Consider the following 53,261-nt stretch of genomic DNA (forward strand, 5'->3'; position numbering starts at 1 on the left):
TCCAGTTTGCGGATGGCGGTGGACAGCGACGGTTGCGAGACGTGGCAGGCCGCGGCCGCTCTGGCGAAGTGGCGTTCACGGGCCAGCGCGACGAGATATTCGAGCTCTCTCAGCAGCACCGTCTGTGACATACTGCATACAGTAGACCACCGGAGGTGTTTGTTGTGGCAGAGATTCGCGACGTGCACGGCCGCCGCTACGCGGTCGGCAGCACCGATGCCGAGCTCCTCGGCCGCCCGCGGGTGTGGATGCTCCGCCTGGCCTGGCTATCGATGGCCGCGGTCAGCCTCTTTCAATACGGGTACGCTGCCGCGCTGCCCGGCTTCGTCACGGCCAACGGCTGGACCCTGCGCCAAGGCTTGCTGGTCCTCGCCGTCTGGGTGTTCTGCCAGGCCGGATCCGCGGCCCCGGCAGCCTGGCTCTTCCGCCGTTCGGGCAGCGGGCCGGCGCCGCTGCTCGTCGTCGCGGCCGTGCTGTGCGTCGGCGGCCTCCTCGCCCTCGCGCACACCGGCAGCCTCGCGGTCGCCATCGCCGGTTATTCGGTGGCCGGCGGCATCGGCACCGGTCTGGCCTATGTGGTCAGCCTCGGCACCGTCACCGAGTGGTTCCCCGAGCGCATCGCGAGCGCCAGCGGCGCGGTGAGCGGCGCGTTCGGCTATGGCGCCGTGCCGTTCGTGCTCGTCGCCGGCCCGCTGATCGAGGGCGGCGGCAAGACGGTGTTGCTCGACGTCGCCGCGATCGTCGTGGCCGGTGTGCTGATCGCCGCCGCCGTCCTGATCCGCCGTCCGCCGCGCGACTGGTGGCCCCCGCACCTCGACCCGCAGCGCTGGGCGGTGGACCGCAGCCTCAATCGGAGCCTGCCGAACAACATGCCTGCCCTGCGCCACTTCGACCTGCGCGCGGCCGTGCGCAGCGGCGTCCTGCCGATCCTGTTCGTGGTCGTGCTGTGCACCTCGGTGATGGCCTTCTTCGACATCGCCGTGCTGGCCGGCTCGCCCTGGCCGGCCGTCTCGATCGCCGCGCTGGCCCTGGCCACCGGCCTCGGCCGATACGCGAGCAGCCGCCTCTCCGACCGCCTCGGCCGCCGCCGCACCCTGGCGCACGCGCTCGCGATCGGCGCCGTGGCCCAGTTCGTGCTGCTCGCCGCGGTGGACGCCGGCAACGTGACGGCCGTCGTGCTCAGTGGCGCGATCGCCGGGGTGGGCACCGGCGCCGGCTACTCCCTGCTGGTCAGCCTGGTGCGCGACTGGTTCGGGGGCGACGCCACGCTCTCCAACTATGGCGTGGTCTACACCGGCAAGGCGGTCGGCGGCGTGCTCGGCATCGGCCTGGCCGCGGGCCTGCTGAACCCGCCGGCCTTCGCGGTGGCCGGCGGTCTGGGCCTGATCGGTGCGCTGTTGGCCTATCGTCTGCGCCAGCCGGGCCGTCCGATGTTGACGCCGCCCCGCTGAACCGATCTCCGCGCAGGCGTCTGAACTGCGGTTTCGTCACCATTCAGGATGTCTATCGATGCGTTTGCGACGCGCTCTGGACACATTGCTGTTACATGCGACAACATACTGACTACGAAATACGGTATGCAATCTAACCCCGCTGCTTCACAGGAGGGTGACGATGACGAAGGCACTCGAGGGCGTCCGGGTCCTCGACATGACGCACGTCCAATCGGGTCCGTCGGCCACGCAGCTGCTGGCCTGGCTGGGCGCGGACGTCATCAAGCTGGAGGCGCCGGGCCACGGCGACATCACCCGGAGCCAGCTGCGTGATCTGCCCGACGTGGACAGCCTCTATTTCACGATGTTGAACTGCAACAAGCGCAGTATCACCCTGAACATGAAGAATGACCAGGGTAAGGAGATCTTCACCAAGCTGCTGTCCGAAGTGGACGTGCTGGTCGAGAACTTCGGTCCGGGAGTGGTCGACCGCTTCGGCTTCTCGTGGGAGCGGCTGCAGGAGATCAACCCCAAGCTGGTGTACGCGTCCATCAAGGGTTTCGGCCCCGGCCGGTACGCGGGCTTCAAAGCGTATGAAGTGGTCGCGCAGGCCATGGGCGGCGCGATGAGCACCACCGGCTTCGAGGACGGGCCGCCCACCGCCACCGGTGCGCAGATCGGCGACTCGGGCACCGGCATCCACCTGGTGGCCGGCATCCTGGCCGCGCTGCTGCAGCGCACCACCACCGGCCGCGGTCAACGGGTGCAGGTGGCCATGCAGGACGCGGTGCTCAACCTGTGCCGGGTCAAGCTGCGCGACCAGCAGCGCCTGGCGCACGGCGGCCTGGGGGAATATCCGAACGACTCGTTCGGCGACGAGGTGCCGCGGTCCGGCAACGCGTCCGGCGGCGGGCAGCCGGGCTGGGCGGTGCGCTGCGCGCCCGGCGGCCCGAACGACTACATCTACGTCATCGTCCAGCCCGCCGGCTGGACGCCGATCGCCGAGCTGATCGGCCGCCCGGAACTCGCCGACGACCCGGCCTGGAACACCCCGAAGGCGCGACTGTCCAAGCTGGACAAGATGTTCGCGCTGATCGAGGAGTGGACCGAGAAGCACACCAAGTGGGCGGTGATGGAGGAGCTGAACGCGCACAACATCCCGTGCGGCCCGGTGCTCTCCACCCGCGAGCTGATCGAGGACGACACCCTGCAGAAGCTCGGCTCGGTGGTGTCGGTGGAGCACCCGCAGCGCGGCGTCTTCAAGACCGTCGGCTGCCCGATCAAGCTGTCCGACTCACCCGTCGAGATCGAGCGGTCCCCGCTGCTCGGCGAGCACACCGAAGAGGTTCTCACCGAGCTCGGCTTCGCCGGTCGAACGGCCGAGCTGCGTGCGGCCGGCGCGATCTGAGGAGTCCGCATGTCAGAGCACGACAAACAGGCAGTGCAGCGCATCCTGGACAAGGCGGCGGCCGAGGGCCGGTCGTCGCTCACCGCGCCGGAGGGCCGCGAGGTCGCCGAGGCGTACGGCATCAGCACTCCCGCCGAAGGACTGGCCACCACCGCGGGCGAGGCCGAGGACCTGGCCCGGCGGATCGGCTTCCCGGTGGTCATGAAGATCGTCTCGCCGGACGTGCTGCACAAGACCGAGGCCGGGGGAGTGGTGGTCGGGGTCGGCAGCACGGCCGAGGTCGGCTGGGCGTACGAGAAGATCTTGGATTCTGTCGGACGGTACGACCCGGGCGCTGATGTGCACGGGGTGCAGGTCCAGAAGATGCTGAGCGGCGGACATGAGGTCATCGTCGGCGCGGTGATCGACCCGAGCTTCGGCAAGGTGGTCGCGTTCGGGCTCGGCGGCGTGCTGGTCGAGGTGCTCAAGGACGTCACGTTCCGGCTCGCGCCGGCCACCCGCGAGACCGCGGCCTCGATGCTCGACGGCATCGCCGCGGCCGAGATCCTGCGCGGCGTGCGCGGCGCCGAGCCGGCGAACCGCGACCTGCTGATCGACCTGATCGTCAACGTCTCCGAGCTGGTCACCGACTTCCCGCAGCTCGCCGAGGTGGACCTCAATCCGGTGCTGGCCACCGGCGACTCGGCGATCGCGGTGGACGTGCGGATCCTGATCGACGAGCACGCCGCCGAGCGCCCGGAGCAGTTCACCACCGCGGAGATCCTGGCCTCGATGAACCGCATCATGCGACCGTCCGCGGTGGCCGTGATCGGGGCCAGCGCCCAGGCCGGCAAGATCGGCAACTCGGTCATGAGAAACCTGGTCGACGGCGGGTACGCGGGCCGGATCTTCCCGATCAACCCGAAAGCCGACGAGATCCTCGGCCACCAGGCGTTCCCGAGCATCGCCGACGTCCCGGGCGACGTGGACGTGGCGGTCTTCGCGATCCCGGCCACGCTCGTGCCGGCGGCGCTCGACGAGGCCGGCGCCAAGGGGGTGGCCGGCGCGATCCTGATCCCGTCGGGCTTCGCCGAGACCGGCAACCAGGAGCTGCAGGACGAGGTGCTGGCCATCGCCCGCCGGCACGGCACCCGCATCCTCGGCCCCAACATCTACGGCTACTACTACACGCCGGAGAACCTGTCGGCGACCTTCTGCACGCCCTATGACGTGCGCGGCGGGGTGGCGCTGTCCTCGCAGAGCGGCGGCATCGGGATGGCCATCCTGGGCTTCAGCCGATCGACCGGCATGGGCGTCTCGGCGATCGTGGGGGTCGGCAACAAGGCCGACATCGACGAGGACGACCTGCTCACCTTCTTCGAGGCGGACGACAACACCAACCTGGTCGCCATGCATCTGGAGGACCTCAAGGACGGGCGCGCGTTCGCGGACACCGCCAAACGGGTCTCGGTGCGCAAGCCGATCGTGGTGCTCAAGGCCGGTCGCACCGATCAGGGCGCCAAGGCGGCCGGTTCGCACACCGGCGCGCTGGCCGGCAACGACAAGGTCTACGACGACATCCTGCGGGAGAGCGGGGTGATCCGGGCGCCGGGTCTCAACGACCTTCTGGAGTACGCCCGCGGCGTGCCCCTGCTGCCCGCCCCGCGGGGCGAGAACGTCGTGATCATCACCGGCGCGGGTGGTTCCGGGGTGCTGCTCTCCGACGCGTGTGTCGACAATGGACTGCACCTGATGGCGATCCCGCCCGACCTGGACGCCGCGTTCCGGGCCTACATCCCGCCGTTCGGGGCGGCCGGCAACCCGGTGGACATCACCGGCGGCGAGCCGCCTTCGACCTATCGCAACACGATCGCGCTCGGGCTCGCCGACGAGCGGGTGCACGCCCTGATCTTGGGTTACTGGCACACCATCGTGACCCCGCCGATGATCTTCGCCGAACTCGTCGTGGACGTGGTCTCGGAGTTTCGCGCCAAGGGCATCGACAAGCCGGTGGTGGCGTCGCTCTCCGGCGACGTCGAGGTGCAGGAGGCCGCCGAGTTCCTCTATCGCCACGGCGTCGTCGCCTATCCCTACACCACCGAGAAGCCGGTGGCGGTGCTCGGCGCGAAGTATCGCTGGGCCCGCGCGGCCGGTCTGATCACGCCGCGGTAGATCGCATCTCGCCGGCGGCCCAGCGGGCCGCCGGCCCGGCTTTCCGGCCGGTCCAGCTGTTCCGTTCGGAAGGCCGGTCCAGCTTTCCGGCCGGAAACGCAGAAAGCTGCCGCCCGGCGCGCCAACGCCGAACGGCAGCCAAGGAAGAACAGCCAGGTCTGGACTTTTCGGCTCGTCGCAGACCCACGCAACCCTGCCCTAAAAGGAGGTCCAGTCATGGTCTCGACACCAGACCGCCCACCTACCGGCAATCCTATCCCGGACGGCCCGTCCGGCAACGCGAGAAATGCCACAGCAAATGGCTACCGCGAAGTCGTTGACGGCAACGGCCGGGTCTATCGTCTCGGTGAGACCGACCGTGATCTGATGGGCCGTTCGCGCCGCTGGATGGTCTTCCTGCCGTGGGCGGCGATGATGGCGATCAGCTCTTCGGAATATGCCTTCACCTCCGCCGAGGAGACCCTTTCCGAAGCGCACGGCTGGCACGGCGCGCACATTTTCTGGCTGCTCGGCGTCTGGGTGTTCTTCCAGGCCGCGATCGCTTTCCCGACCGGCAAGCTGCGCGAGAGCGGACGCCTTTCGGCCCGGGCCGCGATGATGTGCGGCGCGATCGGCACGATTCTCGGCTACCTCGCGCTGGCCTATTCGCCACACGTGCTGCTGGCCTATGTGGGCTTCTCGGTCTTCGGCGGTCTGGGCGCGGGCATGGTCTATGCCACCTGCGTGAACATGGTCGGCAAGTGGTACCCCGAGCGCCGGGGCGGAAAGACCGGTTTCGTGAACGGCGGTTTCGCCTACGGGTCGGTGCCCTTCATCTTCATCTTCACCAATTACATGGACACCAGTAACTACGGCGGCGTGCTGGTCGCGACCGGCGTTTTCCTGGCGATCGCGGTGGCGGTCACCGGATTCTTCTTCAAGGACCCGCCGAAGAACTGGTGGCCCGCCAACGTCGACCCGTTGCAGGTGGCGGACGACCCCAAGGTGCGGCGGTCGCTGGCGAAGAACCCGCCCGCGGTGCGGCAGTTCACGCCGCGCGAGGCCGCCCGCACGCCGGTGCTCTATCTGATGTGGTTCAGCCTGCTGATGACGGCCGGCGTGAACATCTTCGGCATCGCGTTCCAGGTGCCGTTCGGCAAGGAGATGGGTTTCGCCGGCGGGATCGTGGCCCTGGCGATGAGCCTCAAGGCGGTGGTCAACGGCACCGGCCGCGGCGTGATCGGCTGGATCTCCGACCGGTACGGCCGCCGGCAGACGCTCACCATCGTCTGCTGGGTGCTCGGGCTGGCGCAGTTCGCCGTGTTCCTCTCCGGATCCATCGGCAACATGCCGCTGTTCCTGCTCGCGTCGATGATCTCCGGCTTCGGTGGCGGCGCCATCTTCCCGCTGTTCGCGGCGATGACCGCGGACTACTTCGGGGAGAACAACAACGCCTCCAACTACGGCATGGTCTACAGCTCCAAGCTCGTCTCCGGCCTGGTCGGGTCGGGGCTGGGTGCGGTGGTCGTGGCGGCCTGGGGATACGGCGGCGCGTTCCTGCTGGCCGGCTGCATCGGGCTGTTCACCGGCGCGCTGTCCTTCCTGCTCAAGCAGCCGGGCCGCAGCGACCTGGACGCCGACCTCCAGCGGGTGCCGATGGTCGTTTAGCGGTCCCCCTCCCGCGGCCGGATCGCCCCCGGTGGTCCGGCCGCGCCGTCCCAAATTCTCAGCGAAGGGAGTCGATACGTGCGGATCGCGGTTCTCGGCGCCGGAGCCATCGGCGCTTATGTCGGCGCGGCCCTGCACCGGGCCGGCGTCGAGGTGCATCTGGTCGCCCGCGGCGCGCACCTCGCCGCCATCCGCCGCGACGGCGTGCGGATTCGCAGCCCACGCGGCGACTTCACGGCCCGTCCCCGGGCCACCGACGATCCCGGCGAGATCGGCCCGGTCGACTTCGTGTTCCTCGGGCTCAAGGCCCACGCGTACGCATCGTCCGGCGCCCTGGTCGAGCCGCTCCTCGGACCCGGCACCGCGATCGTGGCCGCGCAGAACGGCATCCCGTGGTGGTATTTCCACGGCCTGACCGGGCACCCGCTGAACGGCCGGCGGATCGAGTCCGTCGACCCCGGCGGCGCCACCAGCGCGGTGCTCGACGTGCACCGGGCGATCGGCTGCGTCGTCTACTGCTCGACCGAGATCGAGAGCCCGGGCGTGATCCGGCACCTGGAGGGCACCCGGTTCTCGATCGGCGAGCCGGACGGCTCCTCGTCCGCCCGGTGCGCGGCGTTCAGCACGGCGATGGTGGCCGGCGGCCTGAAATGCCCGGTCGAGACCGACCTGCGCGACGACATCTGGGTCAAGCTGATGGGAAACGTCGCGTTCAACCCGCTCAGCGCTCTGACCAGGGCGACCCTGGCCGAGATGTGCGGGCACCCGGGCGCCCGCGACCTGGTCGCCGAGATGATGCGCGAGACGGTCGCGATCGCCACCGCGGCGGGTTGCCGGCCGTCCATCTCGATCGAGCGGCGCATCGACGGGGCCGCCCGGGTGGGGCACCATAAGACATCGACCCTGCAGGACCTGGAGGCGGGCAAGGAGCTGGAGCTCGAGGCGATCATCGGCGCGGTGGTGGAGCTGGCCGAGATGACCGGCGTTCCGGCCCCGACCCTGCGCAACGTGTACGCCGCCGTGGATCTGCTGGCTCGGAGTGCACGATGATGTGCGGAGGGGACTGGCGATGACCGACGCGGAGGGGTTCCGGCGCAAGGGCCGGCGGCGAGAGGCGGCCGCGCCCAGCCCGGCGTCCCTGGTCGACCCGGCCATCGCGATCCCGGTGCGCGAGGCCGTGGCCGCCTGCCGCGATCAGCGCGGCAACCTGATCCCGATCCTGCACGCCATCCAGGAACGCCTCGGGCACGTGCCGGCCGACGCCGTGCCGGTGCTCGCCGAGGAGCTCAACCTCTCCCGCGCCGAGGTGCACGGCGTGATCACCTTTTACCACGACTTCCGGGCCGCGCCACTGCTCGGCGCCCGGGTGCGGATCTGCCGCGCCGAGGCCTGCCAGTCGGTCGGCGCGGAGGAGCTGTTCGCCGAGGCGCCCGCGGTCTGCGGCCCGGCGGCCACCGTCGAGCAGGTCTTCTGCCTCGGCAACTGCGCGCTCGGCCCGTCGGTCCAGATCGACGGCCGGCTGCACGGCCGGGTCGACGCCGAGCGGTTGCGCACCCTGCTGGAGGCCCGCCCGTGACCACCGTCTTCGTGCCCCGCGACTCGGCCGCCCGCTCGGTGGGCGCCGACGAGGTCGCCGCCGCGCTGCAGGTGCACGACCCCGGGCTGCGGATCGTGCGCAACGGCTCGCGCGGCCTGCTCTGGCTCGAGCCGCTGGTCGAGGTGGAGACCCCGGCCGGGCGGGTGGGTTTCGGCCCGGTGACGCCCGCCGACGTGCCGGGACTGCTGGCGGCGCTGCGCGACGACGCCGAGCACCCGCTGCGCATCGGGCTGGTCGAGGAGCATCCCTGGCTGGCCGGGCAGCAGCGGGTCACGTTCGCCCGGATGGGCCGCACGGATCCGCTGTCGCTGGACGACTACCTCGCCGGCGGAGGCATGGCGGGCCTGCGCAAAGCGCGGGAGATGACGCCGGCTGAGGTGGTCGCCGAGGTGACCGACTCCGGGCTGCGCGGGCGCGGCGGCGCGGGCTTCCCGGCGGGCATCAAGTGGAAGACCGTGCTCGAGGCGGCGGGCGAGCTGAAGTTCGTCTGCTGCAACGCCGACGAGGGCGACAGCGGCACCTTCGCGGACCGGATGATCCTCGAGGGCGACCCGTTCGTGCTGGTCGAGGGCATGGCGATCGCGGCCCATGCGGTCGGCGCCACCGAGGGCTACATCTACATCCGGTCGGAATATCCGGACGGCGTCGAGACGATGCGGCAGGCGATCGAGCTCACCCGCACGGAGCTGGACGGGTTCCGGCTGGAGGTGCGGGTCGGGGCCGGCGCGTACATCTGCGGCGAGGAGACCTCCATGCTGGAAAGCCTGGAGGGCAAGCGGGGCCAGGTGCGGGCCAAGCCGCCGATCCCCGCGCTCGAGGGCCTGTTCGGCGAGCCGACCGTGGTGAACAACGTGCTGACTCTGGCCACCGTGCCGAGCATCCTGGCCGACGGCGCCGAGGCCTATGCGGCGCTGGGCGTCGAACGCTCCCGCGGCACCCAGGTCTTTCAGCTCGGCGGGAACGTGCTGCGCGGCGGGATCGTGGAGACCGCGTTCGGCATCACGCTCGGCGAGCTGGTCAACGGCTACGGCGGCGGCACCCGCTCCGGCCGGCCGGTGCGCGCGGTGCAGGTCGGCGGACCGCTGGGCGCCTACCTGCCGGAGTCGATGTTCCACCTGCCGATGGACTACGAGGCGTTCGCCAAGGTCAACGCGATGGTCGGGCACGGCGGCATCGTGGTCTTCGACGACCGCGTGGACATGGCCGCGCAGGCCCGGTTCGCGTTCGAGTTCTGCGCCGCCGAGTCCTGCGGCAAGTGCACCCCATGCCGGGTCGGCGCGGTCCGCGGCGTCGAGGTGATCGACCGCATCCGGGCCGGCCACGAGCGTGACCGCAACCTGGTGGTGCTCGAAGACCTCTGCGAGCTGATGACCGACGGATCCCTGTGCGCGATGGGCGGGCTCACCCCGATGCCGGTCCGCAGCGCGCTCACCCACTTCCCGGACGACTTCGAGGCGAGGCAGCCATGACGCTTCTGACGGAACCCGATTTCGGCACTCCGGCGCGCAAGGGGCCGGCGACCGTCGACGTGGAGGTGAACGGCCGGCGGATCGCGGTGCCCGAAGGCACGTCGGTGCTGCGGGCGGCGAGCGAGGCGGGCGTCTCGATCCCCAAGCTCTGCGCCACCGACAGCCTGGACGCGTTCGGCTCGTGCCGGCTCTGCCTGGTGGAGATCGACGGCCGGCGTGGCACCCCGGCGTCGTGCACCACGCCGGTCGCACCGGGGATGGTGGTGAACACCGAGTCGCCCAAGCTGGAGAGGTTGCGCCGCGGGGTGATGGAGCTCTACCTCTCCGATCACCCCCGCGACTGCATGGACGGCACCTGCGAGCTGCACGACCTGGCCGGCACGGTCGGCCTGACCGACATCCGGTACGGCGACGACGGCGCCAACCACCGCGACGCCCCGGTCGACCGCAGCAACCCGTACTTCGACTTCGATCCGTCCCGCTGCATCGCCTGCTCGCGGTGCGTGCGGGCCTGCGACGAGGTGCAGGGCACCTTCGCGCTGGCCATCGAGGGCCGCGGCTTCGACTCCAAGGTCTCGGCCGGCGGCGGCGACTTCCTGGAGTCCGAGTGCGTGTCCTGCGGCGCGTGCGTGCAGGCCTGCCCGACGGACAGCCTGCTGGAGCGATCCGTGGTGGAGCTCGGCATGCCGACCCGCTCGGTCGTCACCACCTGCGCATACTGCGGGGTGGGCTGCTCGTTCAAGGCCGAGCTGAAGGGCGACGAGCTGATCCGGATGGTGCCGTACAAGGACGGCGGCGCCAACGAGGGGCACTCCTGCGTCAAGGGCCGGTTCGCGTACGGCTATGCCAGTCACCCCGACCGCCAGCTCAAGCCGATGGTCCGCGACCGGATCACCGACCCGTGGCGGGAGGTCGAGTGGGACGAGGCGATCGGCACCGTGGCGAGCCGGATGCGCGACATCCAGCAGCGGCACGGCGCCGGCGCGATCGGCGCGATCTCCTCGTCGCGATGCACCAACGAAGAGGTCTTCACGGTGCAGAAGATGGTCCGCGCCGCGTTCGGCAACAACAATGTGGACACCTGCGCGCGGGTCTGCCATTCGCCGACCGGCTACGGCCTCAAGCAGACCTTCGGCGAGTCGGCCGGCACCCAGGACTTCAAGTCGGTGGCCGAGGCCGACGTGATCGTGGTGATCGGCGCCAACCCGACCGACGGGCACCCGGTCTTCGCGTCCCGGATGAAGCGCCGGCTGCGCGAGGGCGCCCAGCTGATCGTGATCGACCCGCGCCGCATCGACCTGGTCCGCTCGCCGCACATCGAGGCGGCATACCACCTGCCGGTGCGCCCCGGCACCAACGTCGCGGTGGTCAACGCGATGGCCCACGTGGCGGTGACCGAGGGCCTGGTGGACCGCGAGTTCGTGGCCGAGCGCTGCGAGGACTACGAGGGGTGGGCGAGCTTCATCGCCGATCCCGAGCACAGCCCGGAAGCGGTCGAGGAGATCACCGGTGTGCCCGCCGCCGACCTGCGCGCGGCCGCCCGGCTCTATGCCACCGCCCGGAACGGCGCGATCTACTACGGCCTCGGCGTGACCGAGCACAGCCAGGGCTCGACCATGGTGATGGGCATGGCGAACCTGGCGATGGCGTGCGGCAACATCGGCCGCGACGGCGTCGGGGTCAACCCGCTGCGCGGGCAGAACAACGTGCAGGGTTCCTGCGACATGGGCTCGTTCCCGCACGAGCTGCCCGGTTACCGGCACGTCTCGGACGACGCGGTCCGCGGCGTCTTCGACAACCTGTGGGGCAGCGCCATCCCGAGCGAGCCCGGCCTGCGCATCCCCAACATGTTCGACGCGGCGATCCACGGCACCTTCCACGGCCTGCTGGTGCACGGCGAGGACATCGCCCAGTCGGACCCCAATCTGCGGCACGTGTCCGCGGCGCTGACCAGCATGGAGCTGGTCGTGGTGCAGGACCTCTTCCTCAACGAGACGGCCAAGTTCGCGCACGTCTTCCTGCCCGGCGCGTCCTTCCTGGAGAAGGACGGCACGTTCACCAACGCCGAGCGCCGGATCAACCGGGTGCGCGCGGTGATGCCGCCGAAGACCGGCAAGCACGAGTGGCAGATCTTCTGCGAGATCGCCACCGCGATGGGCTACCCGATGAGCTACCGGCACCCGGGCGAGATCATGGACGAGATCGCCTCGGTCACGCCCACCTTCGCCGGGGTCTCCTTCGAGGTGCTCGACAAGCTGGGCAGCGTCCAGTGGCCGTGCAACGAGCTGACGCCCGAGGGCACCCCGGTGATGCACACCGACACGTTCACCCGGGGCAAGGGCAAATTCATGCCGACCGCGTACGTGCCGACGGAGGAGCGCACCACCCGCCGCTTCCCGCTGGTGCTGACCACCGGCCGGATCCTCAGCCAGTACAACGTCGGGGCGCAGACCCGGCGCACGGGCAACGTCGCCTGGCACCCCGAGGACCTGCTCGAGGTGCACCCGCACGACGCCGAGGATCGCGGCATCACCGACGGCGACCTGGTCACGCTGGCCAGCCGGGTGGGCGAGACCACGCTGCGCGCGAAGATCTCCGACCGGATGCCGGTGGGCGTCGTCTACACCACCTTCCACCACCCGGTGACCGGCGCCAACGTGGTCACCACCGAGCACTCCGACTGGGCCACCAACTGCCCGGAGTACAAGGTGACCGCCGTGCAGGTCGCCCTCGCCCAGCCGATGGTGCGGCACGCGACCGAGGACTCCACCGCTCTGCCGGTGCGGGCCGTGCACGGCCCCACCACCACCCTTGTCCGGTCTGAAGGCAGAACCTGATGGCCGGAACCGTGCCGGCGGAACAGCGCATGATCAACGACATTTCGCGCCAGTTCCGCCACCTGCCGCCCGGTGAGGCCGCGGAGGCGATCGCCGCCCACGTCCGCCGTTTCTGGGACCCACGCATGCGGGCCCGGCTGCGGGCGCTCGCCGACGACGAGGCAACGCCCCTGGACCCGCTCGCCGTCGAGGCGGCCAAGCTGGTCCGCTGACCCTCCCCGCTCCTCCGGGCTGTTTTTCGGCGACTGTATGCTAAAACCCGCAACCAGCAGGTATCGCGGCCGGAGGGCACATGAGCGACATCCCGACGACGGCCAAGCGGGCGCGCGCCGCCCGCCAGCCCCTCGAGCGGCCGGTGCCGTTGCGGCAGGCGGTCACCGACGTGATCGCCGACATGATCATCAACGGCGAGCTCCAGCCCGGCGAACACCTCGTCGAGCAGGAGCTCGCCGCCCAGCTCGGGGTCAGCCGCCAGCCGGTGCGCGAGGCGCTGCAGCGGCTGCACGCCGAGGGCTGGGTCGACCTGCGGCCGGCGCTCGGGGCGTTCGTCCACACGCCCACCCCGGAGGAGGCCGACCAGCTGCTCGGCGCCCGCTCGCTGCTGGAGGCCGAGTCGGCCCGGCTGGCCGCGCTCAACGCGACGCCGGAGACCGTCGAGCAGCTGTGGAAGCTGCAGGCGACCGGTGAGGCGGCGCTGGCGAAGGACGACGAGGCCGGCATGGTCGCCGCCAACGCGGCCCTGCACCAGCAGATCCTGGCGATGTCCGCCAACAAGATCATGTCCGAGCTGATCGGCATGGTCGACAGGCGGGTGCGGTGGTACTACCGGCCGATCGCCCGCGCCCGCGGCAAAGAGGCCTGGGACGAGCACCGCGAGCTGATCGAGGTGATCGCGGCCGGCAACGGCCGCAAGGCCGGCGACCTGATGCGCAAGCACACCGAGCGCACCCGCAAGATCTATGAGCAGCGCGCCGCCGAGTGAACACGGGGCAGCGCGAACGGTCGCGCTGCCCTAACCTTCCCGACCGTGGGAATTCTGAGCAAAATCATTGAATGGCGCACGAGGATCTTCCTCTGGATCGGCCTCCCGGTCATCGCCGTCATGGGCATCCTCTATGGAGCTTTCGACCTCGCGCCGGCCTGGCAGGCGCACAACGGCAGCGGCACGGTCGGCACCTTCACCGCGACGCGCGAGGAGTGCGGCCGGCGGTCGTGCACGCTGCACGGCACGTGGGCGGCGGCCGACGGCAGCGAGCGGCGCGACGACGTCGTGCTCTATGACGAGCCGGACACGCTCGGCGCCGGAAACACCGTCGAGGCACGGGATTCCGGCGCGCGCAACGGTGTCTTCGCCACCGCCGGCGGCTCGACCTATCTGCTGATCAGCGGCATCGTGGCCGGCGGGGTGGTGGCGCTGGTCGCCTGGGTGTTCGTGATCCGCAACGCGTTCCGCAAACGGAAGGCCAAGGAAGCGGTCCCCGCCTGAGGCTCCCGGTGTTGCGTCTATGTAGGCAGAGCGGCTCTGCCTACCTAAACGCAACACCCCGCCGCGGCCGGCTACTTGTACATCGTCTGGTTCATCGTGCCGGGCGCGTAGGCGTCCGGGTCCACCCATACGTTGATCAGCGACGGCAGCCCCGACTCGCGCGCCCGCCGCAACGCCGGCCCGATGTCCGCCGCGTCGCGCACCTCCTCGCCGTGCCCGCCGAGCATCTCGGCGAACTTGTCGTAGTGCACGTCGCCCAGCGTGTTGCCGACCCGCTCGCGCGCCGACCCGTATTTGGCCTTCTGGCCATAGCGGATCTGGTTCATCGACGAGTTGTTGCCGACCACGCCGACGAACGGCAGCCCGAACCGGACCATGGTCTCGAAGTCCCAGCCGGTGAGGCTGAACGCGCCGTCACCGAAGAGGCAGACCACCTCCTGGTCGGGTCGTGCGTACTTCGCCGCCATCGCGAACGGCACGCCCACCCCGAGCGTGCCCAGCGGACCCGGGTCCATCCAGTGACCGGGCGCCTTCGGCTGCACCACCCCGCCCGAGAACGTCACGATGTCCCCGCCGTCGCCGATGAAGATCGAGTCCTCGGTGAGGAACTCGTTGATCTCGTGGGCCAGGCGCAGCGGGTGGATCGGGGAGGCGTCGGAGAGCTGGCGGGGGAGACGCTTCTGATATGCCGCCGTCTCCTCGGCACGCAACTCGTCGAACCACGCCTTGCGGTCGGCCGAGCCGTTGCTGATACGTCCGGTCGCGGCCTGTGTCACGGCCGCCAGCACCGCGCCGGGGTCGCCGACGATGCCCAGGTCGACGTCGCGGTTCTTTCCGACCGTACGGTAATCCATGTCGATCTGGACCACCGTCGCACCTTGCGGAAGCCGCCTGCCGTAACCCATCCGGAAGTCGAACGGCGTCCCCACGATGATGATCAGGTCGGCGTTGTTGAACGCATAGCGCCGGGACAGGTGGAAGTGATGCGGGTCGCCGGGAGGCAGACTGCCGCGCGCGGCGCCGTTCATGAAGGCGGGCACGTTGAGCGTGCGCACCAGCTCGACCGCGGCGTCGGTGCCCCGGCCGGTCCACACCTGGGTGCCGAGCAGAATGGCCGGCTTCTTCGCCCGCACGATGAGATCGGCGAGTCGCTGAACGTCGGCCGGATCCCCGGCGCTTCTGGTGCTCGCGCGATACCGCCCCGGCGCCGGGATCGTGCAGTCGGCCAGCGCCACTTCCGCGTCGAGCACGTCGCGCGGAATCTCCAGGAAGGACGGTCCGGGGGCGCCGTTGTAGCACTCGCGGAACGCCATCGAGACCATGTCGGCGCTGCGCGTGGTGTGCGGCACGGTGGCCGCGAACTTGGTGATCGGCGTCATCATGTCGACGTGCGGCAGGTCCTGCAGCGAGCCCATCCGGTGCTGGCTCAGCGCACCCTGGCCGCCGATCAGCAGCATCGGGCTCTCCGCGCGGAAGGCGTTGGCCACCCCGGTGACCGCGTCCGTGGTGCCGGGACCGGCGGTCACCACGGCCACCCCGGGCTTGCCGGTGATCCGGGCGTATCCGTCGGCGGCGTGCGCGGCGACCTGCTCGTGCCGTACGTCGACCACGTCGATGCCCTCGTCCACGCATCCGTCGTAGATGTCGATGATGTGACCGCCGCAGAGAGTGAAGATCACGTCGACACCCTCGGCCTTCAGCGCCTTGGCCACCAGGTGTCCGCCGGAGATGCGGTCCGGATCCTGGCTGGGTCGGCGGAGGATCTTGTCCGCGGACGACTCGGCGGCTGTCTGTGTCATGGTTCCCTCCACGGAGAGATTGAAGACTGCATACCGTATGCCGCCATCCTCGCCGATGCCGCAATCAGTGTCCAGTCGTTCGTAGACCACATATCGCATACAGTATGGTCGGCGGGACAGAACCTAGACGGCGATTATTGTCGTCAAGCAACTCGGCACGAGACCAGTCCCGACGTCAAGTTCCTGACGAGACGGTCTGCGTGACCGGTCGGGTCAGAACTCGCGGACGGCGTCGATCGCGGTGCCGTGCGGGGTGTTCGCCTCTCGTTCGATCATGATCTCGACCAGCACCGGGCGGCTGATCCGGGCGGCCTCCTTGCGGGCCCACTCGATCGTTTCCCGGATGTCGCCCGGCTCGAAGACCCGCCGTCCCGCACACCCGTACGCTTCCATGATCTTGACGTTGTCCGACCCGAACGTGTCGTAGTGGATGTCCACCTCGAAGTTCATGTCGTAGCCGATCGACGCCTGCCGGATCAGGCCCAGGTACTCGTTGTTCAGCATGATCAGCACGAACGGCACGTCATATTGCGCCGCCACCGCGAGTTCCTCGACCAGGAATTGGAAGCTGTAGTCGCCGACCACGCCGACCACCTCCGCGTCCGGCGCCGCCTTCTTCACGCCGATCGCCGCCGGGATCTCCCAGCCCAGCGGCCCGGCCTGCCCGCACACCTGGTAACGCCGCGGCTCGTGCACGCGCTGATGCTGGCCGCCCCAGATCTGGTAGAGCCCGATCGCGGTGACGAAGTAGGTCTCGGGTCCGAAGATCTCGTTGATCTCCTTGTAGACCCGCGGCGCCTTCACCGGCACGGTGTCGTAGTCCTCGCGCCGGGTCAGCGTCCGCTTCAGTTCGTCGATCCGGGCGAGCCACCCGGCAGAGTCGCACCGCGCCGGCCGCCGCCGGGCCGCCGCGAGCAGTTCGCGCAGGAAGATCCGGGCGTCCGACACCACCCCGAGGTCCGGCCCGAAGACCTTGCCGATCTGGGTCGGCTCGACGTCCACGTGGATGAACCGCCGGTCGCCGCGGTAGACGTCCAGCGCCCCGGTGTGCCGGTCACCGAACCGAGCGCCGACCGCGAGCACCACATCGGACTCCAGGAAGGACGCGTTCCCGTACCGTTGGGAGGTTTGAATCCCGGTCATGCCGGCGTGCAGCGGATGGTCGTCGTCGAGCGCGCCCTTGCCCATCAGCGTGACCTGCACCGGCACGCGCAGATGCTCGGCCAGCTCGCGCAACTCGGGCGCCGCGTCCGCCAGGATCACCCCGCCGCCGGCCAGGATCAGCGGGCGTTCGGCCTCCAGCAGCATGTCCAGCGCGCGTTCCACCCGCGGCAGATGCGGCCGAACCGGGACGATCGGCAGCGGTGCGTCCACAGTGGTGTCCCATTCGATCAGTTCCTTCTGCACGTCCACCGGCAGGTCGATGAGCACCGGCCCGGGTCGTCCGGACCGCGCGATCTGGAACGCCTTGCGGAAGATCCAGGGCACCTGCGCGGCCTCCTTGACCTGCACCGCCCATTTGCACACCGGCGCCGCGATCGCCACGATGTCGACCGCCTGGAACGCCTCCTGGTGCAGCTTCGACGACACGGCCTGGCCGGTGATGCAGAGGATCGGCACGGAGTCGGCCTGCGCGGTGTAGAGCCCGGTGATCATGTTGGTGCCGGCCGGTCCGGAGGTGCCGATCGCGACGCCGACCTTGCCGGTGGTCCGCGACCAGCCGTCGGCCATGTGGGTGGCGCCCTCCTCGTGACGCACGATGAGGTGCTCGACGCCGCCGTCCACCTCCAACGCGTGATAGAGCGGCAGAATGGCGGCGCCGGGACAGCCGAAGACCGTGCGGACCCCTTCCGAGCGGAGAATCTGCACGACGGCCTGCATGACGGGGATCCGAGGCATGACAAAACCCTTTCTCCGGTACGGACGGAAGCCACCACTGTTGCCTCGAGGTGTGCAGAGCGGCTCTGCCTACCCATACGCGACAGCCGTGCGGTCAGGGGCGGCCGGACAGGGCCGCGGTCACGGTGAGCAGGGCGGAATGGTCGTCGCCGCCATGGCCCATCGCTCGGGCCGCGGCCACCAGTTGCGCCGTCAGTCCGGCCAGTGGCAGCGCCACGCCGGCCCGCCGGGCGGCGTCCAGCACGATGCCCATGTCCTTGTGGTGCAGGTCGATCCGGAAGCCCGGCGCGAACTCCCGCGCCACCATCGACTCGCGCTTGAGTTCCAGGATGCGGCTCCCGGCCAGCCCGCCGGCCAGCACGTCCAGCCCGGCGCGCGGGTCCACCCCGGACGCCTCGAGCAGCACGATCGCCTCGCTCACCAGGCCGAAGATGCCGGCCACGACGAGCTGATTGGCGGCCTTCACGACCTGGCCGGCACCGTGGCCGCCGACGTGCACGATGGTGCGGCCGAGCACCTCCAGGATCGGCCGGGCGAAGGCGACGTCGTCCTCCGCGCCACCGACCATGATGGACAGTGTTGCTTGCTTGGCGCCCACCTCGCCGCCGGAGACCGGCGCGTCCAGCACCCGGATCCCGCGTTCGGCGCCGGCCGCGGCCACCGCGATCGAGGTCTCCGGCCGAATCGTGCTCATGTCGATGACCAGCGTGCCCGGCTTGGCGGCGGGCAGCAGTTCGGCGGCGACCGCCTCGACGTGCGGATGGTTGGGCAACATGGTGATGACGACCTCGGCGCCGCGGGCCGCGTCCGCCACGCTCGCCGCCGCACGACCACCGAGCTGGGCGAGCGTCGCGACCGGCGCCGGCTGCACATCGAAACCCGCGACCTGATGCCCGGCGGCGATCAGATGGCTGGCCATCGGACCACCCATGATGCCGAGCCCGATGAACCCGATCGCCGTCATGCCGACATCCCCATGCCAGTCCGGCCCAAGCCGCCCGCCGCACCGCCGCCGCCCGCCGAGGCCGACGACCCGCTCGCTGCGTTGACGCCGCCCGCCGAGGCCGACGACCCGCCCGTCGAGGCCGACGACCCGCCCGCCGCGCCGAAGCCCCCTGGCCGGCCGGAACCGCCTGCCCACCCCAAGCCGCTCAGCCAGCCAAAGCTCTCCACAGTCGGGCTGCTGGGCACGTACTCGATTCCGATGTGCCCGTCGTAACCGTTCGCCACCAGGCGCTGGACCGTGCCGATCAGGTCGAGCGATCCGGTGCCGGGCTCGTGCCGCCCAGGCGCGTCAGCGATCTGCACGTGCCCGATCCGCGAAGCCAGCCCGGGCAGCGCCGCCAGGTCATCGCCGTTGACCGCCAGATGGTAGAGGTCGGCGAGCAGCCGCAGCTCGTCCCGCCGGGGCAGCCGGTCGATCACCGCGAGCGCGTCGGCGGCCTTGCGCACCGGATAGCGCGGCATCCCGCTGAGCGGCTCGATCAGCACCTGCGCGTCGATCCGCGCGGCGGCTTGCGCGGCGTGCGCGAGCGCCTCGATCGCGATGTCGTCCTGGCGCCCGGGGTCGACGCCGGGCAGCCGGTTGCCATAGAGCGCGTTGAACGACCGGCAGCCGGTGCGCACCGCGATGCCGACGGCCACGTCGACGCCGTCCAGGAATTCGCGGGTGCGCCCCGGCCAGGACACCAGTCCCCGGTCGCCGGCCGGCATGTCGCCGGCGAAGAAATTCACACAGATGAGGCGTACGCCGGCGGCGCCGATCGCCTCGACGAAGCGGTCGACCTCGGCCGAGGGCGGCGTGGCAGTGCCGAACGGCCACCAGAACTCGACCGCGTCGAACCCGGCGGCGCGCGCGGCGGCGGGCCGATCGAGCAGCGGCAATTCGGTGAAGAGCAGGGAGAGGTTGACGTCGTACCGCAGCGGCGTGTCCGTCATCCCAGTATCCTGTATGCAGTATGGAAGGGTGTCAAGAAGGGGCCGCCCGGCGCAGCGAGAGGCGGCGTTGCTACTGAATGAACGCTCCGAGTGCGGCGGCGACCTCATCCGGTCTGTCCTCGGGCAGGAAGTGCCCGGCCGCGCCGACCGAGGCCACGGTCAGGGCGGGCAGCGCGGCCCGGCACATCGCCACCGTTCCGGCGGTGACGATCGCGCCCGGCTCGCCATGCAGCAGCAGCTTCGGCACCGGCGAGGTGGTCAGGTTCGCCCAGCCCAGACGCAGGGTCTCGGCGGCCGCCGCGGGTTCGCCACCGACCGGGATCTGCCGCGCCCAGCGCAGCAGCGGCAGCCGTGCCGACTCGTCCGGATAGGGCCGCCGGTAGACCTCCAGGTCGGCCGCCGTCAGCGCGGGCGCCGCGGCGGGCAGCAGCGTGTCGACGAAGAAGTTCTCGGTCAGCGCCATCCGCTCGCCGTCGCCGGGCGTCCGCAACCGGCGGAACAGCTCACGCCCGCCCTTGTCGAAGTCGTCCCAACCGGCCAGCGGGCGCAGGTGACCCTCCATCATGGCCAGTCCGGCGATCCGGTCCGGATGCCGGCGCAGCAGATCCAGGCCGATCGCGACACCCCAGTCGTGGGCCACGAGCACGATGCCGGTCAGCTTCAGCGCCTCGACGAAGGCCTCCACGTGCGCGATGTGGTCGGCCAGCGAATAGTCGATCGGCGGCTTGCCCGAGTCGCCCATGCCGATCAGGTCGAGCGCGATGCGCCGGCGGCCCGCGCCGACCCGCGGCAGGATGCGGCGCCACAGGTACGACGAAGTGGGGTTGCCGTGCAGGAAGAGCACCGGCGGCCCGGCGCCCGCTTCCTCGCGGTAGTGCAGCGTCGTGCCGAGCACCGCGACCCGGCCCATCACACGCCCGCCGGCACGTTGCTGGCCAGGGGGTCGCAGAGCAGGGCCTCGAAGGCGAGCTCGGCCGCGCCGACCAGCGTGGTGTCGTCGCCCAGCGCCGGCACGCAGAGCCGCACCCGCTCGCGGGACACCGGCAGCACGTGATTGGCGATCCGCTCGCGCACCCGGTCGGCGGCGGCCAGGTAGACGTCGCTCATCGCGCCGCCGAAGATCAGCAGCGCCGGGTTGAACAGGTTGATCAGGTTGGCCACGCCGATGCCCAGCCAGTCGCCGACGCTGCGCACGGCCGCGGCCGCCCGTTCGTCGTGGGCCGCGTCCGCGATCACCGACTGCACCGAGCCGCGCCCGATCTGACCGGCCGGGCGCCCGGCCGCCGCCAGCAGCGCCCGCTCGCCGACCTCGGCCTCCAGGCAGCCCCGCGCACCGCACGAGCAGGGCCGTCCGTCATAGGGGTTGACCAGCATGTGCCCGAGCTCGCAGCCGTATCCGCCGTCGCCGTCGAGCAGTTCGTCGCCGACGATGATGCCGCCGCCGACGCCCACGTCACCGTGCAGATAGATCAGGTTGCGCACGCCCGCGCCGGCGCCCCGGACGTGCTCGGCCCGAGCTCCGAGGTGGGCCTCGTTGCCGACCGCCACCGGCAGCCCGAGGCCGAGGCGGCGGCTCAGTTCGGCGCCGAACGCCTGATCCACCCAGCCCAGGTCGGGGCCGTAGCGGACCATGCCGTCCTGGCGCCGGATCATGCCGCAATAGGAAGCTCCGACGCCTGCGCAGACGGTGCCGGCCGGGGCTTCGCGCAGGAGCTCCGTACCCATCTCGGCGAGCTTGGCGACGACCACCTGGAGGTCCGCACCGGCCCGGGAACGCGCAGCGGTCCTCCGGGCCACGACCTCGCCGCCGAGCGCGACCCGCGCCGCGACCAGGCGATCCACCGCGACGTCGAAGGCCAGCGCGAACACCCGGTCGGCGGCCGGCGCGACCACCAGCGAGGGACGACCGACCCGGCCGGACTCCAGCGGGACGTGCTCGCGGACCAGACCGGCCCGCGCCAGCCGGGCGGTCAGCGCCAGGATGGTGCTGCGATTGACGCCCATCCGCGCGGCCAGATCGGAGCGCGTGAGGCCGCCGGACACGTGCACGTGTCGCAGCAGCACCCCTTCGGCCCCGGGCATGGCCTGACGATACGACGACAAGGCCCAGGAAAGGACCTTGCGAATTCAGGAGCCGGTGTACGCCTCGAACGACCGGTCCGCCATGCCGCGGGCGATCCCGGGGTCACTGCCGCTCGCCACGTCGGCGTCGAACCAGGCCTCGCTGCTCAGCCGCAGGAACTCGCGGCCCTCGTCGGAGACCAGGAAGCCGGCGGCCGCCACCGGATTCAGAGGCTCCTGTGGGCTTTGCAGGTGCCGCGCCAGCCCCATCAGGCCCATGTCCCAGCCGAGGCCGGTGGCGCCCGGGCCGAACTGATCCCAGAACTCGGTGGGGACGTGCGCCACGTGCTCCAGCTCGAACCGGGTGTGCTCGCCGCCCTCCGGGGTCAGGCGCACGGTGATCCAGCTGACGTTGCCGTCGAATTCCCAGGTGGCCTCGAACTGCCGAGGCCTGTCACAGCGGGTGATCGTGCCGCCGGCGTTGCCTTCGAGCTGGTAGCGGCCGCCCTCGGCCAGGTCGCCGGTGATCGGCAGGAACCAGCGTGGGATCCGCTCGGCCGAGGTGACCGCCTCCCACAGGTCGTCGAGGCCGGTCGGATAGACCTGGCTGATCGTGGCGACGTGCGCCTCGCCGCTCTCGCGCGTTCGGTTGCCGACGGTGCGGTGGACGCTGCTGATCTGCTGCTTGGCGTCAAACATCGAAATCCTCGCTTTTCTGCACGTTTCGCTCCACGGTCGGGCGCCGCTCGCGTTTGCCCCGCGCGACCTCGGTGGCCAGCGCGTCCAGGTGCGGCGCCCAGAAGTGGCGGAAGCGGCTGAGCCACTGGTCGGCCTCGCGCAGCGCGGTGTCGTCGACCGCGTAGAGGCGGCGTGTGCCTTGTGGACGGACGGTCGCGAAGCCGTTGTCCCGCAACACCCGCAGGTGCTGTGAGACGGCCGGCTGGGTGATGCCGAACTCGGCTCGGATGACCTCGGTGACCGCGCCGGAGGACTGCTCGCCGTCGGCCAGCAGCTCCAGAATGCGGCGCCGGATCGGGTCGCCGAGGACATCGAACGCATGCACGGACGCCACAGTATCAGTCACGTCTTATATAAGACAAGCCTGACTGAGCTGTTCGGCCGGGGTTGCGACCGGTACCAACGTCTTGATTATCTGCCGTGTGGATCACAGAGTTATGCAGATCGCGGTGCGTGCAGGCAGGATGCATCCCGACATCTCGACGTAAGGGGAACTCGGTAATGGCGGAGATCCATCACCTGAGTCATGGATGGGTGACGCCCACCGTCAGCTACACGCTGTCAGTCCTCGGCTCGCTGCTCGGTCTCACCTGCGCCGTGCGGCTGCGTCAGGCGCCGCCCGGGGGTGGCCGCATCTGGTGGCTGAGCCTCGCCGCGGTCGCGATCGGCGGCACCGGCATCTGGACCATGCACTTCGTCGCGATGCTCGGCTTCGACGTGGTGGGCACCCCGATCCGCTACGACATCGGCCTGACCGCGGCCAGCGCGATCATCGCGGTGGTGTCGGTCGGTCTCGGCCTGTCCATCGCGCTGCTCGGCTCGGGCGCGCGGCACCTGCGCATCATCGTCGGCGGCGCGCTGGCCGGCCTGGGCGTGGCGGCCATGCACTACACCGGCATGGCGGCGATGCGGCTGGACGGCGAGATCGACTACAGCGTCACCCGGGTCGGGCTGTCCCTCGGCATCGCCGTGGTCGCCGCGATCGTGGCGCTCTGGCTGACGGTGACCGTGCGCAAGCCGCTGGTCATCCTGATCTCCGCGATGATCATGGGGGTCGCGGTCAACGGCATGCACTTCACCGGCATGTCCGCGATGTCGGTGCGCATCGAGCCGGCGGTGGTGCCCCTCTCCGGCGCGACCGCGTCGCAGCTGATGATCCCGATCGGCCTGGCCGTGGTGTTCGGCGTGCTCGGGCTGATCTATTCGCTGATGGCGGCGCCGACCGAGGAGGACCGCGCGGGCCTGGCATACATGGCGGCGCGACAGGAGGCGGTCGCGCCGGCGCCGGTCCCGGCCCAGCGGCAGCCCTTCGGCGGACCGCGGGAGCAGCCGGCTCAGCGACCGCAGCCGCAGCAGCCCGCGCCGCCGCCGGTGGCGTCGGCTCGGCCCGGCAGCGGTCCCGGCCTGGGCGAGCGACTCAACTCGCTGCAGCATGACCTGGCGGCCGACCCGGGCGCCGAGCACCCACCGCCGCCGCGGATCCCGGGCGAGCGGGCGCCGCTGAAGCGCCGGATGCCCACCTCGGACAGCAGTTGGACCTTCCGCGACCGGGCCGAGAAGTAGCACCGGCCGGCGAGCACGTTCGGCGGGGCGGCGGAGCGATCCGCCGCCCCTCTGTCATTGGTCACCCTCCGTAAGGATGAGAGGGTTGGCCTTGCGGATGATGACGCTGCGTGATTGCTGACGGACCATCGGAAGGGACGGCAGCGACTCCCGGACTGCCGCTCGACGTCTAGGTGGTCGCATGTTCCCGGATCAGTCGCCCCCGTCGCTCCCGGCCGTCGGCATCCTCGGCACGGGGTCCTATCTCCCGTCCCGCGAGGTGACCAACGCCGAGCTAGCCACCCTGGTCACAGGCGCTGACCCGGACTGGGTGGCGAGAAAGACGTTGATCGAGGCACGCCGGTTCGCGGCCGCCGACGAGGCCGCCTCGGACCTCGCGGCGAAGGCCTCGATTCCCGCCCTGGAGGCCGCCGGGATCACCGCCGCGGACCTCGACTACCTCATCGTCTCCACCAGCACCGGTGACTCTCCGCAACCACCGACGTCAACGATCGTCCAGGATCTGATCGGCGCCGACCGGGCCGCCTGCTTCGACATCAACGTGGTGTGCGCCGGCTTCGTGTTCGGCCTGGCGCTGGCCCGCAGCCTGGTCGCCACGCAGCCGGACGCGAAGGTGCTCGTGGTCGCCTCGGACGTCTACTCCCGCATCCTCGACTTCGACGACCGCCGCACCGCGGTGCTGTTCGGCGACGGGGCCGGCGCGGCGGTGGTCGGCGCGGTGCCCGAGGGATACGGCGTGCTCGACATCGAGCTGGTCAGCCGGGGCGCCGCCCAGCAGCTGATCCGGGTCGAGGCGGGCGGCAGCCGGCGACCGGCCTCGGCCGAGACGGTGGCCAACGGCGAGCACTACTTCCGGATGGACGGCCGCGGCGTACGCGAGTTCGTCGCCGAGCACGTGCCGCCGGTGCTGGACCGCATGCTCGACCGCGCCGGTCTGCACGCCAAGGACGTCGACCACTTCGTCCCGCACCAGGCCAACGGCGTGATGCTGAAGGAACTGGTGGACCTGGCCCAGCTCGACGGCGCGACCACTCACCTGACCCTGGCCCGCTACGGCAACGTCGGCAGCGCGTCGGTGCCGGTGGCGCTGGACGCGGCCGCCCGCTCCGGCGCTCTGCGCGACGGCGAGCTGGTGCTGCTGGCCGGCTTCGGCGGCGGCATGGCGGTCGGCGCGTCCGTGCTGCGCTGGCACGCCGGGTAGCACTCAGTGGGGCTTGACCAGCCAGTCCCAGGCGCGGCGCAGCCCGCTCTCCGGCGCGGCGTCCTCGCTCGGCGCGGAGAGCCGGTCGGCCGGCTCGGAGATGATCACGCCGTGCTCGTAGATGCCGTCGATCTGGTCGGCGCCGGCGAACTTGTGTCCGTCGCCGGTGCGGATGATCAGGCCGTGGAAGATGTCCTCGCGGTCGTCGGCGAGCACGTGGTCGACCACGCCGGCGCGATCGCCGGAGCGGTCGTAGACGGCGGTGCCGGTCTCGAGGACGAGATAGGACTGCGGCGCGCCGATGTCCTCGGGCGCCTGGTCGGTGTCGGTCATGGCAGGTCGAGTACCCGCAGGCCCGTTTCGTACACGGATCAGTCGGTGGGCGGCAGAACCGCGACCTCGCGGTAGAACCGGTCGATCTGACGCACCGTGGCCTCGAAGTCGTCCAGCCCGAAGGGCTTGGTGACATAGGCGTTCGCCCGGTGCTGGTAGCTCGCCACGATGTCCGGCGCCGCGCCCGACGTGGTCAGGATGACCACCGGGATGGCCTTCAGCCTCTCGTCGCTCTTGATCGCGGCCAGCGTCTCGCGACCGTCCATCCGGGGCATGTTGAGGTCGAGCAGAATCAGGTCGGGACGGTGCGCGTCCGCGTATTGCCCCTCGCGATTGAGGTAGTCGAGGGCCTCGCGGCCGTCCGCGACCCGGGTGACCGTGGCCCGCCTCTCCGCGTTCTCGAGCGCCTCCTCGATCATGAGGGCGTCGGCGTCGTCATCGTCGACGACCAGAATCTGGAGACTGCGCACCTAACAACTCCCTCATTTGCGGTGCGGCAAGCATAGGGCTCGCCGAGCCCCCCACTCCATCTCCGGCCGGGTTGGAATCCGTGGCGGTCGTCCGGACCCGATCGAGACATGTCTCATAGGCCCGTCATGCAACGTGCTCGAAACACCTGGTCACCGAGCGTGGATCAACAGTGGCTGAAGTGCTGCTCTCCGTAGTTTCCGGTTGGCGTGCCACCAATCCGAGCTGAGCTCGCGTCTGGGCCGTGTGCGAGGACGACACGGTAAACGGCGGCGGATCCTGGTCCGCCTACTGGTGATCATGCTGTTCTGGTGCGGCGCGGGACTGGCCGCGGCGGAGGCCTACATCGAGTCGGTGCCACTGCCCGGGGATCCACCCGGTCCACAGGCGTCGGTGCTCTACTACCGCGACGGGCGGACCATCCTGGCGCGGGTCGGCACCACCGACCACAACGACGTGCCGCTGGCCCGGGTGCCGCTCGCCGTGCGCCGGGCGGTGCTGGCCGCGGAGGACCGCGACTTCGCCGAGCACGGCGGCGTGTCGATCCGCGGTGTGGTCCGCGCGGCCATCGCCGACCTGCGCGGCGGTCGGGAGGGCGCGTCCACGATCACCCAGCAGTACGCCCGCAACGCCTTCCTGACCCAGGACTTCTCGTTCGACCGCAAGGCGCGGGAGCTGGCGCTGGCCGTGCAGCTGGAACGACAGCACGGCAAGGACGAGATCCTCGAGCGCTATCTGAACACCATTTACTACGGGCGCGGGGCGTACGGGATCGCGGCCGCCGCCAACGCGTACTTCGGGGTGCCGCCGGAGCGACTGACGCCCGCCCAGGGCGTGGTGCTCGCCGCGGTGATCAAGGACCCGTGGCACTTCGATCCGGACGTCGATCCGGCCGGCGCCCGGGACCGATTCGGATGGATCGTCAAGGCCGCCGCCGAACTGGACTGGTTGCCGGGCGGGCTCGCGTACCCGGAGGTGAAGAAGCCCCGGGCCGTCCTGGACGGGCCCAACGGCCTGGTGGTCGACCAGGTCGAGCGGGAATTGATCGCCCACGGCGTCAGTGCGCAGGACCTGCACACCAAGGGCCTGTCGATCACCACCACGCTGGACCCGGTCGGGCAGCCGGCCGCGCTCGAACTGGTCGCCGCGCAACTCAAGGAGCAGCCCGCCGACCTGCGCGCGGCCCTGGTCGCGGTGGATCCCCGCAGCGGTGGCGTGCGCGCCTATTACGGCAGCGACCAGGGCCGTGGCTACTACGACTACGCCGCCGCGCTGCACCCGGCGGCGTCCACCTTCAAGCCGATCGTGCTGGCCGCCGCCCTGGAACGCGGCATCAGCTATCGCTCGCGGTGGGACGGCAGTTCGCCGCGCATCTTTCCGGGCCGCAACGGCGTGCCGCTGAAGAACCACGACGGCCTGCAGTGCCCGGACTGCACGCTGCTGGAGGCGATGGTGGACTCGCTGAACACCCCGTTCTACGCGGTCACCGAGCAGATCGGCGCCGACCAGGTGCGCGACGCGGCGGTGCGGCTGGGCATCCCCGACCGCTACGACGGACAGCGGTCGATGGTGGACAGCAAGGGCGACCCCAAGCCCGGCCGCACCCGGCCGGACATCGCCATCGGCCGCTACCCGGTGACCCCGGCCGACCTGGCCAGCGTCTACGGCACCTTCGCGGCCGGCGGCGAGCGGCGGGACCGGTACTTCGTCGAGTCGGCGACCACCGCGGACGGCGCCGAGCTGCACCGGGCCCGGCCGAGCGCCACCCGGGTGCTGGACAGCGGGGTCGCGGCCGACGTGTCCACCGTGCTCAGTGCCGTGGTGCGCGGGGACGGCGTGACCCCGGGCCGCCCGGCGGCCGGCAAGACCGGCACCCAGCAGTGGGGCAACACCAAGGACAACCAGGACGCCTGGATGGCCGGCTACACACCGGAACTGGCCACCACGATCTGGCTGGGCAAGGAGACGCCGGGTCCGATCCGGGACCACGGCGGGCGACCCATCGAGGGCGACACCCTGCCGGCCAAGCTGTGGCAGTCGTTCGTCACCAAGGCCCTGAAGAACGAGCCGACCGAGCCGTTGCCGCGGCCGGCGAACGTGGGCCGGGAGGACGTGGGGGATGCCGGTCGTTCGCAGGCCGCCAAGCCCGCGGAGAAGAAACCACAACCGGACAAGGAGGGCCCGGTGGTGATCCACACCGCCCACGACGGCAACCGGCTCGCGCTGACCTTCGACGACGGCCCGTCGACCTATACCGCCGAGGTGCTCGACCTGCTGAAGGAGCACCACATCAAGGCCGTGTTCTGCGTGGTCGGCGAGGAGGTCGAGAAGCACCCCGACCTGGTGCGCCGCATCGTCGACGAGGGCCACGGGCTGTGCAACCACTCGTGGAAGCACGACGACCTGGGCAAGATGACCGCCGCCGACGCGAAGGCCGACATCGAGAAGACCAACGCCGCGCTGGCCGAGGCGGTGCCGGGGGAGACGGTCACCTGGTACCGGGCGCCGTTCGGCAGCTGGGGCGCGTCCGCGAGGGTGGGCATCGAGCTGGGCATGACGCCGCTGGGCTGGGTGGTCGACCCGGACGACTGGACCCGGCCGGGCGCCGACGTGATCCGCGAGCGCATCAAGGAGCAGCTGAAGCCGCGTGCGGTGGTGCTGGTGCACGACGGTGGCGGCGAGCGGGATCAGACGGTGTCGGCGCTGAAGAAGCTGATCCCGGAGCTCGCGGACGACGGCTGGAAGTTCGACCTGCCGGAGCGGACCGTCCCGACGAAGCCACTGCCGGACGTCGAGGTCACCGACTCCCCAACGTCTCCACCAAGCGCAGAACCCCCGGCCCCAGAATCACCACAAAAATCACCGGAAACAGACAGAACAGCACCGGAAACAGGAGCTTGACCGGCACCTTCCGGGCCTGTTCCTCGGCCGCCTGACGACGCTTCATCCGCTGCTCGCGGGCGTGCTCCCGGAGCACGTTCGCGATCGGCACGCCGAGCTCGCCGGCCTGCACCACCGCCGTCACGAAGCGCTGCAGCTCGCGGACCGTGGTGCGGGCGGAGAGCGCACGCAGCGCGTCGGTGCGGGAGATGCCGATCCGCATCTCCTGCAGCACCCGGTTGACCTCGCTGGGCATCGGGCCCTCGAGGTTCTCCGCCACCTGCTGCATGGCCGCGTCCAGGCCGAGGCCGGCCTCCACCCCGATCACCATCGCGTCCAGCGCGTCCGGCAGCGAGGCGGCCAGCTCCTTCTGCCGGCGAGTGCCCAGGTCATAGATGGTCAGGTCGGGGATGAACAGGCCGAGGATCGCGCCGGCCGGTCCGCCGAGCAACGCCCCCGCCGGGCCGGCCATGATCGCCCCGAACAGGGCGCCGCCGATGCCGGCGCCGACCAGGAGCACCCCGCGGCGGCGCACCACCAGCTCGATCGGCCGGCCGTCCGGGTTGCCCGCGTAATCCAGCAGCCGGACCAGCCGCGCGCGACCGCCGGGTGGGGTGACGGCCCGGCCGAGCCGGTCCGCGGCGCGGGCCACGGCGGTCCGCACCCGCTGATCCCAGGTCGGGCCGCGATCATCGAGCAGACGACCACGGGTACGCCCGAAGGCCGCCAGCGTCGCCAGCAGCCGCTCGCCGCGCGTCGGCGGCAGCGCCACCGCGAGGAACACCAGCCCCACCGAGGCGGCCGCCGAGACCGCCGCGATCCCCAGCACGATCAGCATCGCCATGTCAGACCCCGACCCGCACCACGCGACGCAGCCAGAGCATCCCGACCAGCATCAGCACGCCACCGCCGACCAGCATCGTGATGCCCAGCGGCTCGGTGTAGAGCGGGCGCACGTAGTCCCGCCGGAACAGGAACATCCACAGCCCGATCGCGATCGGCATGATCACCAGGATGGTGGCGGACAGCCGGCCCTCGGCGGAGAGCGCCCGCACCTCGCGCCGCAGCTGCTCGCGCTCGCGCATCGTGTCGGCGGTGGTCTGCAGCACCTCGGACAGGTTGCCGCCGACATCGCGCTGCAACTTGATCGCCATGGTCAGCCACTTCATGTCGGCGTTGCCGGTACGCTCGCCAACCCGCTCCAGCGCGTCCTCCAGCTCACCGCCGATCCGGGTCTCGGACACCGCCCGCCGCAGCTCGGCGGCGACCGGCCCGGTGATGTCGCGCACCGACGCCTCGATGCCGTGCTGCAGCGTGAACCCGGAGCGCAGCGAGCTGCAAATCATCTGCAGGGTGTCCGGCAGCTCCCGGGCGAAGGTCCGCTTGCGCCGCTCGATCCGGCCCTGCAGCAGCGCGTTCGGCACCAGGAACCCGGCCGCCAGCCCGACCGGCAGGCCCAGCCACCAGGGCAGGATCAGGGACAGCACGAGGGCCGTGCCGAGCGCCGCGCCGACCCGCACGACGAGCCACTCGTTCGGCCGGATCGGCACCGCGGCGGCGTCCAGCAGGTCGTGGTTGTCCAGCCGGGTGAACCGGGCCGGCCACTCGCCGGCCCGGTAGGCGGCGGCGCGGATCGCGGCCAGCAGGCCCCGGCGCACCGGCGCGTTGACCGCGAACCGGTTCAGGATGGCGAGCCGGCGCTGCACCGGGGTGCGGCCGAAGCCGGCGTCCAGGACCAGCCAGGCGGCCAGCAGCACCGCGCCACCGGCCGCGACGGCGGCGAGATGGATCATCGGCCCCGCCCGGCGGTGAAGAGCGACGACGCCGGCGTCACGCCGTAGACGGTCATGTCCTCCGCGAAGCGTGGCCGCAGGCCGGTGGGCTCGAGCGTGGCCGCCCGATGGTCGAACAGGAACAGGTCCTGCAGGCTCACCACCTCGGCCTCCATGCCGACCACCTCGCTGATGTGGGTGATCCGGCGTGACCCGTCCTTGAGCCGGCTGACCTGGATGATCAGGTCGACCGCGGCGGCGATCTGGTCGCGGATCGCGCGCACCGGCAGCTCCAGGCCGCCCATCAGCACCATCGTCTCCATCCGGGACACCGCGTCCCGGGGCGCGTTGGCGTGCAGCGTGGTCAGCGAGCCGTCGTGGCCGGTGTTCATCGCCTGCAGCATGTCCAGGGCGGCGGCGTCGCGCACCTCGCCCACCACGATCCGGTCCGGCCGCATCCGCAGCGCGTTGCGCACCAGGTCGCGGATGCTGATCAGGCCGCGGCCCTCGGAGTTCAGCGGGCGCGACTCCATCCGCACCACGTGCTCCTGGCGCAGTCGCAGCTCGGCGGCGTCCTCGATGGTGACGATGCGCTCGTCGTGCGGGATGAAGCCGGACAGCAGGTTGAGCATCGTGGTCTTGCCGGAGCCCGTGCCGCCGCTGACCACGATGTTGCGCCGCCCGCGCACGCAGTTCTCCAGGAACTCCGCGGTGGTCTTGGTGAGAGTGCCGAAGCGGATCAGGTCGTCCACGGTCAGCGGCGACACGGCGAACTTGCGGACGGTCAGCGACGAGCCGTCCAGCGCCACCGGCGGGACCACCGCGTTGACCCGGCTGCCGTCCGGCAGCCGGGCGTCCACCATCGGGCTCGCCTCGTCCACCCGGCGCCCCACCCGCGAGCAGATCCGGTCGATGATCCGGCGCAGGTGGGCCTCGTCGTCGAACTCCACGTCGGCCCGCTCGATCCGGCCGAACCGCTCGACGAACACGCGGTCGTGGCCGTTCACCATGACCTCGCTGACCGACGGGTCGCGCAGCAGCGACTCGATCGGGCCGTGGCCCAGCACGTCGTCGGTGACCTCGCGGATGATCCGGGCCTTGTCGGCGCCGGCCAGCGGGCTCCCCTCGCGGGCGATCAGCTCGGTCAGCGTCTGCCGGACCTGACCCTCCAGCTCCTCGGCCGGCGTGTTGATCGAGTAGAGCGTCGGGCCGAGCTCGTCCGCCAGCCGGCGCTGGATCCGCAGCCGCACCTCGGTGACGCTCTCGCCGGACTGCAGCCCGGCCGCGCGATAGCGCTCGCTGGTGGCCGAGGCCTTGCTCTCGTCGATCGGCGGAGCGGCCTCAGGCCCGAGTCGAGCGGGGCCGCGGCCGATCCGCGCGGACAGGCTCATCGCCGGCGCCCGAACGCGAACAGCTTGCGCTTGGTCTGCTGCCGGGTGCCCGCGGTGCCGGCGCACCGGTCGGCGAGCCGGCGCATGGCCATGCTCACCGGGTGGGTCGGGTCGTCCAGCGTCAGCGGCACGCCCTTGTTCACCGACACCGGCACGTCGCGTGAGGACGGCATGTGCACGGACAGGTGCGCGCCGACCGCCTCCTCGACGTCCTCCACCGTCAGACCCACCTGCGAGTCGGCCCGGTTGAACACCACCAGGCGTCGTTCGCGCGGGTATTCGAGCAGGTCGAACATCTCCACGGTGAGCCGGACGCTCTTCAGCGTCGGCAGGTCGGGGGTCACGATCGGCACGAACCAGTCGGACTGGTCGAGTGCGGCGAGCACCTGGTCGGAGACCGTCGACGGGGTGTCCACGACCACGAAGTCGTACATGCCGCGGGCCACCTCGAGCACCTCGCTGACCAGGTCGCGGCTGACGTGCTCACCCTCGGCCGGACTGGCCGGCGCGAGCAGGACATCGAACTTCGGACGGTACGCGGTGAGCACCGACCGCAGTCCGGTCTCATCCAGCCGCCCCGCCATCCCGATCGCGTCCGAGATGCCCCGGGCCGGGGGCAGCTGCAGCATGATCGCGACGTCGCCGAACTGCAGGTCCAGGTCGATCAGCAGCACCCGCCGGTGCCCGTCGCCGGCCAGCGCGGCGGCCAGGTTGGTGGCCACCACGCTCTTGCCGCAGCCACCCTTGCCGGCGAAGATCGTCACGATCTTCGCCCGCCGGGTCCCGTCGCTGCCGTGCATGGCCGCGCTCAGCGCCTTGGAGAGGTCCACCGACCGGGCCGCCGAGTTGCGGATGCCCTCGGCGTCCAGCTCCTGGATCACCTCGCGCACGCCGGAGCGCATCGCCCGGCCCAGCTCGTCGGGCTCCAGCGTGCGGCGCAGCAGCAGCACCCCGAGCAGCGGCCGCTGCACCCGCTGATAGGACGTGAAGGTCAGCGCCTGGTCCAGATCGACGGTGGCGCCCAGCACGACCAGCAGCGTCTCCGGGTTCCGGAGCAGGTGCTCGTCCAGGTCGTCGATCGAGTCGACGATGTCGAAGCCGTACTCGGTGTAGAGCGAACCGATGCTCGTGCGCCGCTCGGCGTCCGGCTCCACGTAGACGTAGTAGGTCATCGGTCCCTCCTCACGGCCACAGGTTCTGGTAGTCGACCGCCGACGACGGCGTCACCTGGACGTCCGCGCCGACCAGACCCAGATAGATCTCGGCGGTCTGGGCCGCGTGCACCAGCCGGGTCGCCTCGCCCTGGTCGACGGCGAGGGTGGCCGGATAGGAGGTGGCGTCGCGCGCCGACCGCCGGGCCGAGGTCGGGCTCGGGGTCACGTCGCTCGGCGGTCCGGTGTTGATGCTGATCACGGTCGCCGCGGGCAACAGCACGCGGGTCTTCTGCCCGCTCGGCGGCGCGTCCTTCGGGTAGGTGACGAAGACCGTCACCGTGTCCCCGGCGGTGACCTTCTCGGCCACGCCCGGCGCCATCGTCACCAGCACACTCACCGCGAGCTTGTCGTCGGGCACACCGGCCTGCGCCGGGGTCTCGTCGTCGCCGGTCAGCAGCCCGCGCATCAGCATCTGGTCGGGCGCCAGGTCGGTGGTGAGCCGCAGGGCGTCCAGTCCCGCGCCCAGCTCGTCGAGCGCGCCGTCCGGCACCGTCTCGGCCGGCATCAGCACCCGCTCGGCGAGCTCCCGGCTGCGGATCGTCCCCACCGTGGTGCCCTTGGGGATCCGGTCCTGGGCGAGCAGCACCCAGACGCCCTCCCGGTCGGCCACCGCCCGCTGGTCCGCGCCGCGCGCATAGGCCAGCACCGCCATCGCGCTGAGCCCCGCCAGGGCCAGCGCGACCAGCACGATCAGAACCCGCCGTCGCATGTGTGCCTCCTCATCCGAACCGGGTGATGTAGGTGACGCCGTAATCCCGCGACGAGCCGGGCAGCGTGGCGTGCACGGGCACGAACTGCCGGGTGAAATAGCCGCGCACACAGTCGTCGTCGGGGCAGACCGCGCCGCCTCCGCCGAGCGGGACGAACGCGGCCAGCCCGGCGATCCGGTACTGGTCCGGCGTGCCCGGCGCCCCGGCGCGCATCGCGTCGGTGAGCGGGACCAGCACCGGCTCGCCGCTGTCCCGCGCGTCGGCCAGCGCGTTGGCGCAGTCGGCGGCGACCGGTGGCGTGCCGATCGAGGCGCCGACCAGCACCGCGCGCCGGCAGCCGGGGTCGGTGGCGAAGGACGTGTAGCCGTTGGTCGGCAGCCACCCGGCCGGCACGTCGGCCCCGCAGGTCGCGACCGTTCCGCCACCGGGGGGAATGCTCTGCGTCGCGCCCGGCAAAGTGGCGCCGTTCCCGGTGGTGGCCAGCCAGTCGCAGTACGCGATGCCGATCGCCAGCACCGTGCCCGCCTCCGGCGCACCCCAGGCCACCTGGGAGCACGCGCCGACCGTGGTACCCGCGTTGCTGCCGGACAGCGCCTGGGCGAGCACCGGCGGCAGCAGGGTGGACCCGTCGGCCTCCCGGGTGCCGGTGCGCACCTCGGCGAACGGCGCGTTGAGGCCGGCCGGCAACGCGGCGCAGGGTGCGGTGCGGGCGCGCGGCTCGGCGCCGCAGTCGATGGTGCAGACCTCGAGCACGGCGTCCGACTCGCCGTCGCGGGCGTTGCCGTCGGCCTGCCGCCGGGCCAGCGCGTCCTGGTCCGCGCAGGTCGACGGCGAGCTCATGCAGGACCAGCCGACCGCCCAGGCGGCCGCGTCGGCGCCGCCGCGCAGTTGCTCGCGCTCGTGGGCGATCAGCCCGACGTCGATCACCAGCGCGCCCATGCCGAGCAGCACGCCGCCGCTGAGCAGCACGGCGACGAGGACGGCGACCGCGCCACGGTCGTCGTCCCGGCGTGCGAACAGGCTCAGCCGACGCACGCCATCACGCCCTTGGCCTCGAGCTCGAACGAGTCCAGCGAGCTCTGCCCGAACAGCAGCATCATGCTGCCGAGCGGCGTCACGGTGTCGTACCGGTAGGTGAGCGTGACCTCGGCGTCGTCGGAGGTGGTCGCGTTCGCCGGACAGGCGGTCACGGCGACCGAAGTGGGGATGGCGCCGAGCACGTTGGCGGCCTTGTCGGCGACGTCGGACGTCTGGCCGAAGGCGGCGGCCCGGGCGCCCTCCTGGGCCGCCTCGGTGAGCAGGATCTGCCGGTTCAGCAGCATCCCGAAGTCGATGATCCCGAACAGGACCAACAGGAGCAGGGGCAGGACGATGGCCATCTCGACGGCGGCGGCCCCGGAATCCTCCCGGACCGGCCACCACCGGCCGATGATCAGTCGGTGCCGGGGTCCGTGGCGTCGCCGCCGCCCAGCTGCGTCGCGACGTCGTCGAACATCGCGTCGATGTTGCCGCCGAGCAGCGTGACCGAGGAGATGATGATGACCGCGATCAGGCCGACCAGCAGTGCGTACTCGACCGCCGTGGCGCCCGCGTCGTTCCGGTCGCGGCGGGAGGACCAGCGTGCCGCCATCTCGAACAGCAGGGTCGTGAGCATCGTGGTTCTCCTTTACGGATGCCGCGACGGATTGCGCCGGCATGGTCAGCCTGTCGCAATGTGTATCGGTCCCGTGGAGAGCCACTAAAGGGTTTGGCAGACCTGCCCGGTCGGCTGTGTGCGGTGTCATGAACGCTCGGCGAACCACCCGGCGACCTGATCCGGCGTGACGTCGTAACCGGTCGCTCTCGGCCCGGCCCAGTTGACTCCGACCAGGTAACCTTCCCGCTCCAGACCGGGCAACCAACGGTTCAGCCAGAGGTCCAGATCGATCTCCACGACGTCGAAGTTCCGATATGCGGCCACCTGCCCGACGACCTTCTGCGCCCGGGACGCCTTCGACCAGAAGGGCAGCGTCCGGCTGCCGTCCCGGTCCCTGGCGACCGGGTAGCCGCCCTCGTCGCGGATCGAGAAGACCCGCCCTTCCTGGGGCGCCTCGCGGCGGAACGCCGACCGGTGGGCTCCGCTGAGCGACATGCCGTCTCCCTCCTGACGCGGCCAACGTGCCTATCGTCGCTTGTCGGAGGGTTCGGGGTGATTTGAATGCGAATTTACTGCAGGAGAGACAGGTGGTGGACCAGCTTGTCGACCCGGTTCCGCGGCCCGACAAGACTCAATGCCAGGTACGAGAGTTCCCCGCTGTCCGCTTTACCGACCTCGGCGAGGTATTCGTCGTAGATCCGGGTGGACTGCGCGACGGCCGGCATGTCGGCCACGAATACCCCGAGGGACGCCGCCGCCCGTTCGCGAATGCCGGGCAGCCGCTCCGCCGGAGCGCCCAGCACGCTGCAACCGGCCCAGGGCAGACCGGGATGGGCCATCCCGGCGGCGTCCTTCGCGTCCGGCCCGAGCAATCCGCTCACGCCGGCCGCGGTGGCGGCGGCCACGCAGATCGCCGCGTTGGCGGCCCGTCCCGGCGGCAGGCTCTCGTCGATCACGATCACCCACTTGAGGCGGGCGCTGCGGGTGGGCTGGTCGGTGCGGATCTCGGCCGTGTCAAATCCGATCATGTGTCAAAACGCTAGGCAATACTGCGGATCCGTGGCAAGCGATCCGGATTTAATCCGGCTATCATCGCGATGTGGCGGGCTTGGACGAACTTGATACGGCGATCCTGCGCGAGTTGCAGGTGGATGCACGGCGCACCAACCGCGATGTGGCCGCGGCCGTCGGGGTGTCGCCGACCACCGCGCTGGATCGCACCCGGGCGCTGCGCGAGCGCGGCGTGATCCGCGGCGCCAGCCTGAACGTCGACCTGGCCGCCTATGGCCGGCCGGTGCAGGCGCTGATCGCGGTGCGCATCCGGCCGCCGTCCCGGCGCAACATCGAGGCCTTCCGCAACTGGGTGAGCGCCCTGCCCGACACGCTCGGCCTGTTCGTCACCACCGGCGCCGAGGACTTCCTGATCCACGTGGCGGTGCCGGACAACGAGGCGCTCTACGCGTTCGTCATCGACCGGCTGACCGAGCACGCGCACGTCGCCGACGTGCGCACCTCGGTGGTCTACGAGCACCTGCGCAACGACCGGATCACGCCGATTCCCTAATCTCGACCGCATGGAGATCAGGGAAGCCACCGACGCGGACTGGGCGCTCATCTATCCGTTCTGGGCGCGCATCGTCGCCGCGGGGGAGACGTATGCGTACCCGGAGAACCTGAGCCGAGAGCACGCGCGCGGGCTGTGGATGGAGAAGCCGCCGAACCATGTCGTGGTGGCGGTCGACGGCGATCGGGTGCTGGGCAGCGCGAAGATGGGCCCCAATCGTCCCGGCCGGGGCGCGCACATCGCGACCGCGAGCTTCATGGTCGATCCGGAAGCGCGCGGGCGGGGCACCGGGCGGGCGCTGGGCACCTATGCGGTGGAGTGGGCCCGCGCGGCGGGATATCACGGGATGCAGTTCAACGCGGTGGTCGAGACGAACGCGCCGGCTTTGCATCTGTGGCAGGCATTGGGATTCGAGATCCGGGGCACGATTCCCGAGGCGTTTCGGCATCCTACGAACGGCCTAGTAGGGCTCGTCGTTATGTACAGGAAACTCGCGTAAAGTCCGAAATCCCCAAAAATCCCTAAAGTCCGAATAGCCTGTTCATGTCGGTCGTTCACGGGGGCGACCGAATTCCTACAGGAGGCTTCGGCATGATGAAGTTCCGGCGGATCGGTGCAATGGTCGCGGCGACGGTGGCGGCCACCGGCATGGCGATGACGGTGACCACAGCGCCCGCCGCCGCGGCCCCGAAACCGAAGGGTCCCACGGCGGTCTGGTCGATCCTGCCCAGCGTCAACGAGAACAGCATCAAGTTCGTCTCGGTCGGCTTCAAGACGGACGTGAAGATCTGCAACTTCAAGCTGCGGGTCGCCGACTGGGGCAACACCGACGTGACGCACCCGGGGTTCAAGCCCTTCACGTCGCTCTACGGCGACGACACGCTGAAGAAGAACGAGGTCGACTGGGCCGGTTTCTGGGTGAAGACGGGCGACTACAAGCCCGGCACCACCTACCAGCTCCTGCCGGCCACGATCTACTACAGCAAGTGCGGCAAGAAGGCCAAGCTCGAGATCAAGTACACCGGTTTCCTGCTGCCGGTCAAGGGCATGTGACCTCGACCAACAGGTAGTGACGCGCGGCCGGCGGGGGCGGCCGGCCGCGCGCGCTTCACCGGCCGGCCGCCGCCATGATCAACCCGGCGGGGTCGGCGCAGACCAGCTCCAGAGCCCGGGCCACCATCGCCGGGTCGAACGTGGAGGCGTGGAACGTCGCCTCCAGATGCAGCACCCCGCCCATCTCCGACGTGGTCAGCGTGACGCCCTCCGGGCCGTTGAGCGTCGGCACACTCTGATTCACCCGATGCGCCGCCTCGACCGCCCAGGGCAGATCGGCCAGCACGTCGTGCCGGCCCTGGTTGCTGAAGGTCAGCCGGACCACCGGGTCGGCGGGCGCCTCGGCCGGGTACGGCTCCGGGAACCCGGGCGCGCCGGTCACCGCGAGCTTCGACTCGCGCAGCAGCATCATCGTGAGCATCCCGCCGGTGGCCAGCTCACCCTTGAGCGTCCGGTGGACGGCCGGCGGGTCGGTCAGGCTCGCCGGCGCCAGCCACGGCCCGAAGCAGAAGTTGCTACCCACCTCGACCCCGTCCGGCAGGTAGCGGCGGCCGTCGGCGAGGAACGTCGCCCCGGACATGTCCGGCCGGAAGCCCAGCTCGCCCAGCGCCGCGGTGAACGCCGCGAAGGTGATCGCCGAGGTGGTCACGCCGGGCGCGAACTCGTCGCGCCAGACCCGCATCTTGCCCAGCACGTCGGCCGAGCGGGCGGTCTGCACGGTCAGGTTCGCTGTCCAGGCCCGGCTCTCCCCGGCCTCGAAGTGCGGCGTACGCGCCATCCGCAGCGCGTCCCGCCATTTCGACGGCGACTTCCCGAACGTGTGCCACCAGGCCCGCGGCAGCGCGAACACTCGTGGCATCGGTGCGATATCCGCGGCCCGCCCCTCGCCGGCCGCCCGCACGATCTCGCGCAGCAGCGTGTTCACCGGCCCGGCGTCGCCATAGGCGTGCGCCACCTTCATCGCCACATAGCCGCCGCCGGCCAGGATCCGCACCGGGTGGTGCGCCCGCGGCTCGGCCTGCAACTGCCGGGTCAGCGCGTCGAAGTCGGCCGGCCCGTCGCCGAGGTCGGTCACCGCCTCGGTCACGTAGGCCGCGAAGGTCTCCGGGTCGAGGTGCAGCCAGCGGCCGCCCTCCCGGTCCAGCCGGGAGACCGCGCGGTGGGTCGGGTCGGCGGCGTGCAGGCCGATCAGCGCGGCCCGGATCCGCTCGGCGGTCACGCCGGTCAGCGGCCCGACGGTACGGATGTACTCCAGCGGCAGCCAGGCACGCTCGTGCAGGGTGAGACGGGTGGCGGACATGGTTCCTTCCGGCAGCTCGGCGGCCTCGTCCCGCCGGGACGGCAGCACGACCCGCAGCACGGTGGGCGCGACCAGGACGGTTTCCACGGCCATCACGACCGCCACCCAGGCGACCAGCTCGGTGAGGCTGCCGCGGCTGCCGCCGTACCAGGCGGCGATCAGCTCGGCGATGCCCGCGAAGACGGAGAAGATGCCGGCGCCGCGGACCTTGCCCTGCACGCGGGAGATGGCCAGGAAGAAGTGGTGGAACACGAACGGGACGTAGGTGAGGGCCAGGATGGTGAGGGCGGTGCCGGCGGTCGCGGCGTACCCGGATCCGAAGATGCCCATCACCGGCTTGGCGAAGATCGCCACGAAGATCGACACCGGCAGGCCGACGACCAGGCAGATGGCCAGGCCGACGCGCACCTTCGAGCGCAGCGCGGCACGGTCGCCGCCGGCCACCGCGAAGAGAGTCAGCGCCACGTTGCCGGGCACCATGGCCAGGAACGAGGTGACCATGAACGCGGTGTAGAAGGACGCGTTCGCCTCGGCGGAGAGCACCGCGGTGACCACCAGCGGCAGCGCCGCGCGCGGCAGGTAGGTGGCGAGGTTGAGCAGGTTGTGGTCGAAGGTGGCCTGACCACGGCCGCGCAGCACGGCGAGGCGGGGACGGGCCGAGTCGATCATGCCGCGGCGGCGCAGTGCCCGGCCCAGGATGGCCGCCGACAACACCATGCCGGCCACCCAGGTGAGCAGCAGCGTGCTGCCGGTCATCGTGAAGGGAAGCACCACCAGCAGGCCGAGCAGCGCCAGCTTGATGACCGAGAACCAGGCGTTGCGCATCAGCTGCATCGGACCGGCCAGCAGGCCGACCAGCGCCTCGTCCAGCACCAGCGTCATGGCGTTGAGCGCGATGCCGAAGACCAGCAGCACGGTCGCCCACGGCCCGCCGAGCGCGTCCTGCAGTCCGGGGATGGCCAGGTGCGCGAGGGTCACGTAGATCAGGCCGCCGACGGTGGCCGCGCTGCCCGAGACGAGCAGGCAGGTGGAGATCAGCTCCCACTTGTGGCCGACCAGCCGGGACAGGTCGGAGATCAGCATGGTGCCCATGCCGAACATCCCGATGGTGCCGATCAGCGTCATCGCGGAGACCGCGGCGGAGGCCTGACCGACCGCCTCGGCCGGCGCCGTACGCGCCGCCACCCACCAGTACGCGAACCCGAACAGCGAGGTGATCGCCGTGGTCGCCATCAGCGAACCGGCGTTGAGGAAGAGGTCGACGTGACCACGCAGCTTGCCGAGGAGACCGGCTCTCGGCGCACTTGCGGACGGCGTGCTCTGCGGCACGGCCTCGGTTGCGGTCACAGTGTCCCCCATTGATCGACCACCAAACGGTAGTTACCGGTCGTAATGGGGCGGTACGGCGAAGTAGACCAAGATGGACACCCCGTCCGGAGTGGCCGCACCTCGGTCCGGTGATCGCGAGAAACCGTTCGGCCGAGGTTTGTTGAGCCTGTGACCTCACGCGTTTTGCCTGGTCACAGACGCAACGAGGGTTTCGCGAGTGACGTTGATCTCGCTGCCGACCGAGAGCGATCGGCGGATCTACAGCCAGCCCGCCTTCTTGAACCAGCGGTGCACCACCAGGGCCGCGACCACCATCAGGGCGAGCACCCCGAAGTAGCCGTACTTCCACTGCAGTTCGGGCATGTTGCCGAAGTTCATGCCGTAGACGCCGGCGATCGCGGTCTGCACCGCGGCGATCGCCGCCCACGATGCGATCTTGCGCATGTCGTTGTTCTGATCCACCTGCACCTGCGCCAGCCGGGCCTGAAGGATCGAGTTGAGCAGGTCGTCGAAGCCGGCTACCCGATCGACCGCGCGGGCCAGCCGGCCGCGCACGTCCACGAAGTAGGGCTTGAGGTCCGCCGGCAGTTCCGCCGAGTCGAGCACCCGGTGCAGCGGCTCCTGCAGCGGCATGACCGCCCGCTTGAACTCCACCATCTCGCGCTTGAGCTGGTACATCTGCGCGATGCCGGGGGAGCGGTGGGTGTTGAAGGCGGACTCCTCGAGGCGTTCCAGGTCGTCCTCGACGTGCCCGGCGACGTCGAGGTAGTTGTCCACCATCGCGGTCAGCACCGCGTAGGCCACCGCCCACGGCCCGAGCGCCAGCAGCGCCGGGCGCTGCTCCAGCCCGGCCCGCACCGACCGGAGGGCGCCCGGCGCGCCGTGCCGGACGGTGATCACGAACCGCTCGCCGAGCAGCACGGTCACGTCGCCGGTGTCCACCACCTCGGAGGTCTCGGTCAGCTCCTCGTGCTCGACATAGCTCGCGGTGCGCAGCACGATCCGGGTGACGCCGCCGATCGACTCCAGCACCGGCCGGTGCCCGCCGCTCAGCGCCTGGTCGGCGGTCAGCTCGTGCAGCCCGAACGCCTTGGCGATCTGGGCCATCGTGGCGGCGTCCGGCTCGTGCAGGCCGAGCCAGACGAACGCCTCGGCGCGGCGGCGCACCTCGCGGGCGGCCTGGCCGAAGTGCACCGCGCCGGGCCGGCGGGCGCCGCGGGCATAGACCGCGCAGTCGACCACGCTGTCCGGGTTGCTGCGCCGGCCCTCCTGACGGGCCTGCGGCACCGGTCCGACCAGGGTCTCGATCAGCCGCTCGAACGGCTTGGTCACGCGCTGCACGGCGCGTCCCCGCCGCAACCAACGGAACATCCGCCCACCCCTTCGCACCGACAGCGGCTTGAAGGTAGCGGGCGGATGCTCTTGGAGTCGGTACCCCTCAGGCGTCTTTCTGCATGGCGCGCACGCCGACCGCGAGGCCGAGCGCGGCGACGAAGGCCGCGGCCACGATGCCGGTCACCGTGGTGGTGGCCCAGATGTCGCCGTTGAAGAGCGCGCGCTCGGCGTTCACCACGTACGTCAGGGGGTTGAATTTCGCCATGGTCTGCAGCCAGCCCGGGCCGTTGTCGATCGGCAGCAGCATGCCGGCCAGCAGCAGCAACGGGAAGAGCAGCGTCTGCTGGACGGTCCAGAACAGCCACTCCTGGTGCTTCGAGGCGAGCGCGAGGCTGTAGGACAGCGCGCCCAGCCCGACGCAGAAGCCGGCCAGGATCAGCAGCCCGATCAGCGCGCCGGCCAGGTTGAGCGTGAAGCCGAACGGCAGGCACACCAGCACGATCAGGGCGGCCTGGGCGAACATCGGCACGATCTCCTTGAGCGCCCGGCCGATCAGCAGCGCGGGCCGGCGCAGTGGCGTGACCAGCATCCGCTCGTGCGAGCCGGTCTGCGTCTCGAAGAGCAGGTTGGAGCCGGTCATCGAGCTGGCGAACAGGCAGGACATGACCACGATGCCGGGCACGAACCACTGCAGCGCCGAACCGCCCGGCAGATCCGGCAGCAGCGGCGCGAAGAGAGCCAGGAACACGAGCGGCTGCACCATGCTGATGATGATCGTGAACGGCTGTCGCAGGGTGGGCCGCAGCTCACGGCTGAAGACGGTCTGAATATCGGTTGCAAGGTTTGTCATGGCTCAGGCCTCCACCTTCTTGTTGGTGTCCAGCGCGCCGCCCTCGCGCAGGCTGCGGCCGGTGAGTTGCAGGAAGACGTCGTCCAGCGTCGGGCGGGTGACCTCGATCGAGGTCGGCTGCAGATCCACGGCGCGCAGGTCGTCGAGCAGGCTGGGCAGTAGCTCGGGCGCGCCGTCGACGCTGATCAGGAGCGTGCTGCCGGTGCGCTCCAGCCGGTGCGTGACCCGGCCCGCGGCGGTCGCCGCCTCGGACTCGTGCGCGAAGCCCAGCGTGATCCGGTCGCCGACGTGCTTGGCCTTGAGCCGGGCGGGGGAGTCGTCGGCGATGATCCGGCCGTGGTCCACCACGATCACCCGCTCGGCCATCGAGTCGGCCTCGTCCAGGTAGTGCGTGGTCAGCACGATGGTGGTCTCGTGCCGGGCCCGCAGCGCCACGATGTGCTCCTGCAGGTTTGCCCGGTTCTGCGGGTCGAGACCGGTCGACGGCTCGTCCAGGAAGAGCAGGTCGGGCGAGTGGATCAGGCCCATCGCGATGTCCAGGCGGCGGCGCTGGCCGCCGGAGAGGGTCGACACCGTGCGGTCGGCGACCTCGCCCAGCCCGAGCGAGTCGATCAGCTCGGTCGAGCGCCGGCGTGCCTCGGAGATCCGCAGGCCGTAGGCCCGGCCCTGGCTGATCAGCTCGTCCCGGCCGCGCTGGCTGTGCCCCGCGCCGTTGCCCTGGCCGATGTATCCGATCCGCTGCCGCACGTCGCGCTGCTGCTTGACCACGTCGAACCCGGCGACCTTCGCGGTGCCGGAGGTCGGCGCGATCAGCGTGGTGAGCATCCGCAGCGTGGTCGACTTGCCGGCGCCGTTCGGCCCGAGCAGCGCCACCAGCTCGCCCGGCTCGACGGTCAGGTCGATGCCCTGCACCGCCTTGACGTCCTTGAAATGCCTGGTCAACCCCTGTGTCTCAATCATGAACACAACGCTATTGTCGATTACGGCCACTTCCTGTCCGCAATCGAGGAGAACCTGGATTCATGGCGAACACGAGTGGGCGGATGCTGCGGTTGCTGTCGCTGCTGCAGACGCATCGTTACTGGCCGGGCGGCGAGCTCGCGGACCGGCTCGAGGTCAGCCCGCGCACGCTGCGCCGCGATGTGGACCGGCTGCGCGAGCTGGGTTATCCGGTGGACGCCGCCCGCGGCGTCGCCGGTGGCTATCAGCTGCAGGCCGGCGCCGCCGTGCCGCCGCTGCTGCTCGACGACGAGGAGGCGGTGGCGATCGCGGTCGGCCTGCGCTCGGCCGCGGCCGGTGCGGTGGCCGGTTTCGAGGAGACCTCGGTGCGCGCGCTGGCCAAGGTGATCCAGCTGCTGCCGCCGCGGCTGCGCAAGCGCATCGACGCGTTGCAGGCGGTGACCAGCCCCGGCGTCTTCGGCGGCGGGCCCCAGCTCGACGCCGGCGTGCTCACCACGATCGCGATGGCCACCCGCGGCGAGGAGCGGCTGCGTTTCGGCTACACCGCCCGGGAGGGCGAGGCGTCCACCCGTTACGTCGAGCCGCATCGGCTGGTCTCGCTCGGCCGCCGGTGGTATCTGGTCGCCTGGGACCTGGACCGCGGCGACTGGCGCAGCTTTCGCGTCGACCGGCTGACCGAGCCGGCGCTGACCGGTGCGCGTTTCCGCCCCCGGGAGATCCCTGGTGGCGACCCGGTCACCTGGCTGCGCTCGCGGATGGCGGCGATCCCCAACCGGCACGACGTCGCGGTGCGCCTGTGCGCGCCGGCCGAGCGGGTGCGCGGCTTCGTCGGGCAGTGGGCGACCGTGGACGAGGACGGCCCGGACGCCTGCCGCCTGCGGATGAGCGTGGACGATCTCTCCTGGCCGGTGATGATCCTCGGCGCGCTCGCCGTGCCCTTCACCGTCGAGTCACCCCCCGAACTGGTCGACGCCGCCCGCACGGCCGGCGAGACCCTGCTGAGGTCGGTCTGATGTGGATGGGCGCCCCCGTGGCGCCCATCCACGCCCGAAATTTAGCGGCGGGGTATGACATTTTCCTTGGATTACCGTGTCCACCATGACGGTGCTGCGGGTTCGTGGATTCGGGCTTCCCGAGGGCGAGCCGATCGACCTCTATGCGGACGGCGATCGATGGACCACCGACCCGGTGCCGGGCGCCGAACTGGTCGCCGAGGGCTGGGTGCTGCCCGGCCTGGTGGACGCACACACCCATCCGGGCGCGGCCGAGCTCGGCGACCCGCTCGATCCCGGGGTGTTGCGTGCCGACCTGCACCGGCATGTCGAGAGTGGAGTGACGCTGATCCGCTCGCCCGGGCTGGCCGGCGATCCGCCGGACTGGTTCGGCCGGGACCCGGACGTCCCACGGGCCGTGCACGCCGGCCGCTGGATCGCGCAGCACGGCCAGTTCTTCGACGGCTGGGGCCGCCGCGCGACGCATGAGGAGTTGCCCGAGGTGGCCGCCGCGCAGGCGGCCCGCACCGGCTGGGCGAAGATCATCGCTGACTGGCTGCCCGGCACCGACCCGCTGCCGCCCGCGGTGCTGCGCGCGATCGCCGACCGGGTCCATGCCGTCGGCGGCCGCCTGGCCGTGCATTCCCAGAATCAGGCCGGCGGTACGGCCGCGGTGCACGCCGGCGTCGACTCGCTGGAGCACGGGATGGGCCTGGACCCGGCGCTGCTCGACCGGATGGCCGCGCAGGGCACCGCGCTGACCCCGACGCTGTCCGTGCTGGAGGGTGGCCTGCCGGTCGTCCGGGCGCGGCCGGACAGCCCGCGCAAGCGCTGGTTCCTGGAGGGCGTGACGGCGCACCCGGCGCTGGTGGCGGCGGCCGCGGAGGCCGGCGTGACGCTGCTCGCCGGCACCGACACCCGGCCGCACGGCGGGATCGCCGCCGAGGTGCGCGCGCTGGTCGCCGCCGGGGTGCCGGCGCAGCTCGCGGTGGGCGCCGCGTCCTGGGTGGCCCGGTCCTATCTGGGCTTGGCCGGGCTGGTCGACGGCGCCCCGGCCGACGCGGTGGTCTACGCCGCCGACCCCCGCACCGACCTCGCACAGCTCGACCGCCCGCTCGCGGTCGTGCTCCGCGGCCGGTTGACATGCAGTCAGAAGACTGCATAACCTTCAGTAGTGGACGAGGTCTTCAAGGCGCTGGCCGACCCGACCCGGCGGTTCCTGCTCGACCTGCTGCGCGAGCAGAGCGGGCAGACGCTGGGCGAGTTGTGCGAGCGGCTCGACATGACCCGGCAATCGGCCACGCAGCACCTGGCATTGCTGCAGGCGGCAAACCTGATCAGCACCGTCCGCCGAGGCCGGGAAAAGCTGCACTACCTCAACCCCGTCCCCCTGCACGAGATGCAGGAGCGGTGGATCGACAAATTCGAGCGGCCCCGGCTGCGGGCCATCAGCGAAGTCAAACGACGAGCGGAGTTGACTGTGAGTGACCGTCCGACGTATGTCTACACGACCTACATCGAGAGCACCCCGGAAAAGGTCTGGGAGGCGCTGACCGACGCCGACCTGACCGCCGGCTATTGGGGGCACCGCAACGAATCGGACTGGCAGGTCGGATCGCCGTGGCGGCACGTGCGCAACGACGGCTCCGGCATCAGCGACGTCGACGGCGAGGTGCTGGAGAGCGACCCGCCGCGGCGGCTGGTCACCACCTGGCCGCCGTCCAAGGTGACCTTCGAGATCGAGAGCTACCAGGACCTGGTCAAGCTCACCGTGACGCACGAGGACCTGGAGAGCGCGAAGGACTACGACGACGTCTCGCAGGGCTGGCCGGCCGTGCTGGCCAACCTCAAGACGCTGCTGGAGACCGGCCGCCCGATGCCACAGGAGCCGTGGGCCTTCCACAGCTAATCGCCCCCGGCAGGTGTTGCGTATAGGTATGCAGAGACCCTCTGCCTACCTGTGCGCAACACCCGAAGTGTCGTAGGCGCAGGGCAGGATTGGGTCCATGACCACAATCGGAGCCACCTTCCGGCCGCAGAACCCGCCCGAGACCCTTCGTGAGAGTGTGCAGCTCGCCGATCGCCTCGGCATCGAGGAGATGTGGCTGTGGGAGGACTGCTTTCTCAACGGCGGCATCTCCGCCACCGCCGCCGCGCTCGCCTGGAGTGAGCGGGTCCGGGTCGGGGTCGGGCTGACCCCGGTGCCGTTCCGCAACGTGGCGGTCGAGGCGATGGAGATCGCGACGCTCGACCGCATGTTCGGCGACCGGGCGATCGTCGCGGTCGGGCACGGCGTGCAGGAGTGGATGGGCCAGGTCGGCGCCCGCGCGGCGTCGCCGCTGACCCTGCTGCGCGAGTGGGTCACCGCGCTGCGCGCACTGCTGGCCGGCGAGGAGGTGACGACCAAGGGTCGTTATGTGTCGCTCGACCGGGTCAAGCTCGACTGGCCGCCCGCGACGCCGCCGCCGATCGTGGTCGGCGCGAGCGGGCCAAAGACGCTGCAGCTGGCCGGCGAGATCGCCGACGCCACGATCCTGACCGCCTCCACCACGCTCGACGGCATTCGCGAGGCCCGCAAGCTGATCGGCGACCCCGGGCACAAGGTGATCCTGTTCGCACAGACCGCCATCGGGCCGACCGCCCGGCAGCGGGTGGAGGAGCCGGCCGCGCTCACCGGCGACGCCGAGGCGATCGCGGACGGGATCCGTGCCTTCGCCGAAGCGGGCGCCGACTCGGTGATCCTCGAGCCCACCGCCGACGAGCCCGACCTGCCGGGGTTCCTGCGGTTCGTGGCGGAGGAGGTCCGGCCGCTGATTGACTGATAAGCGTATGTTGTCCGGCATGCCGATTTCGCCATACATCAAGGATCTGCGTGCTGACCTGGGGCATCGTCTCCTGTTACTGCCCGGGGTGACCGCTGTGGTCTTCGACGATGGCGGGCGCGTCCTGCTCGGCGAGCGGGCCGACAACGGGCAGTGGGCGCTGATCGCCGGGGTGATGGATCCGGGCGAGCAGCCGGCCGAGGCGATCGTGCGCGAGGTGTTCGAGGAGACCGCCGTGCACGTCGTGCCCGAGCGGGTCACCAGCGTGCTCACCCAGCCGCCGGTGACCTATCCGAACGGCGATCAGGCGGAGTATGTCGACATCACGTTCCGGTGCCGGGCGGTCGGCGGCGAGGCCCGGGTCAACGACGACGAGTCACTGGCCGTCGGCTGGTTCTCCCTCGACGACCTGCCACCCCTCAACGAACTCAACCGTCACCGCATCGAATGCGCCCTGGCCCCCGGCACGTGGTTCGCTGAGCTAAATGGTCGTGCTGAGCTTGATGGTCGTCGCTCCGCTCCTCCGGCATTTCGCCCCAACGGCGGCCGATGAGTTGGGGTGGAAAAAGGACGAGGCAGAGCCGATGTTCTTTTTCCGCCCCAACTCATCGACGGGCGAAATGCGACTTGCCTTGCGCTTCGACCATGCCTCGGCTCGGGCCGTTATCAGGTTTGACCTGTGCGCGGCTTTGACCTGTGGGTGGCTCTGGCCTGTGGGTGGCTTTGGGCTGTGGGCGGCTCGCTCTGGGCTCAATTGAGTGGCCGGGAGCGGATGTGGTCGTCGTGCCAGTCGTTGCCGACCAGGAAGCGCTTGGTGCCCTGGATGGTGAAGCCGTTTCTTTCGTAGAAGCGGGCGGCTCGCTCGTTGAGCTGGTTCACGCCCAGCCAGCACGTCTCGGCGCCGGTGGCCGCGGCGGCTTCGAGGACCGCGGCCATCATTGCCCCGCCGACCCCGGCGCGGTGCCGGTCCAGATCGACGTAGAACTTGCTCAGCTCGACGCTGGTCTCCGGGTCGACCACCTTGAGCACGTCCGGGTCGGTGATCGGCAGGTCGTTCACCATCGCGTAGCCGGCCGGCTCGCCGTCCACCTCGGCGAGCAGCAGAATCCGCCGCTCGTCGGCCAGATATTCGGCGAACCGCTCGGCGGTCAGATGCGCGGCCACGAACGCGTCGACGTCGGCCTGCGTGGTGCCCGGGGGACAGGCCAGGGCAAAGGTGCGCGCCGCGACCCGGTGCAGGTCGGCGGCGTCCTCCGGAGTGGCCCGGCGGATGGAGATCGCCATGCCGCCACCTTAAGGGTCTGTCTCGTGGATCAACCACGCCTCGCACATGGCTGATCCACGCCGCGACGCAGCTCACCGGACCGGGACCCCCACCAATTGGAAACAGGACTTAGAGTTTGGCCCGTGCGAGAACTCGACGATGTCATCCCCGCCCCCGCCGAGGTGCGCCCCGACCGGGCCGCGGACTTCACGATCACCTCGGGCACCCGGATCACCGCGGCCCCCGGCGCGGAGCCGGTCACGGCGCATTTCGCGCGGCTGCTGACCGGCCTGCCGGCCGGTCCAGCCGGCGGTGCCGTGGAACTGCTGCTCGACGGTGACCTCGACGGCGGTGAGGAGGCCTACCGGCTGGACATCGCCCGGGAGGGCGTGACCGTGCGGGCCAACGCGCCGGCCGGCCTGTTCGCCGCCGCGCAGACGATCCGCCAGCTGCTGCCGCTCGACCCCGACGGGCCCGCGACGCTGCCCGGCGGCACCATCGTGGACCGGCCGCGGTTCGCCTATCGCGGGGCGATGCTCGACGTGGCCCGGCACTTCTTCACGGTCGACGAGGTCAAGTCCTATGTCGATGCCATCGCCGCCTACAAGATCAACCACCTGCACCTGCACCTGACCGACGACCAGGGCTGGCGGCTCGAGATTCCGGGCTGGCCGCGGCTCACCGAGGTCAGCGGCGCGGCGGGCACCGGGGTGGACGGCGTCGGCCCCGGCTTCTACACCCGCGACCACTTCGCCGAGCTCTGCGAATACGCGGCGGCGCGGTTCGTGACGATCGTGCCGGAGATCGACATGCCGGGGCACGTGAACGCGGCGCAGTTCGCGTACCCGTCTTTGACCGCCGACGGCCGGCCGGTCGCGCAGCGCACCGACACCGCGGTGGGCTACAGCTCGCTGGTGGCCGGCTCGGAGTCGACCTATGCGTTCGTCGAGGACGTGATCCGCGAGGTCGCCGCGATGACCCCGGGCCCGTGGCTGCACATCGGCGGCGACGAGGCCCAGGCCACCAGCGCCGAGGACTACCGCACCTTCATGACCCGGGTGCTGCCGCTGGTCGGCAAATATGGCAAGCGGGCGATCGGCTGGCACGAGATGGCCGGTGTCGAGCTGCCCGAGACGGCGGTGCCGCAGTTCTGGCGCACCGAGCCGGCCGACGACGGCACCGCCCGCGCGGTCGAGGCCGGCAGCCAGGTGATCATCTCGCCGGCCGACCGCACCTACCTGGACATGAAGTACGACCCGGCGTTCCCGCTCGGCCTCGACTGGGCCGGCTGCATCGAGGTGGACCGCGCCTACGACTGGGATCCCGCCGACCGGCTGCCCGGCGTGCCCGAGCACAGCATCCTGGGCGTCGAGGCGCCGCTCTGGTCGGAGACCCTGCGCAGCATCGCCGACGTGCAGACGATGACCTTCCCCCGGCTGCCGGCGATCGCGGAGATCGGCTGGTCGCCCCGGGCCGGCCGCGACTGGGTCTCGTTCCGCCGCCGCGTCGCAGCTCACGCGCCACGGTGGCAGTCCGAGGGCGTCGCCTTCCACCGGTCCCCGGTGATCGACTGGCCGTGATCGCCCGGAGACGCGGGTTCGGCGGCGCTCGAAATCTTCCTTAAATCTCGGCGCCGATCCGCGTCCCGTTTCCGCACTTCACGTTCCTGACGCGGAAAGTGAAGCGGCGCGTGGCTACGGTCGGTGGCGAAAACCCGACCTACGCTGTGCGCGGTGGGCCGACCGGAGGGAGCGCGGACGTTGGGCGGTGGCAGAGCGTGGCTGTCGGCCTTCATGCTGGCCGGGTTCCTCGTGGTCGCGGGGGCCCAGCTGGCCCTGGTCGCCGTGGCGGTCCTGCTGGTGCTCGCGGTGCTGCCCGAGGGCGCGGCGCTGCGGCTCGGCGTCCCGCTGGTCACCGCGACCGTCGGCGTGATGGCATATGCGACGTGGCGGGCGCTGCGAACCAAGCGGGTCGAGCCGGCCGGCGTGCCGGTCACCCGGTCGGACGCGTCCGCGCTGTGGCAGCTGATCGACGCCGCGGCGACCGCCGGTGGGGTACGCACGCCGGACCGGTTGATCGTGGTCGCCGAGGCCACGGTCGCGTTCAGCGAACGTACCCATCTGATTGGTCTTGTCGGCGGGCGGCGTGATCTTTATCTGGGGCTGCCGTTGTTGCAGGCCTGGGACAACGAGGTGCTCGGCGCGGCGGTCGCACACGAGCTCGCGCACGGGTCGCCGAGGCTGAGCCGGTGGGCGCCGTACGCCTATCGGGGCCGGCGTGCCGTCGCCCGGATCCTGCCGCGCATCTCGAAGCGCAACCTGGCCGGACCGCTGCTGCGGGCCTATGCCGCGCTCTACCGTCGCGTCGACCAGCCGGTGAGCCGCGCCCAGGAGCTGACCGCCGACCGCATCGCCGCGGAGTTCGCCGGGTCCCCGGCCGCGGTCGCCTGGCTGCGCGACGCCCCGGCGATGGAGAGTCTGCAGCGGGTCTTCTACACGGAGTACGTGGGACCGGGCTGGCGTGCCGGCCACGCGCCGGACGACGTCTTCGGCGGCTTCCTGCGGATGCTGGCCGCCCGCGCCGACGAGCTCACCGTGCTGCGCCGCCGCGAGCCGGCCACCCCGGACGAGTGGGACACCCACCCGGCCCGGCCCGAGCGGCTGGCCGCCCTGACCACGCCCCTCACCTCCGGCGCTGCCGACATCCCGGTCTCACCCGCCGTCGCACCCCGCCAGGCCGGCCGCCCGATCGGCGCCACCGGATCCAGCTCTGCTTCCTCTGGGGAAGCGCCGGTGGGCGCGGCCCTGGTCGGCGACGCCCCCGCGGACGGGCCAGCCGCCACGACCCTGGTCGGCGACGCCTCCCGGGAAGCGCCGGTGGGCACGGCCTTGATCGGCGACACCTCCGGGGAAGCGCCGGTGGGTACGACCCTGGTCGGCGACGCCTCCGGGGAAGCGCCGGTGGGTACGACCCTGGTCGGCGACACCTCCGGGGAGGCGCTGGCGGGCACCGCCTCGATCGGCGACGCCTCCGGGAAAGACGCCTCCGGGAAAGCGGTCGCCGGCTCGCCCGCCGCGCCGGCCCACGGCGCGGGCGGATTCCCGCGGCCGGGTGGCATCACCGGCCTGACCGGCGCCGGACCCTCCACCTCGGTCAAGCGCCCGACCGTGCTCGGCCCCGGCGTGGAGCTCGTGCCCGACCTGCCCGGACTCGGCCGCGCGTTGCAAGCCGTCGCCTTCCCGCCGCGCGGCCGCACGATAGTCGGCTGGGACGAGTTCTTCGGCGTCGCACGCGCCGCCGAGATGAACCGTGAGGCCGACGCCGCGCTCGGCACCCTGACCCGCGCCGCCGGCAGCCCGGTCGGCAGCGCCGGCGACCTGCTCGACCTGGCCGCGGACGGCCGGCTGCGCAAGGTGGCCGGCACGGTCTTCCCGGAGATGCCGCCGGACGAGACCGAGAGCCGGGTCGCCGAGCTGGTCACGCTGCTGCTGGCGCTGGCCGCCCTGCGCAGCGGCGCGGCCCGCTGGCGGCACAGCTGGACCGGCACCGCCGAGCTGGTCTCGCCGGACGGCAGCCACCTCGACCTCGGTGCGGTGGCCGCGCTGGTCGCCGACCCGTCCACCGTCGGCGCGGCCCGCGAGCGGCTGACCGAGCTGGGCATCGACCCGGCGGCCGGGGGCGGCGACCGCGGCTCGGCGGCCCGCGCCGAGGTGGTCGGTGGCCTGGTCAACCTGGTCGTCGACGGCTCCCGCACCGACCTGCTGATCGTGGACACCGGCCTGCTGCTGGTGCCCGGCCTGCCCCGCTCGCAGAACGGCTCCGCCAAGCGTCGGCTGGCCCGGGTCGCCGCCACCACGGACGCGACCCCGGGCACCCGATTCGTGCCCTATGCCGAAGTGTCCGGCGCGACGCAGACCCGCCGTACCCCGAAAGCCTGGGATCTTCGACTGCGCGACGGCGAGACCTTGAGTGTGCGGGCCGCGCTCGACTCGGACGAGCTTCCCGGCGGCTGGGCGGCCCTGGACAACGCCGTCGCCTTCCTCGCGCGAACGCGCTGAGCCGGACCCGCTGAGCCGGACCCGCTGAGCCGGACCCGCTGAGCCGGACCCGCTGAGCCGGACCCGCTGAGCCGGACCCGCTGAGCCGGACCCGCTGAGCCGG

General features: G+C 71.1%; 50 protein-coding genes (1 of these 50 only partly in view). 24 read left to right on the plus strand and 26 right to left on the minus strand.

Annotation, left to right across the window (positions count from 1 at the left end):
* Positions 1-131, minus strand: the beginning of a protein-coding gene (locus ACZ6TI_RS28430) for a LysR family transcriptional regulator (RefSeq protein WP_465348220.1). The gene continues 808 nt to the left of window position 1, outside the view; the window shows 131 of its 939 coding nt (coding positions 1-131); the start codon lies at positions 129-131; the stop codon falls past the left edge of the window.
* A 33-nt stretch (positions 132-164) separates the two neighbouring features.
* Here ACZ6TI_RS28430 and ACZ6TI_RS28435 point away from each other — a divergent pair, with 33 nt between their 5' ends.
* The 11 genes from ACZ6TI_RS28435 (at position 165) to ACZ6TI_RS28485 (ending at position 14,028) form a co-directional block, all read left to right on the plus strand.
* Positions 165-1,451: an MFS transporter gene (locus tag ACZ6TI_RS28435; RefSeq protein WP_465348221.1), complete on the plus strand. Its 1,287-nt coding sequence runs from the start codon at positions 165-167 to the stop codon at positions 1,449-1,451.
* A 163-nt stretch (positions 1,452-1,614) separates the two neighbouring features.
* Entirely contained in the window at positions 1,615-2,841 is a 1,227-nt protein-coding gene (gene frc, locus ACZ6TI_RS28440) for a formyl-CoA transferase (protein WP_465348222.1), read from the plus strand.
* Positions 2,842-2,850: 9 nt separating this feature from the next.
* Positions 2,851-4,992: an acetate--CoA ligase family protein gene (locus ACZ6TI_RS28445; RefSeq protein WP_465348223.1), complete on the plus strand. Its 2,142-nt coding sequence runs from the start codon at positions 2,851-2,853 to the stop codon at positions 4,990-4,992.
* A 366-nt stretch (positions 4,993-5,358) separates the two neighbouring features.
* The gene (locus ACZ6TI_RS28450; protein WP_465348224.1) at positions 5,359-6,639 is read left to right on the plus strand and encodes an OFA family MFS transporter; all 1,281 of its coding nucleotides are present in this window, start codon (positions 5,359-5,361) and stop codon (positions 6,637-6,639) included.
* Between the two features lie 78 nt (positions 6,640-6,717).
* Positions 6,718-7,689 (plus strand): 2-dehydropantoate 2-reductase, encoded by a 972-nt coding sequence (locus ACZ6TI_RS28455; RefSeq protein ID WP_465348225.1) that lies wholly within the window; start codon positions 6,718-6,720, stop codon positions 7,687-7,689.
* Between the two features lie 19 nt (positions 7,690-7,708).
* On the plus strand, positions 7,709-8,215 hold the full coding sequence (locus ACZ6TI_RS28460) for an NAD(P)H-dependent oxidoreductase subunit E (RefSeq protein WP_465348226.1): 507 nt from the start codon (positions 7,709-7,711) through the stop codon (positions 8,213-8,215).
* Positions 8,212-9,705, plus strand: coding sequence for a formate dehydrogenase beta subunit (locus tag ACZ6TI_RS28465; protein WP_465348227.1), 1,494 nt, complete (start codon positions 8,212-8,214; stop codon positions 9,703-9,705). The genes ACZ6TI_RS28460 and ACZ6TI_RS28465 overlap by 4 nt, the downstream gene beginning before the upstream one ends.
* Positions 9,702-12,542, plus strand: coding sequence for a formate dehydrogenase subunit alpha (gene fdhF / locus ACZ6TI_RS28470; RefSeq protein WP_465348228.1), 2,841 nt, complete (start codon positions 9,702-9,704; stop codon positions 12,540-12,542). The genes ACZ6TI_RS28465 and fdhF overlap by 4 nt, the downstream gene beginning before the upstream one ends.
* Positions 12,542-12,754, plus strand: coding sequence for a formate dehydrogenase subunit delta (locus ACZ6TI_RS28475; protein WP_465348229.1), 213 nt, complete (start codon positions 12,542-12,544; stop codon positions 12,752-12,754). Before fdhF ends, ACZ6TI_RS28475 begins: the two co-directional genes overlap by 1 nt.
* 80 nt (positions 12,755-12,834) lie before the next feature.
* Positions 12,835-13,524: a GntR family transcriptional regulator gene (locus tag ACZ6TI_RS28480; protein WP_465348230.1), complete on the plus strand. Its 690-nt coding sequence runs from the start codon at positions 12,835-12,837 to the stop codon at positions 13,522-13,524.
* Between the two features lie 45 nt (positions 13,525-13,569).
* Positions 13,570-14,028, plus strand: coding sequence for a hypothetical protein (locus ACZ6TI_RS28485; RefSeq protein WP_465348231.1), 459 nt, complete (start codon positions 13,570-13,572; stop codon positions 14,026-14,028).
* A gap of 71 nt (positions 14,029-14,099) precedes the next feature.
* Here the strand turns inward: ACZ6TI_RS28485 and ACZ6TI_RS28490 are convergent, their stop codons facing one another.
* The 8 genes from ACZ6TI_RS28490 to ACZ6TI_RS28525 all read right to left on the minus strand — a co-directional run bounded on the left by ACZ6TI_RS28490 (position 14,100) and on the right by ACZ6TI_RS28525 (position 22,788).
* Positions 14,100-15,827: a thiamine pyrophosphate-binding protein gene (locus ACZ6TI_RS28490; protein WP_465348232.1), complete on the minus strand. Its 1,728-nt coding sequence runs from the start codon at positions 15,825-15,827 to the stop codon at positions 14,100-14,102.
* Between the two features lie 213 nt (positions 15,828-16,040).
* Positions 16,041-17,726, minus strand: coding sequence for a glyoxylate carboligase (gene gcl / locus ACZ6TI_RS28495; protein ID WP_465348233.1), 1,686 nt, complete (start codon positions 17,724-17,726; stop codon positions 16,041-16,043).
* A 94-nt stretch (positions 17,727-17,820) separates the two neighbouring features.
* Positions 17,821-18,690: an NAD(P)-dependent oxidoreductase gene (locus ACZ6TI_RS28500; RefSeq protein WP_465348234.1), complete on the minus strand. Its 870-nt coding sequence runs from the start codon at positions 18,688-18,690 to the stop codon at positions 17,821-17,823.
* On the minus strand, positions 18,687-19,664 hold the full coding sequence (locus ACZ6TI_RS28505; protein WP_465348235.1) for a hydroxypyruvate isomerase family protein: 978 nt from the start codon (positions 19,662-19,664) through the stop codon (positions 18,687-18,689). Before ACZ6TI_RS28505 ends, ACZ6TI_RS28500 begins: the two co-directional genes overlap by 4 nt.
* A 70-nt stretch (positions 19,665-19,734) precedes the next feature.
* On the minus strand, positions 19,735-20,574 hold the full coding sequence (locus tag ACZ6TI_RS28510; protein ID WP_465348236.1) for a haloalkane dehalogenase: 840 nt from the start codon (positions 20,572-20,574) through the stop codon (positions 19,735-19,737).
* Positions 20,574-21,746, minus strand: a complete 1,173-nt coding sequence (locus ACZ6TI_RS28515) for an ROK family transcriptional regulator (RefSeq protein ID WP_465348237.1) — start codon at positions 21,744-21,746, stop codon at positions 20,574-20,576. The genes ACZ6TI_RS28510 and ACZ6TI_RS28515 overlap by 1 nt, the downstream gene beginning before the upstream one ends.
* A 45-nt stretch (positions 21,747-21,791) precedes the next feature.
* Positions 21,792-22,424 (minus strand): SRPBCC family protein, encoded by a 633-nt coding sequence (locus ACZ6TI_RS28520; RefSeq protein ID WP_465348238.1) that lies wholly within the window; start codon positions 22,422-22,424, stop codon positions 21,792-21,794.
* Positions 22,417-22,788, minus strand: a complete 372-nt coding sequence (locus tag ACZ6TI_RS28525) for an ArsR/SmtB family transcription factor (RefSeq protein ID WP_465348239.1) — start codon at positions 22,786-22,788, stop codon at positions 22,417-22,419. Before ACZ6TI_RS28525 ends, ACZ6TI_RS28520 begins: the two co-directional genes overlap by 8 nt.
* A 209-nt stretch (positions 22,789-22,997) precedes the next feature.
* On the opposite strand from ACZ6TI_RS28525, the gene ACZ6TI_RS28530 reads away from it, so the two are divergent.
* Both ACZ6TI_RS28530 and ACZ6TI_RS28535 read left to right on the plus strand, forming a co-directional pair.
* Positions 22,998-24,026 carry an MHYT domain-containing protein gene (locus ACZ6TI_RS28530; protein WP_465348240.1) on the plus strand — a complete coding sequence of 343 codons (1,029 nt, stop codon included), beginning with the start codon at positions 22,998-23,000 and terminating at the stop codon, positions 24,024-24,026.
* 181 nt (positions 24,027-24,207) lie between these two features.
* Positions 24,208-25,227 (plus strand): 3-oxoacyl-ACP synthase III family protein, encoded by a 1,020-nt coding sequence (locus ACZ6TI_RS28535; RefSeq protein WP_465348241.1) that lies wholly within the window; start codon positions 24,208-24,210, stop codon positions 25,225-25,227.
* Between the two features lie 3 nt (positions 25,228-25,230).
* On the opposite strand, the gene ACZ6TI_RS28540 is transcribed toward ACZ6TI_RS28535, so the two are convergent.
* Both ACZ6TI_RS28540 and ACZ6TI_RS28545 read right to left on the minus strand, forming a co-directional pair.
* The gene (locus ACZ6TI_RS28540; protein WP_465348242.1) at positions 25,231-25,560 is read right to left on the minus strand and encodes a PRC-barrel domain-containing protein; all 330 of its coding nucleotides are present in this window, start codon (positions 25,558-25,560) and stop codon (positions 25,231-25,233) included.
* A 38-nt stretch (positions 25,561-25,598) separates the two neighbouring features.
* Positions 25,599-26,030 (minus strand): response regulator, encoded by a 432-nt coding sequence (locus ACZ6TI_RS28545; protein WP_465348243.1) that lies wholly within the window; start codon positions 26,028-26,030, stop codon positions 25,599-25,601.
* A 298-nt stretch (positions 26,031-26,328) separates the two neighbouring features.
* On the opposite strand from ACZ6TI_RS28545, the gene ACZ6TI_RS28550 reads away from it, so the two are divergent.
* Positions 26,329-28,929, plus strand: coding sequence for a transglycosylase domain-containing protein (locus ACZ6TI_RS28550; RefSeq protein WP_465348244.1), 2,601 nt, complete (start codon positions 26,329-26,331; stop codon positions 28,927-28,929).
* Here ACZ6TI_RS28550 and ACZ6TI_RS28555 read toward each other — a convergent pair.
* The 10 genes from ACZ6TI_RS28555 to ACZ6TI_RS28600 all read right to left on the minus strand — a co-directional run bounded on the left by ACZ6TI_RS28555 (position 28,826) and on the right by ACZ6TI_RS28600 (position 36,659).
* Positions 28,826-29,752, minus strand: coding sequence for a type II secretion system F family protein (locus tag ACZ6TI_RS28555; RefSeq protein WP_465348245.1), 927 nt, complete (start codon positions 29,750-29,752; stop codon positions 28,826-28,828). The genes ACZ6TI_RS28550 and ACZ6TI_RS28555 overlap by 104 nt on opposite strands.
* Position 29,753: 1 nt before the next feature.
* Entirely contained in the window at positions 29,754-30,701 is a 948-nt protein-coding gene (locus tag ACZ6TI_RS28560) for a type II secretion system F family protein (RefSeq protein WP_465348246.1), read from the minus strand.
* The gene (locus ACZ6TI_RS28565; RefSeq protein ID WP_465348247.1) at positions 30,698-32,071 is read right to left on the minus strand and encodes a CpaF family protein; all 1,374 of its coding nucleotides are present in this window, start codon (positions 32,069-32,071) and stop codon (positions 30,698-30,700) included. The genes ACZ6TI_RS28560 and ACZ6TI_RS28565 overlap by 4 nt, the downstream gene beginning before the upstream one ends.
* The gene (locus tag ACZ6TI_RS28570) at positions 32,068-33,243 is read right to left on the minus strand and encodes an AAA family ATPase (RefSeq protein WP_465348248.1); all 1,176 of its coding nucleotides are present in this window, start codon (positions 33,241-33,243) and stop codon (positions 32,068-32,070) included. The genes ACZ6TI_RS28565 and ACZ6TI_RS28570 overlap by 4 nt, the downstream gene beginning before the upstream one ends.
* 10 nt (positions 33,244-33,253) lie before the next feature.
* On the minus strand, positions 33,254-33,994 hold the full coding sequence (gene cpaB / locus ACZ6TI_RS28575; protein WP_465348249.1) for a Flp pilus assembly protein CpaB: 741 nt from the start codon (positions 33,992-33,994) through the stop codon (positions 33,254-33,256).
* A gap of 10 nt (positions 33,995-34,004) precedes the next feature.
* The gene (locus ACZ6TI_RS28580; protein ID WP_465348250.1) at positions 34,005-35,030 is read right to left on the minus strand and encodes a pilus assembly protein TadG-related protein; all 1,026 of its coding nucleotides are present in this window, start codon (positions 35,028-35,030) and stop codon (positions 34,005-34,007) included.
* Positions 35,018-35,431 (minus strand): TadE/TadG family type IV pilus assembly protein, encoded by a 414-nt coding sequence (locus ACZ6TI_RS28585; RefSeq protein WP_465348404.1) that lies wholly within the window; start codon positions 35,429-35,431, stop codon positions 35,018-35,020. The genes ACZ6TI_RS28580 and ACZ6TI_RS28585 overlap by 13 nt, the downstream gene beginning before the upstream one ends.
* Positions 35,428-35,649 carry a Flp family type IVb pilin gene (locus ACZ6TI_RS28590; RefSeq protein WP_465348251.1) on the minus strand — a complete coding sequence of 74 codons (222 nt, stop codon included), beginning with the start codon at positions 35,647-35,649 and terminating at the stop codon, positions 35,428-35,430. Before ACZ6TI_RS28590 ends, ACZ6TI_RS28585 begins: the two co-directional genes overlap by 4 nt.
* A gap of 126 nt (positions 35,650-35,775) precedes the next feature.
* On the minus strand, positions 35,776-36,126 hold the full coding sequence (locus ACZ6TI_RS28595; RefSeq protein WP_465348252.1) for a DUF2750 domain-containing protein: 351 nt from the start codon (positions 36,124-36,126) through the stop codon (positions 35,776-35,778).
* Between the two features lie 74 nt (positions 36,127-36,200).
* Positions 36,201-36,659, minus strand: a complete 459-nt coding sequence (locus tag ACZ6TI_RS28600; RefSeq protein WP_465348253.1) for a DUF2000 domain-containing protein — start codon at positions 36,657-36,659, stop codon at positions 36,201-36,203.
* An 80-nt stretch (positions 36,660-36,739) separates the two neighbouring features.
* On the opposite strand from ACZ6TI_RS28600, the gene ACZ6TI_RS28605 reads away from it, so the two are divergent.
* The 3 genes from ACZ6TI_RS28605 (at position 36,740) to ACZ6TI_RS28615 (ending at position 38,248) form a co-directional block, all read left to right on the plus strand.
* Positions 36,740-37,195 carry an Lrp/AsnC family transcriptional regulator gene (locus ACZ6TI_RS28605; RefSeq protein WP_465348254.1) on the plus strand — a complete coding sequence of 152 codons (456 nt, stop codon included), beginning with the start codon at positions 36,740-36,742 and terminating at the stop codon, positions 37,193-37,195.
* A 10-nt stretch (positions 37,196-37,205) separates the two neighbouring features.
* Entirely contained in the window at positions 37,206-37,694 is a 489-nt protein-coding gene (locus ACZ6TI_RS28610) for a GNAT family N-acetyltransferase (protein ID WP_465348255.1), read from the plus strand.
* 92 nt (positions 37,695-37,786) lie between these two features.
* Positions 37,787-38,248 (plus strand): hypothetical protein, encoded by a 462-nt coding sequence (locus ACZ6TI_RS28615; RefSeq protein WP_465348256.1) that lies wholly within the window; start codon positions 37,787-37,789, stop codon positions 38,246-38,248.
* Between the two features lie 55 nt (positions 38,249-38,303).
* Here ACZ6TI_RS28615 and ACZ6TI_RS28620 read toward each other — a convergent pair whose 3' ends face one another.
* The 4 genes from ACZ6TI_RS28620 to ACZ6TI_RS28635 all read right to left on the minus strand — a co-directional run bounded on the left by ACZ6TI_RS28620 (position 38,304) and on the right by ACZ6TI_RS28635 (position 44,022).
* Positions 38,304-40,895, minus strand: a complete 2,592-nt coding sequence (locus ACZ6TI_RS28620; protein ID WP_465348257.1) for a hypothetical protein — start codon at positions 40,893-40,895, stop codon at positions 38,304-38,306.
* Between the two features lie 240 nt (positions 40,896-41,135).
* A complete protein-coding gene (locus tag ACZ6TI_RS28625; RefSeq protein ID WP_465348258.1) occupies positions 41,136-42,248 on the minus strand; it encodes a magnesium and cobalt transport protein CorA in 1,113 nt (370 codons plus the stop codon).
* 67 nt (positions 42,249-42,315) lie between these two features.
* The gene (locus ACZ6TI_RS28630) at positions 42,316-43,062 is read right to left on the minus strand and encodes an ABC transporter permease (RefSeq protein ID WP_465348259.1); all 747 of its coding nucleotides are present in this window, start codon (positions 43,060-43,062) and stop codon (positions 42,316-42,318) included.
* Between the two features lie 3 nt (positions 43,063-43,065).
* Complete coding sequence (locus ACZ6TI_RS28635) at positions 43,066-44,022, minus strand: ABC transporter ATP-binding protein (RefSeq protein ID WP_465348260.1); 957 nt, start codon at positions 44,020-44,022, stop codon at positions 43,066-43,068.
* Between the two features lie 62 nt (positions 44,023-44,084).
* Between ACZ6TI_RS28635 and ACZ6TI_RS28640 the strand changes: the two genes are divergently transcribed.
* From ACZ6TI_RS28640 to ACZ6TI_RS28660, 5 genes are all read left to right on the plus strand, one after another.
* Positions 44,085-45,035, plus strand: a complete 951-nt coding sequence (locus ACZ6TI_RS28640; protein WP_465348261.1) for a helix-turn-helix transcriptional regulator — start codon at positions 44,085-44,087, stop codon at positions 45,033-45,035.
* 85 nt (positions 45,036-45,120) lie between these two features.
* Entirely contained in the window at positions 45,121-46,179 is a 1,059-nt protein-coding gene (locus ACZ6TI_RS28645) for an amidohydrolase family protein (RefSeq protein ID WP_465348262.1), read from the plus strand.
* Positions 46,180-46,188: 9 nt separating this feature from the next.
* Complete coding sequence (locus ACZ6TI_RS28650; protein ID WP_465348263.1) at positions 46,189-46,923, plus strand: ArsR/SmtB family transcription factor; 735 nt, start codon at positions 46,189-46,191, stop codon at positions 46,921-46,923.
* 97 nt (positions 46,924-47,020) lie between these two features.
* Complete coding sequence (locus ACZ6TI_RS28655; RefSeq protein WP_465348264.1) at positions 47,021-47,836, plus strand: LLM class flavin-dependent oxidoreductase; 816 nt, start codon at positions 47,021-47,023, stop codon at positions 47,834-47,836.
* A gap of 19 nt (positions 47,837-47,855) precedes the next feature.
* Complete coding sequence (locus ACZ6TI_RS28660) at positions 47,856-48,389, plus strand: NUDIX hydrolase (RefSeq protein WP_465348265.1); 534 nt, start codon at positions 47,856-47,858, stop codon at positions 48,387-48,389.
* A gap of 197 nt (positions 48,390-48,586) precedes the next feature.
* Here the strand turns inward: ACZ6TI_RS28660 and ACZ6TI_RS28665 are convergent, their stop codons facing one another.
* A complete protein-coding gene (locus ACZ6TI_RS28665) occupies positions 48,587-49,120 on the minus strand; it encodes a GNAT family N-acetyltransferase (RefSeq protein ID WP_465348266.1) in 534 nt (177 codons plus the stop codon).
* Positions 49,121-49,243: 123 nt separating this feature from the next.
* Between ACZ6TI_RS28665 and ACZ6TI_RS28670 the strand changes: the two genes are divergently transcribed.
* Together ACZ6TI_RS28670 and ACZ6TI_RS28675 are read left to right on the plus strand one after the other, a co-directional pair.
* Positions 49,244-50,680, plus strand: coding sequence for a beta-N-acetylhexosaminidase (locus ACZ6TI_RS28670; RefSeq protein ID WP_465348267.1), 1,437 nt, complete (start codon positions 49,244-49,246; stop codon positions 50,678-50,680).
* Positions 50,681-50,833: 153 nt separating this feature from the next.
* Positions 50,834-53,158, plus strand: coding sequence for a M48 family metallopeptidase (locus ACZ6TI_RS28675; protein WP_465348268.1), 2,325 nt, complete (start codon positions 50,834-50,836; stop codon positions 53,156-53,158).
* Positions 53,159-53,261: the final 103 nt, after the last annotated feature.

It is taken from the genome of Actinoplanes sp. NPDC051388, from assembly GCF_055586225.1.

Excerpts from the sequence above, each read along its gene's own strand:
- ACZ6TI_RS28550 (WP_465348244.1), top strand. The coding sequence starts at position 26,329 with ATGCTGTTCTGGTGCGGCGCGGGACTGGCCGCGGCGGAGGCCTACATC.
- ACZ6TI_RS28665 (WP_465348266.1), bottom strand. The coding sequence starts at position 49,120 with ATGGCGATCTCCATCCGCCGGGCCACTCCGGAGGACGCCGCCGACCTG.
- ACZ6TI_RS28615 (WP_465348256.1), top strand. The coding sequence starts at position 37,787 with ATGATGAAGTTCCGGCGGATCGGTGCAATGGTCGCGGCGACGGTGGCG.
- ACZ6TI_RS28520 (WP_465348238.1), bottom strand. The coding sequence starts at position 22,424 with ATGTTTGACGCCAAGCAGCAGATCAGCAGCGTCCACCGCACCGTCGGC.
- ACZ6TI_RS28445 (WP_465348223.1), top strand. The coding sequence starts at position 2,851 with ATGTCAGAGCACGACAAACAGGCAGTGCAGCGCATCCTGGACAAGGCG.
- ACZ6TI_RS28500 (WP_465348234.1), bottom strand. The coding sequence starts at position 18,690 with ATGACGGCGATCGGGTTCATCGGGCTCGGCATCATGGGTGGTCCGATG.
- ACZ6TI_RS28560 (WP_465348246.1), bottom strand. The coding sequence starts at position 30,701 with ATGATCCATCTCGCCGCCGTCGCGGCCGGTGGCGCGGTGCTGCTGGCC.
- fdhF (WP_465348228.1), top strand. The coding sequence starts at position 9,702 with ATGACGCTTCTGACGGAACCCGATTTCGGCACTCCGGCGCGCAAGGGG.
- ACZ6TI_RS28480 (WP_465348230.1), top strand. The coding sequence starts at position 12,835 with ATGAGCGACATCCCGACGACGGCCAAGCGGGCGCGCGCCGCCCGCCAG.
- ACZ6TI_RS28630 (WP_465348259.1), bottom strand. The coding sequence starts at position 43,062 with ATGACAAACCTTGCAACCGATATTCAGACCGTCTTCAGCCGTGAGCTG.
- ACZ6TI_RS28590 (WP_465348251.1), bottom strand. The coding sequence starts at position 35,649 with ATGCTCACGACCCTGCTGTTCGAGATGGCGGCACGCTGGTCCTCCCGC.
- ACZ6TI_RS28645 (WP_465348262.1), top strand. The coding sequence starts at position 45,121 with ATGACGGTGCTGCGGGTTCGTGGATTCGGGCTTCCCGAGGGCGAGCCG.
- ACZ6TI_RS28460 (WP_465348226.1), top strand. The coding sequence starts at position 7,709 with ATGACCGACGCGGAGGGGTTCCGGCGCAAGGGCCGGCGGCGAGAGGCG.
- cpaB (WP_465348249.1), bottom strand. The coding sequence starts at position 33,994 with ATGCGACGGCGGGTTCTGATCGTGCTGGTCGCGCTGGCCCTGGCGGGG.
- ACZ6TI_RS28540 (WP_465348242.1), bottom strand. The coding sequence starts at position 25,560 with ATGACCGACACCGACCAGGCGCCCGAGGACATCGGCGCGCCGCAGTCC.
- ACZ6TI_RS28660 (WP_465348265.1), top strand. The coding sequence starts at position 47,856 with ATGCCGATTTCGCCATACATCAAGGATCTGCGTGCTGACCTGGGGCAT.
- frc (WP_465348222.1), top strand. The coding sequence starts at position 1,615 with ATGACGAAGGCACTCGAGGGCGTCCGGGTCCTCGACATGACGCACGTC.
- ACZ6TI_RS28475 (WP_465348229.1), top strand. The coding sequence starts at position 12,542 with ATGGCCGGAACCGTGCCGGCGGAACAGCGCATGATCAACGACATTTCG.
- ACZ6TI_RS28600 (WP_465348253.1), bottom strand. The coding sequence starts at position 36,659 with ATGATCGGATTTGACACGGCCGAGATCCGCACCGACCAGCCCACCCGC.
- gcl (WP_465348233.1), bottom strand. The coding sequence starts at position 17,726 with ATGCCTCGGATCCCCGTCATGCAGGCCGTCGTGCAGATTCTCCGCTCG.
- ACZ6TI_RS28570 (WP_465348248.1), bottom strand. The coding sequence starts at position 33,243 with ATGACCTACTACGTCTACGTGGAGCCGGACGCCGAGCGGCGCACGAGC.
- ACZ6TI_RS28450 (WP_465348224.1), top strand. The coding sequence starts at position 5,359 with ATGGGCCGTTCGCGCCGCTGGATGGTCTTCCTGCCGTGGGCGGCGATG.
- ACZ6TI_RS28635 (WP_465348260.1), bottom strand. The coding sequence starts at position 44,022 with ATGATTGAGACACAGGGGTTGACCAGGCATTTCAAGGACGTCAAGGCG.
- ACZ6TI_RS28535 (WP_465348241.1), top strand. The coding sequence starts at position 24,208 with ATGTTCCCGGATCAGTCGCCCCCGTCGCTCCCGGCCGTCGGCATCCTC.
- ACZ6TI_RS28565 (WP_465348247.1), bottom strand. The coding sequence starts at position 32,071 with ATGAGCCTGTCCGCGCGGATCGGCCGCGGCCCCGCTCGACTCGGGCCT.
- ACZ6TI_RS28610 (WP_465348255.1), top strand. The coding sequence starts at position 37,206 with ATGGAGATCAGGGAAGCCACCGACGCGGACTGGGCGCTCATCTATCCG.
- ACZ6TI_RS28515 (WP_465348237.1), bottom strand. The coding sequence starts at position 21,746 with ATGCCCGGGGCCGAAGGGGTGCTGCTGCGACACGTGCACGTGTCCGGC.
- ACZ6TI_RS28595 (WP_465348252.1), bottom strand. The coding sequence starts at position 36,126 with ATGTCGCTCAGCGGAGCCCACCGGTCGGCGTTCCGCCGCGAGGCGCCC.
- ACZ6TI_RS28555 (WP_465348245.1), bottom strand. The coding sequence starts at position 29,752 with ATGGCGATGCTGATCGTGCTGGGGATCGCGGCGGTCTCGGCGGCCGCC.
- ACZ6TI_RS28655 (WP_465348264.1), top strand. The coding sequence starts at position 47,021 with ATGACCACAATCGGAGCCACCTTCCGGCCGCAGAACCCGCCCGAGACC.
- ACZ6TI_RS28490 (WP_465348232.1), bottom strand. The coding sequence starts at position 15,827 with ATGACACAGACAGCCGCCGAGTCGTCCGCGGACAAGATCCTCCGCCGA.
- ACZ6TI_RS28640 (WP_465348261.1), top strand. The coding sequence starts at position 44,085 with ATGGCGAACACGAGTGGGCGGATGCTGCGGTTGCTGTCGCTGCTGCAG.
- ACZ6TI_RS28510 (WP_465348236.1), bottom strand. The coding sequence starts at position 20,574 with ATGGGCCGGGTCGCGGTGCTCGGCACGACGCTGCACTACCGCGAGGAA.
- ACZ6TI_RS28505 (WP_465348235.1), bottom strand. The coding sequence starts at position 19,664 with ATGACGGACACGCCGCTGCGGTACGACGTCAACCTCTCCCTGCTCTTC.
- ACZ6TI_RS28625 (WP_465348258.1), bottom strand. The coding sequence starts at position 42,248 with ATGTTCCGTTGGTTGCGGCGGGGACGCGCCGTGCAGCGCGTGACCAAG.